Annotated in this window: 41 protein-coding genes (1 of these 41 running past the window's edge); 19 read left to right on the forward strand and 22 right to left on the reverse strand. The window is 66.7% G+C overall.

Annotation, left to right across the window (positions count from 1 at the left end):
* Positions 1-210 precede the first annotated feature (210 nt).
* The 6 genes from FHW84_RS15025 to FHW84_RS15050 are packed head-to-tail and all read right to left on the reverse strand — an operon-like array spanning position 211 to position 6,296.
* Positions 211-1,419 (reverse strand): alpha-hydroxy acid oxidase, encoded by a 1,209-nt coding sequence (locus FHW84_RS15025; protein WP_167256789.1) that lies wholly within the window; start codon positions 1,417-1,419, stop codon positions 211-213.
* Between the two features lie 14 nt (positions 1,420-1,433).
* Positions 1,434-2,765, reverse strand: coding sequence for an enolase C-terminal domain-like protein (locus FHW84_RS15030; protein ID WP_167256790.1), 1,332 nt, complete (start codon positions 2,763-2,765; stop codon positions 1,434-1,436).
* A gap of 44 nt (positions 2,766-2,809) precedes the next feature.
* Complete coding sequence (locus FHW84_RS15035; protein WP_167256791.1) at positions 2,810-3,667, reverse strand: fumarylacetoacetate hydrolase family protein; 858 nt, start codon at positions 3,665-3,667, stop codon at positions 2,810-2,812.
* Between the two features lie 10 nt (positions 3,668-3,677).
* Complete coding sequence (locus FHW84_RS15040) at positions 3,678-4,424, reverse strand: SDR family oxidoreductase (RefSeq protein ID WP_167256792.1); 747 nt, start codon at positions 4,422-4,424, stop codon at positions 3,678-3,680.
* A gap of 37 nt (positions 4,425-4,461) precedes the next feature.
* A complete protein-coding gene (locus FHW84_RS15045) occupies positions 4,462-5,337 on the reverse strand; it encodes an amidohydrolase family protein (protein WP_167256793.1) in 876 nt (291 codons plus the stop codon).
* A complete protein-coding gene (locus FHW84_RS15050; protein WP_343203608.1) occupies positions 5,334-6,296 on the reverse strand; it encodes an aldo/keto reductase in 963 nt (320 codons plus the stop codon). Before FHW84_RS15050 ends, FHW84_RS15045 begins: the two co-directional genes overlap by 4 nt.
* A 431-nt stretch (positions 6,297-6,727) precedes the next feature.
* On the opposite strand from FHW84_RS15050, the gene FHW84_RS15055 reads away from it, so the two are divergent.
* The 10 genes from FHW84_RS15055 to FHW84_RS15100 all read left to right on the forward strand — a co-directional run bounded on the left by FHW84_RS15055 (position 6,728) and on the right by FHW84_RS15100 (position 25,514).
* Positions 6,728-7,792 carry a glucokinase gene (locus FHW84_RS15055; protein ID WP_167256795.1) on the forward strand — a complete coding sequence of 355 codons (1,065 nt, stop codon included), beginning with the start codon at positions 6,728-6,730 and terminating at the stop codon, positions 7,790-7,792.
* A gap of 11 nt (positions 7,793-7,803) precedes the next feature.
* A complete protein-coding gene (locus FHW84_RS15060) occupies positions 7,804-9,375 on the forward strand; it encodes an alpha-L-fucosidase (protein ID WP_167256796.1) in 1,572 nt (523 codons plus the stop codon).
* Positions 9,350-10,990 (forward strand): alpha-L-fucosidase, encoded by a 1,641-nt coding sequence (locus tag FHW84_RS15065; protein WP_167256797.1) that lies wholly within the window; start codon positions 9,350-9,352, stop codon positions 10,988-10,990. Before FHW84_RS15060 ends, FHW84_RS15065 begins: the two co-directional genes overlap by 26 nt.
* Complete coding sequence (locus FHW84_RS15070; RefSeq protein ID WP_167256798.1) at positions 10,990-12,042, forward strand: glycosyl hydrolase family 18 protein; 1,053 nt, start codon at positions 10,990-10,992, stop codon at positions 12,040-12,042. The genes FHW84_RS15065 and FHW84_RS15070 overlap by 1 nt, the downstream gene beginning before the upstream one ends.
* Positions 12,039-14,252, forward strand: a complete 2,214-nt coding sequence (locus tag FHW84_RS15075) for a family 20 glycosylhydrolase (protein ID WP_167256799.1) — start codon at positions 12,039-12,041, stop codon at positions 14,250-14,252. The genes FHW84_RS15070 and FHW84_RS15075 overlap by 4 nt, the downstream gene beginning before the upstream one ends.
* Positions 14,253-14,335: 83 nt before the next feature.
* Complete coding sequence (locus FHW84_RS15080; protein WP_167256800.1) at positions 14,336-17,236, forward strand: TonB-dependent receptor; 2,901 nt, start codon at positions 14,336-14,338, stop codon at positions 17,234-17,236.
* An 87-nt stretch (positions 17,237-17,323) separates the two neighbouring features.
* Positions 17,324-18,676, forward strand: coding sequence for an alpha-L-fucosidase (locus FHW84_RS15085; protein ID WP_167256801.1), 1,353 nt, complete (start codon positions 17,324-17,326; stop codon positions 18,674-18,676).
* 259 nt (positions 18,677-18,935) lie between these two features.
* On the forward strand, positions 18,936-21,587 hold the full coding sequence (locus tag FHW84_RS15090) for a glycoside hydrolase family 2 protein (protein ID WP_167256802.1): 2,652 nt from the start codon (positions 18,936-18,938) through the stop codon (positions 21,585-21,587).
* 26 nt (positions 21,588-21,613) lie between these two features.
* Positions 21,614-23,032, forward strand: a complete 1,419-nt coding sequence (locus tag FHW84_RS15095; protein ID WP_167256990.1) for a glycoside hydrolase family 125 protein — start codon at positions 21,614-21,616, stop codon at positions 23,030-23,032.
* A 46-nt stretch (positions 23,033-23,078) separates the two neighbouring features.
* Entirely contained in the window at positions 23,079-25,514 is a 2,436-nt protein-coding gene (locus tag FHW84_RS15100) for a GH92 family glycosyl hydrolase (protein ID WP_167256803.1), read from the forward strand.
* Between the two features lie 176 nt (positions 25,515-25,690).
* Here the strand turns inward: FHW84_RS15100 and FHW84_RS15105 are convergent, their stop codons facing one another.
* Both FHW84_RS15105 and ald read right to left on the reverse strand, forming a co-directional pair.
* On the reverse strand, positions 25,691-26,785 hold the full coding sequence (locus FHW84_RS15105; RefSeq protein WP_167256804.1) for a YXWGXW repeat-containing protein: 1,095 nt from the start codon (positions 26,783-26,785) through the stop codon (positions 25,691-25,693).
* Between the two features lie 190 nt (positions 26,786-26,975).
* A complete protein-coding gene (ald, locus tag FHW84_RS15110; RefSeq protein ID WP_167256805.1) occupies positions 26,976-28,094 on the reverse strand; it encodes an alanine dehydrogenase in 1,119 nt (372 codons plus the stop codon).
* Between the two features lie 163 nt (positions 28,095-28,257).
* Here ald and FHW84_RS15115 point away from each other — a divergent pair, with 163 nt between their 5' ends.
* Entirely contained in the window at positions 28,258-28,731 is a 474-nt protein-coding gene (locus tag FHW84_RS15115; RefSeq protein WP_167256806.1) for an Lrp/AsnC family transcriptional regulator, read from the forward strand.
* A gap of 579 nt (positions 28,732-29,310) precedes the next feature.
* Here the strand turns inward: FHW84_RS15115 and FHW84_RS15120 are convergent.
* A complete protein-coding gene (locus tag FHW84_RS15120; RefSeq protein WP_167256807.1) occupies positions 29,311-31,266 on the reverse strand; it encodes a trehalase family glycosidase in 1,956 nt (651 codons plus the stop codon).
* 337 nt (positions 31,267-31,603) lie between these two features.
* On the opposite strand from FHW84_RS15120, the gene FHW84_RS15125 reads away from it, so the two are divergent.
* Genes FHW84_RS15125 through FHW84_RS15135 form a run of 3 tightly spaced genes read left to right on the forward strand, consistent with a single transcriptional unit; the run spans position 31,604 to position 33,988 of the window.
* Entirely contained in the window at positions 31,604-32,848 is a 1,245-nt protein-coding gene (locus FHW84_RS15125; RefSeq protein ID WP_167256808.1) for a histidine kinase, read from the forward strand.
* A complete protein-coding gene (locus tag FHW84_RS15130; RefSeq protein WP_167256809.1) occupies positions 32,841-33,608 on the forward strand; it encodes a LytTR family DNA-binding domain-containing protein in 768 nt (255 codons plus the stop codon). The genes FHW84_RS15125 and FHW84_RS15130 overlap by 8 nt, the downstream gene beginning before the upstream one ends.
* A 26-nt stretch (positions 33,609-33,634) precedes the next feature.
* Entirely contained in the window at positions 33,635-33,988 is a 354-nt protein-coding gene (locus FHW84_RS15135; RefSeq protein WP_167256810.1) for a hypothetical protein, read from the forward strand.
* A 4-nt stretch (positions 33,989-33,992) separates the two neighbouring features.
* Here FHW84_RS15135 and FHW84_RS15140 read toward each other — a convergent pair whose 3' ends face one another.
* From FHW84_RS15140 to FHW84_RS15190, 11 genes are all read right to left on the reverse strand, one after another.
* On the reverse strand, positions 33,993-34,343 hold the full coding sequence (locus tag FHW84_RS15140; RefSeq protein ID WP_167256811.1) for a hypothetical protein: 351 nt from the start codon (positions 34,341-34,343) through the stop codon (positions 33,993-33,995).
* 23 nt (positions 34,344-34,366) lie between these two features.
* Complete coding sequence (locus tag FHW84_RS15145; protein WP_167256812.1) at positions 34,367-34,933, reverse strand: hypothetical protein; 567 nt, start codon at positions 34,931-34,933, stop codon at positions 34,367-34,369.
* The gene (locus FHW84_RS15150; protein ID WP_167256813.1) at positions 34,930-35,292 is read right to left on the reverse strand and encodes a hypothetical protein; all 363 of its coding nucleotides are present in this window, start codon (positions 35,290-35,292) and stop codon (positions 34,930-34,932) included. Before FHW84_RS15150 ends, FHW84_RS15145 begins: the two co-directional genes overlap by 4 nt.
* Before the next feature lie 14 nt (positions 35,293-35,306).
* Positions 35,307-35,993 carry a sigma-70 family RNA polymerase sigma factor gene (locus FHW84_RS15155; RefSeq protein WP_167256814.1) on the reverse strand — a complete coding sequence of 229 codons (687 nt, stop codon included), beginning with the start codon at positions 35,991-35,993 and terminating at the stop codon, positions 35,307-35,309.
* Positions 35,994-36,192: 199 nt separating this feature from the next.
* Complete coding sequence (locus FHW84_RS15160; protein WP_167256815.1) at positions 36,193-39,303, reverse strand: CusA/CzcA family heavy metal efflux RND transporter; 3,111 nt, start codon at positions 39,301-39,303, stop codon at positions 36,193-36,195.
* The gene (locus FHW84_RS15165; protein WP_167256816.1) at positions 39,303-40,400 is read right to left on the reverse strand and encodes an efflux RND transporter periplasmic adaptor subunit; all 1,098 of its coding nucleotides are present in this window, start codon (positions 40,398-40,400) and stop codon (positions 39,303-39,305) included. Before FHW84_RS15165 ends, FHW84_RS15160 begins: the two co-directional genes overlap by 1 nt.
* Positions 40,397-41,674 carry a TolC family protein gene (locus tag FHW84_RS15170; RefSeq protein ID WP_167256817.1) on the reverse strand — a complete coding sequence of 426 codons (1,278 nt, stop codon included), beginning with the start codon at positions 41,672-41,674 and terminating at the stop codon, positions 40,397-40,399. The genes FHW84_RS15165 and FHW84_RS15170 overlap by 4 nt, the downstream gene beginning before the upstream one ends.
* A gap of 64 nt (positions 41,675-41,738) precedes the next feature.
* Entirely contained in the window at positions 41,739-42,113 is a 375-nt protein-coding gene (locus FHW84_RS15175; protein ID WP_167256818.1) for a CopL family metal-binding regulatory protein, read from the reverse strand.
* 145 nt (positions 42,114-42,258) lie between these two features.
* Positions 42,259-42,726 carry a nuclear transport factor 2 family protein gene (locus FHW84_RS15180; protein WP_167256819.1) on the reverse strand — a complete coding sequence of 156 codons (468 nt, stop codon included), beginning with the start codon at positions 42,724-42,726 and terminating at the stop codon, positions 42,259-42,261.
* 34 nt (positions 42,727-42,760) lie between these two features.
* Positions 42,761-43,315 carry an RNA 2'-phosphotransferase gene (locus FHW84_RS15185; RefSeq protein ID WP_167256820.1) on the reverse strand — a complete coding sequence of 185 codons (555 nt, stop codon included), beginning with the start codon at positions 43,313-43,315 and terminating at the stop codon, positions 42,761-42,763.
* Positions 43,316-44,232: 917 nt separating this feature from the next.
* Complete coding sequence (locus FHW84_RS15190; RefSeq protein ID WP_167256821.1) at positions 44,233-45,825, reverse strand: alpha/beta fold hydrolase; 1,593 nt, start codon at positions 45,823-45,825, stop codon at positions 44,233-44,235.
* A 1,460-nt stretch (positions 45,826-47,285) separates the two neighbouring features.
* On the opposite strand from FHW84_RS15190, the gene FHW84_RS15195 reads away from it, so the two are divergent.
* The 3 genes from FHW84_RS15195 to FHW84_RS15210 all read left to right on the forward strand — a co-directional run bounded on the left by FHW84_RS15195 (position 47,286) and on the right by FHW84_RS15210 (position 50,679).
* Positions 47,286-47,768, forward strand: coding sequence for a hypothetical protein (locus FHW84_RS15195; protein ID WP_167256822.1), 483 nt, complete (start codon positions 47,286-47,288; stop codon positions 47,766-47,768).
* A 422-nt stretch (positions 47,769-48,190) separates the two neighbouring features.
* Positions 48,191-48,538 (forward strand): hypothetical protein, encoded by a 348-nt coding sequence (locus tag FHW84_RS15200; protein ID WP_167256823.1) that lies wholly within the window; start codon positions 48,191-48,193, stop codon positions 48,536-48,538.
* A 1,808-nt stretch (positions 48,539-50,346) separates the two neighbouring features.
* The gene (locus FHW84_RS15210; RefSeq protein WP_167256825.1) at positions 50,347-50,679 is read left to right on the forward strand and encodes a hypothetical protein; all 333 of its coding nucleotides are present in this window, start codon (positions 50,347-50,349) and stop codon (positions 50,677-50,679) included.
* A gap of 27 nt (positions 50,680-50,706) precedes the next feature.
* Here the strand turns inward: FHW84_RS15210 and FHW84_RS15215 are convergent, their stop codons facing one another.
* Positions 50,707-54,300 (reverse strand): ATP-binding protein, encoded by a 3,594-nt coding sequence (locus tag FHW84_RS15215; RefSeq protein ID WP_208399810.1) that lies wholly within the window; start codon positions 54,298-54,300, stop codon positions 50,707-50,709.
* 300 nt (positions 54,301-54,600) lie between these two features.
* On the opposite strand from FHW84_RS15215, the gene FHW84_RS15220 reads away from it, so the two are divergent.
* A complete protein-coding gene (locus tag FHW84_RS15220) occupies positions 54,601-55,071 on the forward strand; it encodes a hypothetical protein (protein ID WP_167256826.1) in 471 nt (156 codons plus the stop codon).
* 168 nt (positions 55,072-55,239) lie between these two features.
* Positions 55,240-56,793 carry a right-handed parallel beta-helix repeat-containing protein gene (locus FHW84_RS15225; RefSeq protein WP_167256827.1) on the forward strand — a complete coding sequence of 518 codons (1,554 nt, stop codon included), beginning with the start codon at positions 55,240-55,242 and terminating at the stop codon, positions 56,791-56,793.
* Positions 56,794-56,998: 205 nt separating this feature from the next.
* Here the strand turns inward: FHW84_RS15225 and FHW84_RS15230 are convergent, their stop codons facing one another.
* A protein-coding gene (locus FHW84_RS15230) for a polysaccharide deacetylase family protein (protein WP_208399811.1) crosses the window boundary here: on the reverse strand, positions 56,999-57,671 show its 3' portion. The gene runs 1,028 nt beyond the window's last position; only the last 673 of its 1,701 coding nucleotides appear in the window; the start codon falls outside the window, past its right edge — the gene reads right to left on this strand; it ends in the stop codon at positions 56,999-57,001.

Consider the following 57,671-nt stretch of genomic DNA (forward strand, 5'->3'; position numbering starts at 1 on the left):
CTCTTTGGTTACTTTCTCTTTGGGCCAGCAAAGAGAAAGTGACTCGGGCGCCGGCAGGCGTCCGAAATGCCCGCTGCATAAGCGGCCAAGTCGCGGCACCGCGAAAACCGGGCGATACCGTTACTGGATCCCGGCCTACGCCGGGATGACGAGTAGGGAGGACTACGGCGGGCAAAGACTACGGCGGGCAAAGACTACGGCGGGCAAAGACTACAGCGCCCCCTGCGGCCCACACCCCACCGGCAACGGCAAAAACATCGGCCTCGCAGCCACAGCATGATCCCGCCAAATCACATCGCGCCCAACACGGCGCACATCCGTCTGCCCCGTAAGCGCCATGCTCACACTCAACTCCTTCCGGATGATCTCGATCGTCCGCGCCACCCCTTCCTCCCCCATGGCCCCCAACCCATAAAGAAACGCCTTGCCGATCAACCCGGCGCGCGCCCCCAAGGCAAGCGCCTTCAACACATCCTGCCCACTAAGAATGCCGCCATCGAACAAAACTTCGAGATCATCGCCAACTGCGTCCGCAATCCGAGGCAACACCTCGATACTCGCCGGCGCCCCGTCCAGCTGCCGCCCACCATGGTTGGACACCACAATGGCATCGACCCCATGCGCCGCCGCCAGCCGCGCGTCCTCCTCGTCCATGATCCCCTTGAGGATCAACTTCCCCGGCCACAACTCGCGGATCCATTCCAGATCCTTCCAGTTGAGCGTGGGATCGAACTGGCTGGCGATCCACTGCGCCAGCGTGGTGAGGCTGCCCGTGCCCTCGATCCGCCCGGCCAGGTTGCCGAACGAGCGGCTCGGCGCGCGCGCCATGCTCCAGGCCCAGCGCGGCTTGCTCATGATGTCGAACAGATTGCGCAGGGTGACCTTGGGCGGCACGCTCAGGCCGTTCTTGATCTCGCGGTGGCGCTGGCCTTGCACGGTGAGGTCGGCGGTGAGCATCAGCGCGGAGCAGCCGGCGTCCCTGGCGCGGCGGATCAGGTCGCGCGCGAAGCCGCGGTCGCGCATCACGTAGAGCTGGAACCAGAACGGCGCGTTCACCGCCGCGCGCACCTGCTCGATCGAGCAGATCGACACGGTGCTCAGGCAGAACGGAATGCCCGCCTTCAAGGCCGCGCGCGCACCGAGGATTTCGCCCGCGCCGTGCTGCAGGCCAGTCAATCCAGTGGGCGCGATGGCCAGCGGCATCGACACCGGCTGGCCCACCACGGTGGTGGCGAGCGAGCGCTGGTCCACGTCCATCATCACGCGCTGGCGGAGCCGGATGCGCTCGAACGCGGCGCGGTTGTCGCGCAGCGTCAGCTCGTCGTAGGCGCCGCGGTCGGCGTACTCGAAGAACGCCCGCGGCACGCGGCGGCGGGCGAGTTCGCGCAGGTCCAGTACGTTGGTGATGGGCGTGGCCATGCGTCGGCTCCTGCTCAGCCCGCTGCCGCCGCGGCCGGTTCCTGCCACACGGGGCCGTCGGGGAAGCGGTACTCCTCCAGCGTGCGCTCATGCATGCGCGCCGAGAAACCGGGCGCGGTGGGCGCCAGGTAATGGCCGTCGCGGACGGTCACCGGGTCGTCGAAATGCTCGTGCAGGTGGTCGACGAATTCGATCGCGCGGTCGTCCTTGCGGCCGGTGATCGCCACGAAGTCGGCCATGGCCAGATGCTGCACCAGCTCGCACAGGCCGACGCCGCCGGCATGCGGAAACACCCGCACGCCGAACTTCGCCGCCATCAGCAGGATCGCCAGGTTCTCGTTGACGCCGCCGACGCGCGCGGCGTCGATCTGCACCAGGTCGACCGCGCCGGCCTGGAACAGCTGCTTGAACATCACGCGGTTGTGGGTGTGCTCGCCGGTGGACACCGGCACCGACACCGCGCGGCGGATCGCGGCATGGCCGAGCACGTCGTCGGGGCTGGTCGGTTCCTCGATCCAGGCCAGGTCGAAACCTTCCAGGCGGCGCAGCCAGTCGATCGCGGCGTGCACGTCCCAGCGCTGGTTGGCATCCACCGCGATGGCCACGCCGGGGCCGACGGCTTCGCGTACCAGGCGGCAGCGGCGCACGTCGTCTTCCACGCTCAGGCCGACTTTCAGCTTGATGGTGCGGAAGCCATCGGCCACCGCCTCGCGCGCCAGGCGCAGCATTTTCTCGTCGGTATAACCGAGCCAGCCGGGCGAGGTGGTGTAGGCGGGATAGCCTTCCTTGAGCAGCTGCTCGATGCGCGCGGACTTGGCCGGTTCGGCGGCGCGCAGCATCTGCAGCGCCTCGTCCGGGGTCAGCGCGTCGCTCAGATAGCGGAAATCGATGGCGGCGACGACCTGCTCCGGCGACAGCTCGGCGATATAGCGCCACAGCGGCTTGCCGGCGCGGCGCGCGGCCAGGTCCCAGGCGGCGTTGATCACCGCGCCGATGGCCATGTGCATCACGCCTTTTTCCGGCCCCAGCCAGCGCAGCTGCGAGTCGCCGACCATGCGCGCGGCGAAGCCGCCCAGGTCATGGGTCACTTCGTCCAGCGTCAGCCCGACCACGTGGGGGCGCAGCGCATCGAGCGCGGCCTTCTGCACGTCGTTGCCGCGGCCGATGGTGAAGGCCAGGGCATAGCCGGCCAGGCCCGCCGGGTCGTCCGTGCGCAGCACGGCGTAGGCGGCGGAGTAGTCCGGATCCGGGTTCATCGCGTCGGAGCCGTCGAGCTGGCGCGAAGTGGGGAAACGGATGTCGTAGGTATCTAGCGCGGTGATTTTCACCGGAGCACGTGTCGCCATGCGGCCGGCCTCCCTCTGCCGGTTGGAAAAAGATGGGCCGGCGCTCAGCGCGCGTCGGCCGGGTGGGCGTGCACTTGCTGGCGCTGGCGGCCGAGGCCGTCGATGCCCAGCTCGATCACATCGCCGGGACGCAGGTAGGTCGGGGGCTTCAGGCCCAGGCCCACGCCGGCGGGCGTGCCGGTGCTGATCACGTCGCCGGGCAGCAAGGTCATGTAGCGGCTGATGTAGCTGACCAGCTTGGCCACGCCGAACACCATGTCGCTGGTGTTGCTGTCCTGGTAGCGGTGGCCGTTCACTTCCAGCCACAGGTGCAGGTTCTGCGGGTCGGCGATTTCGTCGGTGGTGACCAGCCAGGGGCCGAGCGGGCCGAAGGTGTCGCAGCTCTTGCCCTTCACCCACTGGCCGCCGTGCTCCAGCTGGAACTCGCGCTCCGAGAGATCGTTGATCACGATATAGCCGGCCACGTGCGCCAGCGCCTCGTCGACCGGCACGTCGCGCGCGGTCTCGCCGATCACCACGCCCAGCTCCACTTCCCAGTCGGTGCAGGTGGAGCCGCGCGGAATCACCACGTCGTCGTTCGGGCCCATGATCGCCGTGGTGGCCTTCATGAACAGCACCGGCTGCGCCGGCACCGGCTGGCCGGTTTCGGCGGCGTGGCGCGCGTAGTTCATGCCGACGCAGATGATCTTGCTCACCGGCGCCACCGGGGCGCCGAAGCGCGGCGTGCCTTCGACCGCGGGCAGGGTGGAGGGATCGAGCGCGGCCAGGCGCGCGCGGCCTTCGCGGTTGATCACGTAGGGATCGATATCGGCGACGTGCCCGGACAGGTCGCGCAGCACGCCATCCTTGTCGATCAGGCCGGGTTTCTCGTTGCCATGGGCGCCGTAGCGGACCAGTTTCATGTTCGATTCCTCAGTTGGACCAGCCGCCGTCCACGATGTGCACGGTGCCGGTGGTGAAGCCTGCTTCGTCGGAAGCCAGATACAGCGCCAGCATGGCGATTTCCTCGGGACTGCCCAGGCGTCCCATCGGCTGGCGTTCGATAAAGCCGCGCCATACCGCGTCCTCGTCGCCGCCCAGCGCGCGCACGCGGTCGCCGAGCGAGGGCGTCTTCACCGTGCCGGGGCAGATCGCGTTGCAGCGGATGCCGCGCGACACGAAGTCGGCGGCGATGGACTTGGTCAGGCCGATCACCGCCGCCTTGGTGGTCGAATAGGCGAAGCGGTTCGGCACGCCCTTGATGCTCGAAGCCACCGAGGACATGTTCACGATGCTGCCGCCGCCGCGCTCCAGCATGGCCGGCAGCAGGCGCTGGCACAGGTGGAACATGCTGTCGACGTTGATCGCGAACGAGCGCTTCCACGCCGTGTCGTCGGTATCGAGGATAGTGCCGGCGTGCACGAAGCCCGCGCAGTTGAACAGCACGTCGAAGGGCGGATGGCTGGCGACCAGGCGGTCGATCTGCGCCGGGTCGGTCACGTCCAGGCGTTCGGTGCGCAGCTCCGGCGCTTCGGCGGAAAGCGCGGCCAGTGCTTTTTCGTCGATGTCGGTAGCCAGCACGCGCGCGCCTTCGCGGGCAAAGGCGAGGGCGGTGGCGCGGCCGATGCCGGCGCCGGCCGCGGTGACCAGCGCATGCTTGCCGGCGAGACGGCCGCTCATGCCGGCAGCTCCGGCGTGGTGTCGATGCAGCGGGCGATCATGGCGTGGTCTCCTTGCGGTGCGAATAAGTCATCGGCGCGAGGCGATAGAACGCGGCGGCGTTGCCGCCGAAGATCGCTTCCTCGTGGCCGGGGGCGAGGCGCTGCACATAGGCGCGCGCCAGCTCGAACCAGTGCGCGTAGTCGCCGCGCAGCGTGAGCACCGGCCAGTCGCTGCCCCACAGCAGGCGCGCGGGGCCGAAGCAGGCGAACAGGTGCTCGATGTAGGGCGCCAGCGCGGCTTCGGCCAGGTTCGGCGCGAGCTGGGTGAGCAGGCCGGAGAACTTGCAGTACAGCGAAGTGCGCGCGGCCAGGGCGGCGATCGGCGCGGCCCAGGCTTCGAAGCTGGCGACGCCGTCGACGCTGGGCTTGCCGCCGTGATCGAGCACGGCGCGCAGTTGCGGTTCGCGTTCCAGGCGCGCGAGCAGCGCGGGCAATTGATCGGGGCGCACCAGCGCGTCGAAGGCCAGGCCGTGGCGCTGCAGGCTGGCGAAGGCGGCGTCGAGTCCGGGGCGCGCGAGCCAGTCCGGATCGGCGATGTCCTGCGCCATCGGCCGCAGGCCGAGCAGCAGGCCGTTGCCGTCGCGCACCAGGGCGGCGATGCGCGCGTCGACGTCCGCCGCTTCGACATCCACCCAGCCGACCACGCCGGCCACGGCGCGGTCCGCCTGCGCCAGCTCGAACAGGAAGCGCGTTTCCGCCTCGGTCGGCGCGGCCTGCACCAGGATCGCGCGCTGCACGCCGGCGGCGGCGCGGTGCGGGTTGAGTTCGAACGGCAGGAAGTCGCGGCGCAGGACGTGCGGCGCGTCGTCGAGCCAGCCGTAGTCGCCGCGCTGCACGCGCCAGTAATGCTGGTGGGCGTCGATCGCGTTCATGGCGTCACGGCATGTTCGCCCAGCAGGCCGGCGGCGCGCAGGCGCGGCCACAGCCCGGCAGGCAGCGCCGCGTCGCGGCGCGCGGCGGCGGCATCGGCTTCGTCCGGCGTGCGCATGCCGCAGACCACGGTGGCCACGGCCGGATGGAACAGCGGGAACTGCAGGGCGGCGGCGCCGACGCTGGCGCCGGCTTCGGCGCAGACGTCGTAGAAGCGCTGCGCCCGCGCGCGCACCGCGGCGTCGGCCGGCGCGTAGTTGTAGGTCTCGCCCGGCCGTTCGCCGCCGAGCAGGCCGGAGTTGTACGGCGCGGCGGCGAAGATCGACACGCCGCGTTCCAGCGCCTGCGCCATCACGCGCGTGCTGTGTTCCTGCTCGAACAAGGTGTAGCGGCCGGCCAGCATGATCACGTCCAGCTCGAAGCGCGGCATCACTTCCAGGCACACCGCTTCTTCGTTCACGCCCAGCCCGATCGCATCGCACACGCCTTGCGCGCGCAGCTCGGCCAGCGCGGGCAGGGCCTCGTCCAGCGCCTGGCGCAGCACGCGCGGGTGTTGCGCGCCGTGGGTGAGGGCGCCGATGTCGTGCAGCAGCAGCACGTCGACGCGGTCGACGCCGAGGCGCTGCAGGCTGGCTTCCACCGCGCGGCGCACGCCGTCGCGGCTGTAGTCGAATACCGCGCGCTTGCCGGCCACGTCGAAGCCGTCGGCCAGCGCGTCGCGGCCGGGCGCGTCCTCGATCAGGCGGCCGACCTTGGTGGACAGGGTGTAGCTGGCGCGCGGCACGCCGGCCAGCGCGGCGCCCAGGCGTTCCTCGGCCAGGCCGTAGCCGTAGTAGGGCGCCGTGTCGAAATGGCGGATGCCGTGCTGCCAGGCGCGCTCGACCGCCAGGCGGGCGCTCGCTTCATCCACTCCCGCGTACAAGTTGCCGATGGGGGCACCGCCGAAGGCGAGCCGCGACACCGCGGGACCTCGCCGGGGCGGGCGCCGCTCGGCGCCTCGCGGGTTGGGAATGCCTGGATCGGCCATGCAGAAACTCCGCTCGCTGGGCGCCCCCGGCACCGGCCTGGATGGGGGCTCGGACGGGGACTTTGGCCCATGCGCAGGTCCCCTCTCAAATGCCCGCGCCGGGTATCGAATCAGTGTGCACCTATGAAATGTGTATTTACAAGTGGAAATCGGCCAATGCATAAGACAGATGAAATTTGTGTTGCAACGCGACTTGAAACGATCTAAGTAAATATGAACCATCGGTTCGCCGGTGAAGTCGGCGACGTTCCGCTCGCCGGCGAAATCGCCGCCGCGGCGGCATCTGGGGAAGTAAGGGGAGGTTTGGCGTGGACCGGCACGAAACCACTTCAGCGCCCGCTGGGGCCATCTGGCCAGCGGAGAGCGTGCTCGGCGCGCTGCCTCCGGCAGGGCGCGGCCCCAGCCGTCCCACCGCGGCTCCGGATGGTGCGCGCTCGACCGGCGCGGCCGCCAGCCGCGCTCCGTTCCTGGCCGCCGACGTCGGCGGCACCCATGCACGCCTGGCGCTGATGGCGCCGGGCAGCGGCGCGGGCGGCCCGGTGGTGCAGGCGTACCGGATCTTCCGCTGCGGCGAGCACGCCAGCTTCGCCGCCATCGTGCGCGCCTTCCTCGACGGCCTGGCCATGCGGCCGCGCGAACTGGTGCTGGCCTGCACCGGCTGCGCGCACGAAGGCGTGCTGATCAACGAGAGCCTGCCCTGGCGCATCGAGCCGGCGGCGCTGGCCGCCGAGCTGCGGCTGGACCAGGTCCATCTGATCAACGATTTCGTCGCGCTGACGCACGCGGCGCCGTATATCGACACCGCGCGTGCGCCGGTGCTGCACACCGCCGCGCGCGCCGCGTCCACGCCCGGCCCCATCGTGGTGGTCGGGCCGGGCACCGGGCTGGGCGCCGCGGTGCGCCTGCCGGGTTCGCCGCCGGTGGTGCTGGCCAGCGAAGCCGGCCAGATGCAACTCGCCGCGCGCGTCGGCCGCGAGCAGGACGTGATGCGCCTGCTGGCCGGGCGCGATACGCATATCTCCTACGAAGCCGTGCTGTCCGGCCCCGGCGTGCTGCGCGTGTACGAAGCGCTGTGCCGCGAGCAGGGCAAGGCGCCGGCGTGCGCGGAACCGGCGGCCGTGACCGCCGCCGCGATCGCCGGCAGCGATCCGCGCGCCACGGAAACGCTGGACCTGTTCTGCGGCTGGCTGGGTTCCTTCGCCGGCGACCTGGCCATGCTGTACCAGGCCACCGGCGGCATCTACCTCGCCGGCGGTTTTCTCTCGCGCATCGCCGGCTACGTGCGCGCCAGCCGTTTCGTCGAACGTTTTCTCGACAAGGGCGTGATGCGCCCGTTCCTGGACAACGTGCCGGTGCGCGTGGTCGACCACGGCCAGCTCGGCGTGATCGGCGCCGCCAGCTGGTACCTGGACCAGCCGGCGCGGCAGTGATGCGGGCATCCATGCAAACGCTGGCGCTGGTGCTGACCGCAGCCTCGTTCGCGGCCGCCGCCGGCACGCCGGATACGCGCACCATCGAAGCGCAGTGGCGCGAGGCGAACCGGCCTTACGACGGCGCACGCGCCGCGTTGCTGAAGGACGTCGACGCGCAGGCCTGGCAAGGCCCGTTCTCGCCCGACTGGGAAACGCTGGCCCACTACCGCGCGCCGGACTGGTACCGCGATGCCAAGTTCGGCGTGTTCATCCACTGGGGCGTGTATTCGGTGGCCGCGTACAAGGGCGAGTGGTATCCGCGCCATATGTACGAGCGCGAAGGCAAGTACGCCGATTACCACCAGCACCAGGTCGACACCTACGGCGCGCAGGCCGGCTACAAGGAGCTGATTCCGCGTTTCACGGCGGAGAAGTTCGACCCCGCCGCGTGGGCCAAATTGTTCCGCGAAGCCGGCGCGCGCTACGTGGTGCCGGTGGCGGAGCATCACGACGGCTTCGCCATGTACGACTCGCGCTTGAGCGACTGGACCGCGGTGAAGATGGGCCCGAAGCGCGACGTGATCGGCCAGCTCGCCAAGGCCGTGCGCGCCGAAGGCATGAAGCTAGGCCTTTCCTCGCACCGCGCCGAGCACGACTGGTTCTTCTCCTTCGGCCGCCAGTTCGATGCCGACGTCAACGACCCGCGCTATGCAGCGCTGTACGGCCCCGCGCATCCGCTGCAGGGCGCCAAGGGCGAAGACGGCAAGGAACACGACTGGACCTTCGTTTCCGACGCCTATCTCGACGACTGGCTGGCGCGTTCCGGCGAAATCGTCGAAGGCTACAAGCCCGACCTGATGTACTTCGACTGGTGGGTGGAGCAGCCGCGCTTCCGCGGCGCGCTGGCCCGCTTCACCGCGTTCTACTACAACCAGGCCGCCGCGCGCGGGCAGGGCGTGGTGCTCAACTACAAGCTGGACGGCATGCGCGCCGGCAGCGGCACCTTGAATATCGAGCGCGGCCAGGCCGCGGACATCCGCCCGCAGCCGTGGCAGACCGAAACCTCGGTCAGCCGCGAATCCTGGGGCTATGTCGAGCACGACAGCTACAAGGACCCGGACGAGATCGTGCACCTGCTGGCCGACGTGGTCAGCAAGAACGGCAACCTGCTGTTGAACGTCGGCCCCAAGGGCGACGGCAGCATGCCGCCGGAAGCGGTGGCGATCCTGCACGCGGTGGGCGGCTGGCTGCATGCCAACGGCGAGGCGATCTACGGCACGCGCCCCTGGCGGCGCTACGGCGAAGGCCCGACGCAAGTGGCGGCGGGCACCATGCAGGACAGCAAGACCAAGCCCTACACCGCCGAGGATTTCCGCTTCACCACGCGCGACGGCCGGTTGTATGCGATCGAGCTGGGCCAACCGAAAGACGGCCGCGCGGTGATCCATTCGATCGGCGCCGATCAGCGCGTACGCCGCGTCACCTTGCTGGCCGGCGGCGCCGACATTCCCTTCGAGCAGCAGGCCGACGGCCTGCATCTGCGTCTCCCCACTCTCCCCACTGGACCGCACGCCTATGCCTATCGCATCGAACTGCACTGAGCCGCGCCGCCCGCGCCGCCGTCTTGCCGCCGCGCTGCTGTGCGCCTGCGCCGGCTTTGCCGCGCACGCGCAGGACGCCACCGCGCCCACCGCCAAGACGCAGAGCCCGCGGCGCAACAGCGAGCTGTGGGAGCAGGCCAGCGCCAAGTTCGAGCCGCAGCGCCGCGCGCTGCTGGCCGAGGTGGAGAAGGGCGAAGCCGTCGGTCCGTTCCGCGCCGACTGGGCTTCTCTGCAGGGCTACCGTTCGCCCGGCTGGTACGACGACGCCAAGTTCGGCATCTTCATCCACTGGGGCGTGTACTCGGTGCCGGCCTTCGGCAGCGAGTGGTACTCGCGCAACATGTACGTGCAGGGCAGCAAGGAATTCGCCCATCACGTGGCCACCTACGGCCCGCAGGCGAAGTTCGGCTACAAGGACTTCATTCCGATGTTCAAGGCGGAGAAGTTCGATCCCGCCGCCTGGGCCAAGCTGTTCCACGATGCCGGCGCACGCTACGTGGTGCCGGTGGCGGAGCATCACGACGGCTTCGCCATGTACGACTCCAAGCTCAGTGATTGGACCGCGGTGAAGATGGGTCCCAAGCGCGACGTGATCGGCCAGCTGGCCAAGGCGATCCGCGCCGAAGGCCTGCACTTCGGTCTCTCCTCGCATCGCGCCGAGCACGACTGGTTCATGGGCAACGGCCGCGAGTTCGCTTCCGACGTCAACGATCCCAAGTACGCCGAGTTCTACGGCCCCGCGCAGCTGCGCATGAGCGGCCCGGACAGCGACAATCTTTCCGGCGACTTCACCTACGTCTCGCAGGCCTGGCTGGACGACTGGCTGGCGCGCACGACCGAGCTGATCGACGACTACCATCCGGACCTCATCTACTTCGACTGGTGGATCGGCCACCCCACTTTCCGCAACTCGCTGCCGAAGATGCTGGCCTACTACTACAACCAGGGCGCCACGCGCGGCGGCGTGGTGGTCAACTACAAGTTCGGCGAGTTCGCCGACGGCGCCGGTACCTATGACGTGGAGCGCGGCCGCCTCACCGGCATCAATCCCACGCACTGGCAGACCGATACCTCGATCAGCAACGATTCCTGGGGCTTCGTCGAGCACGACACCTACAAGCAGCCGCAGGAACTGATCCAGCTGCTGGTCGACGTGGTGAGCAAGAACGGCAACCTGCTGCTGAATATCGGCCCGCGCGCCGACGGCAGCATTCCGCAGGCCGCGCAGGACACCTTGCACTCCATCGGCCGCTGGCTGAAGACCAATGGCGAGGCGATCTACGGCACCACGCCCTGGCGCCAGTTCGGCGAAGGCCCCACCGAAGTGGTCGGCGGCTCCTTCCAGGACACCAAGAGCAAGGCCAATACCGCGCAGGATTTCCGCTTCACCAAACATGGCGACAAGCTCTACGCGATCGAACTGGCCTGGCCGGCCGACGGCAAGGCGGTGATCCATGCCGTCAAGGCCAGCGACGGCGTGAAGGCCGTGACCTTGCTCGCCAACGGCAAGGCGGTGGCGTTCAAGCAGCAGGACGACGGCCTGCACCTGACCCTGCCGGCCAAGCCGGTCGGCGAATACGCGTACGTGCTGCGCATCGAACTGGGGGCTCCGTGATGCGGCGCCTGCTACTGCTTGTCTTGTTGTTATTGTTGCTGCCGGCGCTGGCCAATGCGCGCATTCCCGGCGCGATGTTCTATCTGATGGACACGCCCAAATCGATGGCCTCGTTCGAGGCGCACGCCGGCAAGATCGGCGTGGTGGTGCCCACCTGGTATCACGTGGACGAAAGCGGCCTGGTCTCGGGCGAGCCGAATCCGCTGGTGATGCAGATCGCCAAACAGCATCGCATGCCGGTGATGCCGATCCTTTCGGCCGGCGGCGTGCGCGACAAGTTCCACCAGCTGCTGCATGACGAGGCGGCGAAGAAGGCGATGATCGCCGCGCTGGTGGAGCAGGGCACCAAGCACGGCTACCTCGGCTTCCAGTTCGACTTCGAGAACATCGACTGGAACGACCGCGACGCGCTCAGCCTGATGACCAGGCAGACCGCGGAAGCTTTGCACAAGCACGGCCTGCAGCTGTCCATCGCGGTGGTGCCGAATGCGCCCGGCTACGCGGGCGGCGGCGGTTTCGCGCAGTGGATGTGGAAGTTCTGGCGCGGCGCCTACGACCTCAAGGCGCTGGGCCAGTCGGCCGACCTGATCTGCCTGATGACCTACGACCAGCACACGCGCTGGACCACGCCGGGCCCGGTGGGCGGCATGCCGTGGACGGTGCAGCACCTGGAATACGCGCTCACCCTGGTGCCGAAGGACAAGCTCTCGGTCGGCATCGCCACCTACGGCTATCACTGGTACACCGCCGACCCGCGCCGCGACGACGGCAAGGAGGAATCGAACATCGCCGCCTCGTACATCGACGCGGACGAGTCCTTCCCGCTGGCCCGGCAATACGGTGCCACCATCCAGTGGGACCCGGTGGAGCACGAGAGCTGGTTCTGGTTCTACCGCGACGGCATGCGCGAATGGGTGTTCCTGCCCGACGCGCGCGCTTTCGCCGACCGCGTGGCCCTGGTCAAGCAATATGGCCTGCAGGGCTATTGCTCCTGGGTGCTGGGCGCCGAGGATCCGAAGGTATGGGATGCACTGCCGGAGGCGACGCGATGAGGAAGGAAAAGGCCTTGCGCCTGGGCTTGGGCGCGCTGGCGCTGGCCTGGTGCGCGTTCGCGCATGCGGGCCTGGCGCTGCTGCCGTATCCGAAGCAGGTGGAAGAGGGTAAGGGCAGCTTCGTGCTGGACAAGAAGGTCGCCATCGAGGCGCCGGCCGATGCGCGCTCGAAGGAGATCGCCGCCTTCCTGCATGACGCGGTGCAGGCGCAGGCGGGCCTCGATCTGCCTATGGGCAGCCGGGGCCGGCGCATCGCGCTGCAGCTCGATCCGCAGATCGCCGGCGAAGAGGCTTACCGCCTCGAGGTCACGCCGCGCGGCATCGAGATCCGCGCAGCCACCGACAAGGGCCTGTTCTGGGGCGTGCAGACGCTGCGCCAGCTGCTCCCGGCGGATGTTTCCGGATCGGCCAAGGTAACGATACCAACGGTGCGCATCGAGGATGCGCCGACCTTCGTCTACCGCGGCCACATGCTCGACGTGGGCCGGCATTTCTATCCCGTGTCCTTTATCGAGAAGCAGCTGGACCTGATGAGCTACTACAAGCTCAACGTGTTCCGCTGGCATCTCACCGAAGACCAGGGCTGGCGCATCGAGATCAAGCGCTATCCCAAGCTCACCGAAGTCGGCGCCTGGCGCACCGAGGCCGACGGCAGCCGCTACGGCGGCTTCTACACGCAGGACCAGATCCGCGAAGTGGTCGAATACGCGCGCCAGCGCAACATCATGGTGATTCCGGAGATCGAGATGCCGGGCCACAGCTCGGCGGCGATCGCCGCCTACCCGGAGCTGTCCTGCGCGAAGAAGCCGATTCCCGTGCAGACCGGCTGGGGCGTGTTCAGCGACGTGTTCTGCCCGGCGGACGAGAACGTCTACGTGTTCCTGCAGAACGTGCTGGACGAAGTGCTGCCGCTGTTCCCCTCGCCCTACGTGCATATCGGCGGCGACGAAGTGCCGGCCGGCGCGTGGAGCCATTGCGAGGCCTGCGACAAGCTGATCCGCGACGAAGGCCTGGAAAACGAAGCGGGCCTGCAGAGCTATTTCATCCGCCGCATGCAGGTGTACCTGGCCGGCAAGGGCAAGACCATGATCGGCTGGGACGAGGTCCTGGAAGGCGGCGTGGACGCCGCCGCCGTCGTCGAGGTGTGGCGCGGCGATGCCGGCTTCCACAAGGCGTTCGCCAACGGCAACCGCGTCGTCAATGCCAGCCCGTACTACCTCGACTCGCCGCTGTCGCGGCTGAGCGTGGAAAAGCTCTACCTGGTCGATCCGCTCGGCGATGCCGACTACGCGCAGAGCAAGCTGGTGCTCGGCGCCGAGGCGCCGCTGTGGAGCGAGCGCGCCGATCCGCTGAACGCCGAGCAGCGCCTGTATCCGCGCCTGCTCGCCTTCGCCGAGCGCCTGTGGCGCGGCGGCATCGCCGATGCGGCGGCCTATGCGGATTTCCACCAGCGCCTGGCCGCGCACTATCCGCGGCTGGATGCCTGGCAGGTGGCGTACGGACCGGAAGACCGCAACACCGCCGACTACACGGTCACCGCCAACGCCGCCCGCGACGGCTGGCAGGTCAGCGCGCAGCGCGGCTTCGACGACGTGGTCACCCACTACACCACCGACGGCAGCGAGCCCACCGCCGCCTCGCCTTCGTTCACCGATGTATTGGACCTGAAACAGCCCGGCACCTTGCGCGTGGTGCCGTTCCGCCGCGGCCGCGCCTACGACCATCCGCGCGCGTTCCAGCTGGAGCGCAGCGCCAGTTTCGGCGCGGCGGCCAGCGTGGATCCGGCCCCCGACGCCGCCTACAGCGGCCACGGCGCCGCCACGCTCACCGACGGCGTGCTGGGCAGCGGCGAGTTCAAGAGCGGCGCCTGGCTGGGCTGGGAGGAGCTCGACCCCAAGCTGAGCCTGGACCTGGGCAGCGTCACCGAGCTGCACGAGGTGAGCGTGGGCGTGCTGCAGCAGGACGAATCCTGGATCTGGTGGCCGCGCAAGGTGCGCTTCGCCGCCTCGGCGGACGGCAAGCACTGGACCACCCTGCGCGACGTGAAGATCAAGCCGATCGAACGCGATCACGTGGCCCATATACAGCGTGTGGCCTATACGGCTTCGCGGCCGTTCCGCGCACGCTATCTGCGTATCGAATTGACCCGCCATGCGGCGGAAGACGACCGCCATACCTGGACGTTCGTCGACGAAATCCTGGCGCGCTGAGGGAGCGCGCCGGGCAACAGGAGCAACAAGCTGTGCCCACGCCTTCGGGGGAAGGCATCCATCTAACGGGGAGGAGTTAAACCATGTCGCACATCGCACTACGCCGTCACAGACTCGCCAGCGCACTCGCGCTGGTGCTGCTGCCCACGTTCGCGCTGCACGCGCAGGACGCCGGCACCAACCAGGCCCAGTCGCAGGACCAGGCCGCGCAAGGGGAAAAGAAGGCCAAGACGCTGGACAAGGTCGTGGTCACCGGTTCGCGCATCGCGCGCGCCGAAGTGGAAGGACCGGCGCCGGTCAACATCATCAAGGGCGAGGACATCCAGAAGCAGGGCTTCAACACCGTGTTCGAGGTGATGAACTCGATCACCCAGGCCGGCATCGCCGAAACGCCGCCGAGCTGGGGCAGCACCTCGGTCAACGCGCGCCAGCTCAACCTGCGCAACATGGGTTCCAACCGCAGCCTGCTGCTGATCGACGGCCACCGCGTCACCGATTACCCGATGCCGGCCAACGGCAAGACCAACTTCCAGAACTACAACAACATCCCCACCGGCATGATCGACCGCATCGAGGTGCTGGCCACCGGCGCCTCGGCGATCTACGGCTCGGACGCCATCGCCGGCGTGGTCAACATCATCCTGAAGAAGAACTACCAGGGTGACGACATCAAGGTGCAGGTCGGCAGTTCCACCCGCGGCGGACGCGACTTCGGCGACATCAACTTCGTCGGCGGCCGTTCGGGCGACAACTGGAGCGTGGTGTACAACCTGCAGCGCAGCCACCGCACGCCGCTGTGGGGCCGCGACCGCCGCTACACCGATTCGGACGCCGACGCCGGCTACGGCGCCTGGGACCAGAACGCGCGCATGTTCGGCTATCCGCGCTACACCGGCCTGATGCTGGCCGACGGCAACGGCAACTACATCACGCCGCCGGCCGGCGCCTGCAACCAGCGCGGCTTCAAGAACAACTTCAGCCAGTACCACAAGCAGACGGTGGCGACCAACGGCAACACGGTCGATCCCACCAACATCACCGACCTCGGCAGCTACTGTGCGCAGAACGACCTGTTCGGCAACTGGGTGCTGACGCCAGGCCGCGACGACCGCGACGCCTACGTGTCCGGCACCTACGACTTCGGCGGCGGCCTGCAGGCCTACGGCTCGGTGGGCTATTGGGAAACCCACGGCGTGTCCAACACCGAGCTGCCGTTCCTGTATCCGATGGGCGGCATCCCCGGTTCGTTCTACGACCAGGGCACGGGCCAGGTGATCACCAACTATTTCCGCCAGCTCACGCCGGGCGAAATGGGCGGCTACGGCAATACCCACGACGACGAAAAGAACTGGGACATCCATGCCGGCCTGCGCGGCACCTTGTTCGACAACCGCTTCAACTGGGACTTGAACGTCGGCCACGCCAAGTACATCGTGCGCGAGAGCTACACCGGCCTGAACGAGCAGGGCATGTTCAATTACTTCTTCGGCCCGCAGCAGGGCACCACCACGGTGGGCGGCGAGGAGTATCCGGTCTACACGATCAACCAGCAGCGCTTCTGGAATCCGATCTCCACGGCCGACTACCGCACGTTCGCCGTGACCGGCCAGAACACCGCGGTGTCGTGGATGGACCAGGCCTCGCTGAACCTCACCGGCGACCTGTTCAACACCTGGGCCGGCCCGGTCGGCTTCGCCGGCGTGCTGGAAGCCAACCACCAGGGCTACAAGCTGACGCCCGATGCGCGCGGCAACACCACCACCTTCGGCGACCCCTTCCAGGACTACAACGCCGGCGGCGGCACCCGCATGCGCCTGTCGGCCGGTACCGAGTTCCGCGTGCCGCTGTCGGACACGCTGACCTGGAGCCTGTCCGGCCGCCTGGACAAGTACCGCGACGCCAGCGATGCCGACATCGCCCGCACCTGGGGCACGGCGATCGAGTGGCGCCCGGTGGCCGGCCTGCTGCTGCGCGGCACCTACGGCACCAACTTCCATGCGCCGGACATGCAGTACCTGTACAAGCAGGACTCGCTGTCGACCAAGGGCATCTACTCCGACTACTACCAGTGCATCGCCGCCAACCAGGCGGTCTGTCCGGCCATCCAGCACACCACCTACTACACCTTGCACGCCGCCGGCGGCCAGAACCTGCTGCCGGAAGAAGGCCATGCCTGGACCTATGGCTTCGTGTGGGACGTCAACTGGGTCGAGGGCCTGTCGATCTCCGCCGACTACTGGCACATGGGCATCGACAACGCGATCGACAACGTCGGCGAGGACGACGTGCTGAAGGACGAGGCGGGCTGCCGCACCGGCCTGCAGGTGGGCGGCGCGCCGTACACCCTGCATCCGCAGGGTTCGGAGTACTGCAAGCAGATCATCGCCAACGTGATCCGCGACGGGCAGGGCAACATCACCGCCGTCTACACCGGTCCGATCAACCAGAACAAGCTGTACGTCAGCGGCGTGGACGCCAACGTCAGCTATCGCTGGAAGACCCAGAACTGGGGCGCGTTCAACTTCTCGCTGGACTGGACCGACAACCTCTCGTACAAGCTGCGCAAGTACGCCAGCGATCCGCTGCTCAACACCCGCTACGACCGCGTCGCCACGCGCACCCGCGCCACCCTGAACTGGCTGAACGGCCCGTGGGACGTGACCGTGTACGGCGAACGCCAGGGCGGCGTGCGCGCGCCGCACTACGGCGGTTGCGAGGTGCTGGCCAACGGCATCACGCCGTCGCTGGGCGATCCGTCCTGCGTGGTCTACCACGCCTACACCTCGCCGTGGGTGACCTTCAGCAGCACCGTGGGCTACCGCTTCGACGAGAAGCTGCGGCTCGGCCTGACCGTCACCAATCTGTTCGACAAGGTCGGCAAGATCCCGTACTACGCGGGCGGCTTCGAGTTCATCCCGACGCTGCAGGGCGCCAACTACAACGGCCGCGAGATCTCGCTGCAGGTGGAATACAAACTCGACTAAGGCAAGAAGGCGGGGCGCCGGCTGGCGCCCCGCCGGTTGGTCCGGCTGCCCCGGCCGGGTAACTCACAACATAAGCAGGAACAACACATGTCGAAGTGGTCGCAACGTCTCCTCTGCCTTGCGCTCGGCGCGGGCCTGGCCTTCACCGCCCACGCGCAGAACGCCGCCGGCCTCACTCCCTCGCCGCAGCAGTCGCACTGGCAGGACCTGGAGTTCGGCGTGATCGTGCACTTCGGCACCAACACCTTCCTCGACCGCGAATGGGGTGACGGCAAGGCCGACCCGAAGGTATTCAATCCGGACAAGGTGGACCCCGTGCAGTGGGCGCGCGCCAGCCGCGCGGCCGGCGCCACCTACATGGTGATGGTGGCCAAGCACCACGACGGTTTCGCGCTGTGGCCCACCGGGCAGAGCAACTACTCGGTGAAGAGCAGCCCGTGGATGGGCGGCAAGGGCGACCTGGTGAAGCTGGCCTCGGACGCCGCCGCCAAGGAAGGGCTGGAGTTCGGCATCTATCTGTCGCCGTGGGACCGCCACGAGCCGCGCTATGCCGACTCCAAGGCCTACGACAACTACTACGTGGCCCAGCTGGGCGAGCTGGTGCAGAACTACGGCATGCTCGCCGAGTGGTGGCTGGACGGCGCCGGCAGCGCCGGCCACGTCTACGATTTCAAGCGCTATATCGAGGAGCTGCGCACCTACCAGCCCAATGCGGTGGTATTCGCCGACATGGCGCTGTTCGAATACGGCGACGCGCGCTGGGTGGGCCAGGAAGACGGCCATATCCGCTACGAGAACTGGAACGTGATCGACCGCCACGGCTACGAGCGCTGGCGCCCGGTGGAAGTGGACACGCCGCTGCACAAGCTGCACTGGTTCTGGCACCCCAATGACGAGGCCTCGCTCAAGAGCGTGCCCGAGCTGATGGACATCTGGGAGAGCAGCGTGGGCCGCGGCGGCCAGCTGATGCTCGGCATCGCGCCGGACAATCACGGCCTGCTGCCGCAAGCGGACGTCAAGCGGCTGGAAGAGTTCGGCAAGGCGGTGGAAGCGCGCTACGGCGATGCCGCCAACCTGGCGCGCAAGCATGCGAAGACCGACGAGAACACCGAGCGCGCGCTCGACGGCAACCGCGACAGCTTCTGGTCCGCCCCCGCCGACGCGCGCAGCGCCACGCTGGAAGTGGACTTCGGCAAGCCGGTGACCTTCGACCGCACGCTGGCGATGGAGTGGCTGGACGAAGGGCAGGCGGTGCGCCGCTATGCGGTGGAAATCTGGGACGGCCAGGCCTGGAAGGCGGTGGCGCGGGCCGAGGCGATCGGACACAAGAAGATCGATACCTTTGCGCCGGTCACGGCACAGAAGGTACGGTTGCATATCCTGTCCAGCGCGGGCGTCGCGCGCATCCGCGAATTCCAGGTGTTCGACGCCCGGCACTAAAACCCCCTCTCCCCTCCGGGGAGAGGGTTGGGGTGAGGGGGCCGGCCGGAGCGCAAGCGTGAAGCGCACCGCTCCGGTGCTTTAGCCCCTCTCCCGGAGGGAGAGGGGTTGGGGTGAGGGTACGGGCGGAGCGCAAGCGTGATGTGCACCGCTCCGCCCGAACCCTCATCCGGCTGCCGCCACCTTCTCCCCGTGCACAAATGGGTGAACGGGGAGAAGGATTCCAGATCGAAAACTCACGACTACATCGGAACTTTTCATGCAGAGAAGCGCAACGTTCCCCTACTGGTCCGCCTTGGCGGTGTTGCTGCTTCTGGCTGGCCCTGCCGCAGCCGCGCAGCTAAGCACGCAATCACTTGAGCAAGGTTGGCAGTTCCACGTCGCGCCGAAATCGGCCGAGGCCAAGGCCCACCCCGAAGCCGCCGAATGGCGCGCCGCCGAAGTACCGGGCAGCGTGCAGACCGACCTGCTCAAGGCCGGCGTCATCACCGATCCGTTCTATCGCGACAACGAGGCGCGCCTGCAGTGGATCGGCCTGGCCGACTGGGATTACCGGCTGAGCTTCAAGGCCGACCCGGCCACGCTCAAGCGGGGCCACGTGGAGCTGGTGTTCGACGGGCTCGACACCTATGCCGACGTCACCCTCAACGGCCGCAAGCTGATCGCCGCCGACAACATGTTCCGCCGCTGGCGCGTGCCGGTGAAGGGCGCGCTGCGCTCCGGCGAGAACAAGCTCGAAGTGCACCTGCATTCGCCGATCGCGCGCCTGCAGCCGTGGCTGCTCAAGCAGCCGTATGCGTTGCCTGGCGAGTTCGATTCGGCCTTCGGCGACGAGCCCAAGGGCAAGCAGAGCGCCAACTACATCCGCAAGGCCAACTACCAGTACGGCTGGGACTGGGGCCCGCGCTACGTCACCCTCGGCATCTGGCAGCCGGTGCGGCTGGAAAGCTGGGACGACGTGCGCATGAGCGATGTCCACATCGCCCAGCAGCACGTCGACGCCGACGTGGCCGAACTGCACGCGGAAGCGAACGTGCAGGCCGACCAGGCCGGCAAGGCGAAACTCACCGTGAGCTGGTCCGACCCCGACGGCAGCCGCCAGCAGGCCAGCCAGGACGTCGAACTGCGCAAGGGCGACAACGCGCTCAGCCTGCCGATCCGCATCGAGCATCCGCGCCGCTGGTGGCCGGTCGGCTACGGCGCGCAGGACATGTACCGCTTCGAGGTCGCCCTGAGCCGCGACGGCGCCACCCTGGCCGCCGCCAGCCGCGCCACCGGCCTGCGCAGCGTCGAGCTGCGCCGCGACAAGGACCCGTGGGGCCGCGGCTTCGCCTTCGTGGTCAACGGCGTGCCGATCTTCGCCAAGGGCGCCAACCTGATTCCGTTCGACAGCTTCCCCAACCGCGCCACGCCCGAGCGCATGGCGCAGATCCTGCGCTCCGCGCGCGACGCCAACATGAACATGCTGCGCATGTGGGGCGGCGGGCATTACCAGAGCGATGCGTTCTACGAGGAAGCCGACCGGCTGGGCCTGATGATCTGGCAGGACTTCATGTTCGGCGGCGCCATCCCGCCCTACGACGAAGCCTTCCGCGAGAACACGCGCATCGAAGCGGTGGAGCAGGTGCGCCGCCTGCGCGACCACCCCAGCATCGTGCTCTGGTGCGGCAACAACGAAGTGCAGACCGGCTGGGAAGCCTGGGACGACCGCAAGAAGTTCAGGGCCTCGCTGGCGCCGGACGAACTGGCGCGCATCGAAAACGGCATGAAGGAGCTGTTCGGCGAGACCCTGCGCAGCGTGGTGCGCGAGAACGCGCCCGACGTGCCGTATTGGGCCAGCTCGCCCAGCACCGACTACGAAGGCCCGGCCAACCAGCTCACCGACGGCGACTACCATTCGTGGAGCGTGTGGTCCGGTTCCAAGCCGATCGAGCATTACTTGAGCGAAACGCCGCGCTTCCAGTCCGAGTACGGCCTGCAGTCCTTCCCGGTGATGGCCACCGTGCGCGCCTTCGCCGAAGAGCGCGACCTGGAGCCGAACTCGCCGGTGATGCGCGCGCACCAGAAGTTCGCCAACGGCGACGGCAACGACCGCCTGCTGCTGTATATCCGCAAGTATTACGGCGAGCCGAAGGATTTCGAATCGTTCGTGTACCTGAGCCAGGTGATGCAGGCCGAGGGTATCGAGCTGGCCGCCGAGCATCTGCGCAGCGTGCGGCCGCAGGCGATGGGTTCGCTGTATTGGCAGTTGAACGACGTGTGGCCGGGGGCGTCCTGGTCCAGCGTGGATTACTTCGGCCGCTGGAAGGCGCTGCAGTTCCACGCCCGCCGCTTCTATGCGCCGGTGCGCGTGGTGGCCGTCCATAACGACGGGCGTAGCGACGTGTTCGTGGTCTCCGATCGCACCGAGCCGTTCCAGGCCACCTTGCGCAGCCGCGTGATGAGCATGGACGGCAAGGTGCTGCGCGAGAGCAAGCAGGCGCTCAAGGTGGCGCCCTTGGCCAGTGCCAAGGTGGCCAGCCCCACCGACGCCGAACTGCTGCGCAAGGCGGACCCCGCCGGCAGCTTCGCCGTGTACGAACTGGTGGACGACAAGGGCCGGCTGCTGTCGCGCCACCTGCTGTTCGCCAAGCCGCCGATCGAACTGAAACTGCCCGATCCGGACCTGAAGGCCGAGCTGCGCGACAACGGGCAGGGCGGCCTGCTGGTGGTCAGCGCCAGGCGCCTGGCGCGCGAAGTGTGGGTGGATTTCGGCACGCTCGACGCCGCGCCGGAAGACAACGCCTTCGACCTGCTGCCCGGCGAGACACGCGAACTGCGCATCACCAGCGAAGCCGGCATCGATGCCCTGCGCGGCGCGCTGCATGTGCGCTCGCTGGCCGGCGCCACCAAGGGAGACGCCAAGCCGTGAATGCCAACCGCCGCGATGTATTGAAGATGATGTCGTTCGCGCTCGGCGCCGCCGCGGTCGGCGGCCCGGGCCTGATGTCCACTGCGCGCGCCGCCGCCGGCGGTTTCGTCAGCAAGCGTCCGCCGCTGGCCAGGCGCAAGTTCACCAGCAAGGCGGTGGAGCAGGTGATCGCGCGCACCAAGGCCAGGATCGCCGATCCGGAACTGGCCTGGCTGTTCGAGAACTGCTATCCCAACACGCTCGACACCACGGTGGAGCTGGGCACGCTGCGCGGCAAGCCGGATACCTTCGTGGTCACCGGCGATATCGACGCGATGTGGCTGCGCGACTCGTCGGCGCAGGTGTGGCCCTACGTGCCGCTGGCGAAGCAGGACGCCGATCTGCGCCGGCTGTTCCGCGGCCTGATCCGCCGCCAGGCCGTGTGCATCGCGATCGATCCATACGCCAACGCCTTCCTGCCCGATCCCACCGCCAAGACCAACCTGGACTGGGCGCAGCACGACGTCACCGACATGCGCCCCGGCGTGGCCGAGCGCAAATGGGAAATCGATTCGCTGTGCTATCCGGTGCGCCTGGCCACGGCGTACTGGAAAGCCACCGGCGACCGCGAACCCTTCGACGACGAGTGGCGCGCCGCGATGCGCCTGGTGGTGCAGACCTTCCGCGAGCAGCAGCGCAAGGACGGCCCCGGGCCGTACCGTTTCCAGCGGCAGTCGCTGATTCCCACCGAAAGCCTGTTCCTGGGCGGCTACGGCAGCCCGGCCAGGCCGGTGGGGCTGATCCATTCGATGTTCCGTCCTTCCGACGACGCCTGCCTGTATCCGCTGTTCATTCCCGCCAACCTGTTCGCCGTGCACGTGCTGCGCGAGCTGGGCGCGATGACGCAGAGCCTGTTCAACGACGCGGCTTTTGCGCAGGAGTGCAAGACGCTGGCCGACGAAGTGCAGCAGGCCGCCGAAAAGTACGGCGTGATGCGCGACGAGCAGGGCAGGGAGTTCTGGGCCTACGAAGTGGACGGCTACGGCAACCAGCTGTTCATGGACGACGCGAACGCGCCGGGCCTGCTCAGCCTGGCGTACCTGGGCTGCTGCCCGGTGGACGATGCGCGCTATCGCCGCACGCGCGAGCTGGCGTGGAGCACGCGCAATCCGTATTTCTTCTCGGGCAAGGCCGCCGAAGGCGTCGGCGGTCCGCATGAAGGCCTGCGCATGATCTGGCCGATGTCAATCATGATGCGCGCCTTCACCAGCACCGACGAAGCGCAGACGCGCCAGTGCCTGCAGTGGCTGAAGACCACGCATGCCGGCAGCGGCTTCATGCACGAGGCTTTCGACCAGGACGATCCGGCGCATTTCACCCGGTCCTGGTTTGCCTGGGCCAATACGCTGTTCGGCGAACTGATCGTCGAATTGGCGCAGCGGCAGCCGGCCTTGCTGCGCGCTTGAGGCGTATCCTGCTTTCCCCCCTCCATCCCCCTCTGGAGTTTTCCCCATGGTGACACGCAGGCGATTCCTGCAAGGCGCAGTGGCCGCGGCCCTGCTGGGCAACCGGCTCGATCCTTTCAATGGCATCGCCCAGGCGCATGCCGCCGGCGCCAAGGGCGGCGGCGCGGGCGAAGCCGCCACCGGCGTGTCGCGCTACGTGGACGTGTTCATCGGCACCGGCGGCCATGGCCATACCTTTCCCGGGCCGTCGCTGCCGTTCGGCATGGTGCAGCTCAGCCCCGACACCTATGACGCGCAGTGGGACGCCTCGTCCGGCTACCATCAGGGCGACGGCTCGATCATGGGCTTCTCGCATACGCACCTGAGCGGCACCGGCGCGGCCGACATGCTCGACGTGCTGGTGATGCCGTGCACCGGTCCCGTGCGCCTGCAGCCGGGCGACCGCGAATACCGCGGCACCAATTACCGCTCGCGCTATGACGGCGTGCCGCCGACCAATACGCCCTCGCCGTCGCGCCAGGGCCAGCCGGCCACGCGCGGCTACCGCTCGCGCTACGACGTCGCCACCGAGCATGCGCATCCCGGCTATTACCAGGTGCAGCTGAAGGATTACGACGTGCTGGCCGAGCTGACCGCCACGCTGCGCGCCGGCCTGCACCGCTACACCTTCCGCGGCAAGGACGAAGGCCATCTGCTGATCGACTTCGCGCATGGCTTCCACGACGACCCGGCCAAGCCGACCAAGGTCAGCGACGCGAGCTTGCGCCTGGTCGGCAAAGACACCCTGGTCGGCAGCCGCCGCGTGCACCAGTGGGCGAATGGCCGCTATATCCATTTCGCGCTCAAAGTCTCGCGTCCGTTCGACAGCGCGGTGCTCTACAACAACGATGCGCCGCTGGCCGGTGCGAAAGATGCCAGCGGCACCAATCTGAAGGCCACGCTGCACTACAAGCAGCCGGGGCAGGCGCCGCTGCTGGTGAAGGTGGGCATTTCCGGCGTGGATATCGACGGCGCGCTGCGCAATCTCGATGCGGAAGTACCGGGTTGGGATTTCGACGGTGCGCGCCATGCCGCTGAAGCGGCGTGGGAGCAGGAGCTGGGCCGCATCCGCGTGGATGCCGCATCGGAAGACACCAAGAAGGTGTTCTACTCCGCGCTGTACCACACCATGCTCGCGCCCACGCTGTTCAGCGACGTGGACGGCCGCTACCGCGGCATGGACCTGAAGATCCACCACTTGCCCGAGGGCAGCCACAACTACAGCACCTATTCGCTGTGGGACACCTACCGCGCGGCGCATCCGCTGTACACGCTGTTCCAGGCCGAGCGCGTGCCCGACCTGGTCAACGGCCTGCTGCGCATGGCGGCGGAAAGCCCCGACGGCCCGCCGGTATGGCCGCTGCAGGGCGTGGAGACCGGTTGCATGATCGGCTACCACTCCGCGGTGGTGGTGTCCGAGGCGGTGGCCAAGGGCTTTGCCGGAGTGGACCCGAAGCAGGCCTGGCCGCTGTTCCGCAAGCGCGCGATGGAGGACGACTATCGCGGCCTGGCCTATTACCGCAAGCTCGGCTACATCCCCGCCGACAAGGAATGGGAAGCCGTCAGCAAGACGCTGGAATACGCCTACGACGACTGGGCGCTGTCGCACCTGGCCGACGCCGCCGGCGCGAAGGACGACGCGGAAGCGCTGCGCAAGCGCTCGCGCAACTACCGCAACGTGTTCGACAAGAGCGTGGCCTTCATGCGTCCGCGCGGCGAGAACGGCCAGTGGCTGGAACCGTTCGATCCGCGCAGCATCGGCCACAGCAAGCAGTGGCGCGACTTCACCGAGTCCAATGCCTGGCAGGCCACCTTCCTCAACCAGCACGACCTGTACGGCTACATGGAACTGTTCGGCGGCCAGCCCGCGTTCGAGCGCAAGCTGGACGAACTGTTCACCACCAGCTCCGAACTGCCGGCCGATGCCCCGCCGGATATCGCCGGCCTGGTCGGCCAGTACGCGCACGGCAACGAGCCGGGGCATCACATGGCGTACCTGTATGCCTACACCGGCGCGCACTACAAGACGCAGTCGCGCGTGCGCATGCTGCTCACCGACATGTACCGCGCCGACCCCGACGGCCTGGCCGGCAACGAGGATTGCGGGCAGATGAGCGCGTGGTACGTGCTCGGCGCGATGGGCCTGTATCCGGTGGACCCGGTGAGCACGCATTACGTATTCGGCAGCCCGGTGCTGGACCGCGCGGAAGTGGATATCGCCGGCAAGAAGCTGGTGGTGGAGGCCAAGGGCAATGCGGCGGACAGCCCCTATATCCAGTCCGTCACGTGGAACGGCAAGCCGTGGAGCAAGAGCTGGATCGCGCATGCGGATCTGGCGGCTGGGGGCACCTTGGTGTTCCAGATGGGGAAGGTGCCGAACAAGCAGTTTGGCGCGGCGCCGGGGGATCGGCCGCCGTCGTTTGGGGCGGTGATGAAGGCGTAAGTTCAAACTCGAGCTCTTCTCCCCGCCGGGGAGAAGATGCCGGCAGGCAGATGAGGGGCGGGTGCTCGCGTCAGAATATCTACGAAGCGTCGCTCGGCTTTGCGCTTCTGCTTCATCGCTCCGTAGGCCCCCCTCACCCCAACCCTCTCCCCAGCGGGGAGAGGGGGTTCAGCGCTTCAGTGCTTTTCGTGCGATTCCTCATGCCCCCGCGGCGCCTGCGCATGCCCGCCACCCTGCTGCGGGCGATAAGCCGACATCGGCGCCGCGTGGTACGCCTGCGGCGCATAGGCATGTGACGGCTGCGCGCGCGGCATTTCCCGCTCACCCGCATACGAAGCGCGCTGCGGCGCCTCGTTGCGATAAGCCGGTGCGGTGTTGTGCATCGGCTGCGCCGGCCGTGGCGAGGCCATGTCGAGGCCACGCGGTTGCGGTGTCGGCGCACGGTTGGCATGAGGCGCGAAGGAGGCCGACGGCAGCGTGGCATGCGGCACGTGCGCCTGGAGGTTGGCCGGCGCCATCGCCGCATGCGCGGGCATCGCTTCGCGCGCGGCGAACGCACCGGCACGCGGCGTCGCTGCGATGGCGGGCGCACCGTGGTTCGCACTCGCGCGCAGCTCGCGGTTCTGCGCCGCCATGCTCATCTGCTGGCGCTGCGCCGCCACCGGCCCGCTGTGCTGCATGCGCGCGGCCTGCAGCTCCTGGGCATTGGCGCGCGCGGCGATGCCGCCTGGGCCGCCGTTGTAGCTGGTGCGGTTCACCGTGACGTTGTTGATCACCGTCTTGTTGTAGACGTTGGTGATGCGCGTGCTGACGTTGTTGACGCTGCGGTTGTAGTAGAAGCGGTCGCGGTTCCAGTAGCCGCCGGCATAACCGACGCCGGTGTAGCCGAAGCCGTAGTTGATGCCGCCGTAGAAGCCCACGCGCGGCCCCCAGTAGCCGGTATGGAACACGTACGCGCCGCCGCTCCAGCCCCACCAGGCCGGCGTCCACAGCGCGCCGGCGTAAGGCGGTTCAACCCAGGTGCCCGGCACCCAGAAATAACCGCCGTCGTCGTCGTAGGCCCAGTAGCCCGGCACCCACAGATAGCCCGGCGCGGGGATCGGCGGCTGCACGTAGACCGGCAGCGGCGGCGGGGCAATGTTGACGGAGACGAACACGCCGGCCGTCGCGGTGGAGGGCAGCGCCGCGGCGCCGCCGGCCAGCAGGGCCAGGCCGAGCAGGCTGTGCGACAGGCGGGTGCGGAACGGAATGCGGTTCGATGCGAAGGACATGGCAACTCCTCGTCAGCGGCGTCGTTGCAGTGATGAGAACGGCGCGGGAGGCGCCGCGCTGACCGCTGCGGGGGAGGAGTTCAGGGGCGGTTCCGCGCCGCCGCGCCGGGCGTTCATGTAGCGCCGCGCAGCGCAAAAAAAGACGGCGCCTCGCGGCGCCGTCTTTCGGGTGTTGCGTGCAACGCGCGGCTTACAGGCCCAGCGCGGTCTCCGCCTTCACATACGGCAGGCCGTGCGCCTGGGCCACCGGCTCGCACACCACCTTGCCGTCGATCACGTTCAGGCCGTTGCGCAGGTGCGCGTCGTCGGCCAGCGCCTTCTGCCAGCCCTTGTTGGCCAGGGCCAGGGTGAAGGGCAGGGTCACGCTGTTGAGCGCGAAGGTGGACGTGCGCGCCACGGCGCCCGGCATGTTGGCCACGCAGTAGTGCACCACGCCGTCCACCACGTAGGTCGGGTCGGAATGGGTGGTGGCGTGCGAGGTCTCCACGCAGCCGCCCTGGTCGATCGCCACGTCGACGATCACCGAGCCCGGCTTCATGGTGCGCACCATGTCGTGGGTCACCAGCTTCGGCGCGGCGGCGCCCGGCACCAGCACGGTGCCGATCAGCAGGTCGGCGCGGCGCACCAGTTCCTCGATGGCCGAGCGGGTGGAGAACACGGTGGAGATCGAGGTGCCGAACTGCGTGGCCAGGCGCTTGAGCGCGTCGGCGGAGCGGTCCACCACGGTGACCTTGGCGCCCATGCCCACGGCAATGGTGGCCGCATGGGTGCCGGACACGCCGCCGCCCAGGATCACCACTTCCGCCGCCGGCACGCCCGGCACGCCGCCGAGCAGCACGCCGCGGCCGCCCTGGGCCTTCTCCAGCGAATGCGCGCCCACCTGCGGGGCGAGGCGGCCGGCGACCTCGGACATCGGGGTCAGCAGCGGCAGCGCGCCATTGGCGGCGGTGACGGTTTCATAAGCGATGCAGACCGCGCCGGAGGCGATCAGGTCGTGGGTCTGCTCGGCATCGGGCGCCAGGTGCAGGTAGGTGAACAGGATCTGGCCCTTGCGCAGCTTCTTGCGCTCCACGGCCAGCGGCTCCTTCACCTTCACGATCATGTCGGCCTCGGCAAAGATCGCGTCCGCGCCGTCGACGATCCTGGCGCCGGCGGCGACGTAGTCGGCGTCGGTCAGCCCGGCGCCCAGGCCGGCGCCGGCCTGGATCAGCACTTCGTGCCCGTGGTGTACCAGTTCCTGCACCGACGACGGGACGAGGCCGACGCGGTATTCGTGGTTCTTGATCTCTTTCGGTACACCGATGCGCATGGCTGGGAATCTCTCTTGGGAGTGAGGTGGCGACTGGCTCCGGCACGGGCGCCGGAAGCACAGCAGTATGATCGGTGCGATGAGCAATTTCTCGCTCATTTGGGCAGGGTTGGCGCTAAGATGTCGAACCTGATTCGACGAATGGCCGAATGTCCGGATATTTATGCCAAGCCTCGATCCAAGCCTCGACGACCGCGACCGCGCCATCCTCAAGCTGCTGCAGGAAGACGGCCGCCTGACCAATCTGGAGCTGGCCACCCGCATCAATCTCTCTCCCTCGGCCTGCCTGCGGCGGGTGAAGCTGCTGGAGGAGTGCGGGCTGATTTCGCGCTATGTGATGTTGTTGGATGAGAAGGCCGCGGGGTTGGCCGGGACGGCGTTCGTGCTGGTGACGCTGGATCAGCAGGGGCGGGCGGCGCTGGATGCGTTCGAGGCGGCGATTCAGCGGCATCCGGAGGTGACGGAGTGTTGTTTGTTGGCTGGCGCCGCCGATTACATGGTCAGGGTGGTGTATGCGGATTCCGCGGATTTTGAGCGGATTCATACGGATATTCTTACGCAGTTGCCTGGGGTGGTGAGGGTGCAGTCGACGTTGGCGTTGCGTACGGTGAAGAGGACGACGGCGTTGCCGGTGTGATGTTTTTCGCGGGGCGCGACTCTTTGCTCGTCATCCTGGCGTGGGCCTCGCTACTCGTCATCCCGGCGTAGGCCGGACGAGCGCGTAGCGCGAAGAACGCCCGTAGGGCGGCCCCGAAGGGGTGAGCGAAGCGAATCATCCAGTAGCGACTAGGTGTGGTTGTCGCGACTTGGCCGCTTATGCAGCGGGCATTTCGGACGCCTGCCGGCGCCCGAGTTACTTTCTCTTTGCTGGCCCAAAGAGAAAGTAACCAAAGAGAGAATGGCCTAAGAGCCAAGGCTCGCGACGCGACTAGAAGGAGCAGTGGGCGGCTGCGGTAACTTGATTAACCTGGGTCTACACGAAACGGCAGTGCGTTTACGTAGCGGGTGCTTCAACGTGCCGTGGCCGAGAGGATTTTCAGGTGCTGGGGCCAGCTCTGGCTCTTCGTTCCTGCCTACCTCACCACTACACCCCTCTCCCCTCCGGGGAGAGGGCAGGGTGAGGGGCCGGGCGGAGCGCAACGTTAATTCTTGCCGTGGCGTAGGTTGGGGTGAGCCGCAGGCGAACCCCAACGTTACGGTACGCTTGGAGGTGCATTTACGGCGCTTTCCGTGCCGGCGTCAGCATCAACACATACGCCGCCGCTGACCAGCTGAAATTCGGCGACTGGTAGCCGTTGCCGGTCAACGGATCGTAGTTCTCATAAAACGGTGCCTGCGCCGTCAAACCGCGTGCATTGAGCACCAATCGCCGCGCCATCTCATCCGCCTGCTGCGCGTAGCCATGACGCCGCAGCGCTTCCATGCCGAAATACGCCTGGTCCAGCCACACCGGGCCGCGCCAATAACCCTTGATCGGCGAGAAGTGCGGATCGTCTGCAGCAAGCGTGGGAAACGGCATGCGCGTGGCGAACTTCTTCGGATCGAGCATCACCTGGCTCACCGCACGCGCCTGCGTAGCATCGGCAAGGCCGGCCCATAGCGGCGTCCAGCCTTCGGCGCCATACACGCGCACCGGCGAACGGTCGCTCAGGTGGATATCGAAGAAATAGCCGCGTTCGCGATCGAACATGCGTGTGCGCACCGCGGTCTGGATGCGCTCCGCTTCCTTCATCCACGCGGCGTGGTCGTCCACCTTGCCGAGCACTTCGGCGATACGCGCCAGGTCGATGGCTTCGCGATACAGATAGGCATTGAGATCGACCGAGGCCTGGTCCAGCGACCACGCGCCGGGGCCGTTCGGCAGCATCTTTGCGCCGTCGAAGCGCACGGCGTTGTCCATGCCGCTTTCCCAGGCGGCGGCGAGGCGGGTGCCGTCGGTGGAGCCGAATTCGGCCAGGCCGTCGTGGTCGTGATCGCGGGCGGTCCACCACCAGCGGTGGTAGCGGGCGAGCTTGCCGTACATCTCGGTGAGGAAGGCGCGGTCGGCGGTGGCGTCGTACACCGCCAGCACGGCCCAGGTGGCGAGAGGGGGCTTGGTGTTGCGCCAGTTGTTGTCCTTGGCGTCCAGGTAGACGCAGTCCGGCACCATGCCGTCGGGGCGCTGGCGGTCGAACATGGCGCGGATCTGGTCGCGGGCGAGATCCGGTGCGAAGCGCGCGAGGGCGGCGGCGTGCTTCCACGAATCCCAGGCCCAGAAGCCGTTGAAGTCGGGGTTGGAATACGAAGGGATTACGCCGTCGTGGCCGAGGTCGCCGCGTGCGGCGCGCCAGTTGGCGAGCAGGGTGGCTACGGCCTTGGTGGCGACGCGGCGGGCGTCGCCGTCGCTCACGCCGGCCAGGTGGGCGGTGTCGGCGAAGGCGAGGTAGCCGTCCCAGCGTGCGCGGTTGCGCCGCCATGCGTCGGCGTGGTCGACCAGCGGCGGCTGTTCGCGTGCGTTGTCGACCACCAGGGTCTGCTCGACGTACAGCGTGACGGGCTTACCCGCTTCCACATGCAGCGGGCCGGCCGGTTCCAGTCGATAGCGCGGCCCTTCCGCCTTCGCCGCCACCTCGCGTCCGGCGAACAGCCGCGTGGCGAGAAACGAGCGGCGACCCAGCGTCTGCACGATGCCGCCATCGTCCGCGCGCGGCGCGCCGCCCATCGCTTCGCCTTCCACCTGCAGATGCAGGTCGCGGCTTGCGGTTGCGCTCAGTTCGATGCGCGCGACGGCATGCCACGCGTCGGCGAAGAACAAGGTTTCGCGTACCGACAAGCCGCCACCGGCATGCGTGCGTTCCAGATAGCCGGGGCCGGCGTGGCTTTCCGTTGAAGCCAGCGCGATCGGCTTGCCCGAAATGCTCTCCAGCGTCCAGGCCGCGAAGCGCCGCCCCGCCCAGCGCCCGCCGTCGAGACTGTGCACGAACGGTCCGCTGAAGCCGGTGCCTTCGTCGCGCGCCGGCAGGCTGTAGCCGTGCCAGGCGCCGGCGTCGAAGAACAGGTTGAAGCGGCGGTCGGTGGCCGAGGTGGGCGTGCCGTGCAAGTCCAGCAGGTCGAGATAGCGCTCCGGCGCGCCAGCCTGCGCGCCTGGGGCGAGCGTGGCGGCCAGCAGCAGGGCGAACAGCGGTCGGCGCATCCGTGGGCACTCGTGGCGGGGAGCCGGCGATCTTTGCCGCAAACGCGGTGCGCTGTCCTGTGCCGTTCGCCGCATGGCCGTCATTCCGGCGCAGGCCGGAATCCAGTAGCGATATCGTCCGGCTTTCGCCGTGAGTCCCAAAGGCGAGCGCTTTGACGCCTCGCCGGTATGCAGTCTGCCGCCACTGGATTCCGGCCTGCGCCGGAATGACGAGCTTGGCTTCATCCCCCGATCCCCCGTTTCGTCGGCGCCCACGGCCTTCCGTCACAAGCGAAGTCCCAATCCTCGGTACCCCGGCTATGCTCCGCCCCGTCATCGCTTCCGGGGAAAGCCTTCCATGACCAGTTTCTTTTTCGTCATCCGCCTGGCGCTCGCCTGGTTCCTGGCCTTCATGCTTGCCGTGATCGTGTGGAACGGCATCAGCGAGGGTTATCACGGCCCGGCCTGGCCCTTCGTGCTGTTATGCATGGCCTTGCTCGGCATGGTGATCACCGGCGCGTTCTCGCATGTGCGGCGCGTGCGGCTGATCATGGGCCGGGCCGACGGCAGCAGCCTGAGCAGCCGCCAGCGCCGGCAGATCGAGATTCCGTTCGAGGCCGGCGAGGCCTTCCGCCTGCTCGATGCGGCGGTGCGCGAGCTGCCGCGCAGCGAGAACGTGGAGAGCGCGCCGGACAGCCTGCAGCTGCGCGCCAAGGTGCGCCGCATCGATCCCTACGGCAACCGCCAGCCACGCCGCTTTTCGCTGTTCGGCTGGTTCAACCATCGCGACAACCAGATCCTCGCCACGGTGCTGCCCGGCGACGGCAGCAGCAGCGTCACCCTGATCTGCGAGCCGTGCAGCGGCGCGTGGAGCGACTGGTTCCGCGTCGACGACGGCACCAACCTGGAGAACGCCGAAGGCATCACCCGCGCCATCACCCGCCGCGTGGCCGAGCGCCGCCGCGGCGAACAGGCCGCGGCGCGGCAGACCGCCACCGAGAAGGAACTCACCGTGGCGCGCCTGAACCTGCTGCATGCGCAGGTGGAACCGCACTTTCTCTACAACACACTGGCCAGCGCGCAATACCTCACGCGCACCGATCCGGCCCGCGCCGACGAAATGCTCGGCCACCTCATTGCCTATCTGCGCCACTCGCTGCCGCGCACCGGCGATGCGCTGTCCACCCTGGCCGACGAACTGGAACGTTCGCGCGCCTATCTGGAGATATTGCGCATCCGCATGGGCGACCGCCTGAAGCTGGAGATCGACGTGGCGCCGGACCTGCTCGCCACGCCGCTGCCGCCGATGATGCTGCAGACCCTGGTGGAAAACGCGGTCAAGCACGGCCTGGAACCCAAGCCCGGCGGCGGCACCATCTGGCTGCTCGGCCGCGCCAAGGACGATGCGGTGGCGATCACCGTGGCGGACGACGGGCAAGGCTTTTCGGAAGCGGGCAGCGGCACCGGCATCGGCCTGAAGAACGTGCGCGAACGCTTAGGGCTGGTCTACGGCAATGCCGCTTCGCTGGCCATTCTCGCCAACTTCCCCAGCGGCGTGGCGGCAACGCTCACCGTGCCTGCCAAGGCGGTGGCCCATGGCTAAAACCATCGTTGCCGAAGACGAACCGCTGTTGCGCCGGGCCTTGTGCGAACAGCTGGAGCAGGCGTGGCCGGAGCTGGAGATCGTGGCCGAATGCGAGGACGGCGCCGCCGCGCTCGAAGCGATCGCCGAGCATCGTCCCGAGGTTGCCTTCCTGGATATCCGCATGCCCGGCCTCACCGGCCTGGAAGTCGCCGCCGCCGCGGCGGAAGCGAGCCCCGCCACCCAGGTGGTGTTCGTCACCGCCTACGATCAATACGCGGTGGATGCGTTCGAACGCGGCGCGGTGGATTACCTGTTGAAGCCCATTGCGCCGGAACGCCTCGCCGCCACCGTGCAGCGGATCAAGCAGCGCAGCGCGGGCGAAGGCCTGGCGGGCGAGGCGCTGGCGGCGCTGGTGCGCCAGCTCGATGCCGGCCGCTTCGCCGAGGCGCGGCCGCCGCTGACCTGGATCACCGCCAGCGCCGGCCGCGAAACGCGGCTGATCATGATCGACGACGTGGCTTATTTCCGCGCCGACCACAAATACACCACGGTGGTGACCGCCGAAGGCGAGGCGCTGATGCGCAAGCCGATCCGCGAACTGCTGGGCCTGCTCGATCCGGCCGTGTTCAAGCAGATCCACCGCTCCACCATCGTCAACCTGAAAGCGGTGGCGGCCGTGATCCGCGACGACAGCGGCAAGGGCACGCTGCGCCTGCGCCAGCGTCCGGAGACCTTGCTGGTCAGCCAGCCCTTCATGCTGCTGTTCCGCAACATGTGACGCGGCGCCGCCCAGGAGAGCTCACCATGCGCAACGTACTGGCTCTGATTTACTACCTCCTCGCCGTGGCCGGCTGCACCGGCGGCCAGGTCACCGACATCCGCAGCGACGCGGGCGGACGCGACATCGTGCACGGCAGGATCGAACTGCGTGCCGGCGTGGCGAAATTCATATGCCTGGCCAGCGCCACGGGGGTATGCCATTTCGCGCTGTTCGATCCGGCCTGCGTCGTCCCTTCCGCCAATTGCGACAAGCCGCCGGAGCGCTTCGCCCTGGCTCAAGGTGCGAGCAGGGAGATCGTCGGCCTGCCGGCAGGATTCCGCCCTTGCGTAAGCGCGCAGGGCGAGGCGGTGCAGGCCGATTGCAAAAGCGTGCGCTGAATCCTCAAGGCCCGAGGATCGACTGCACGCACAGCCGCACCAGGAAATCCAGCAGCGACAGCGCATGGTCCGCGGTCATGCGCAGCGGCAGCAGGATCGTTCCGGCCATGCGCTGGCCCGCATCCTGCTGGATCTCGGGCGGTGGCGTATCGGCATGCTGCGCGGCGCGCTGTTCTTTTTCGTAGGCCTCGCTCCAGTTCAGCAGCCTGGGAACGGAGCCATGGCAATCGGGCGCCGGGGTGGCCGTGGCCGCGGGATTCGTATCGCAACCATGCCTGCGTTCGGCGGCGCCGGCCCAGCCGGTGATGGCCAGTGCAAGCAGCAAGGCGCTGAGCAGGATGCGCGGCATCTTCATGATTCGCTTTCCTCCCGCGGGCGTCATTGCGCGAAATCCAGGTTGGACGGCATGGCGGGCAGCGCGGGACGGTCAGTGCCGGTGACCGGAACATCCTTGCCCACCGGCTCCATGTGGAAATCGTCGGCCAGCACTTCGCCCTTGCCCTCCAGCAGGAAACCGAAGGCGATCGCCTGCGCGCCTTCGGGCACGTCCAGCACGATGTCGTAGCGCTTCCATTCGGTGTCGCCACTGAGCGTGCGGCTGCTCATATTGTCGAAGCCCAGGGTCTGCTGGAAGTTGCCGTCGATGCGCATCCACATCGCCGCGCTCTTGGCGTCGCGCGTGCGCAGGTAGCCGGACAGGCGCAGGCGCTTGCCGCGGTAGGCGTCGGCGCCGATGGTCTGCATCAGCGTGCCGAAGCCGCGATGCTGGGCCTGCGCGCGGATATACGCGTTGCGGTCGCCGGCATGGCGGTCGCCGGGTTGCACGCCCATGTCGTAGCTGTCGGGCGAGGAGCCGGCCGGGAACCAGCCCTTCGGCGCGTCGCCGGCATGCAGCGAGACGGCCAGGAGCGCGGTGGCGAGAGCGAAGGCGAGGCGGTGGGTCACGGAGCGTTCTCCAGGCTGTTGCTGTTGATGTCGGCGTACAGGTAGGCGGCGGTGTGCGACAGCCCGTCGGCGTGCTGCTGCGGCGGCCGGATGTCCATGTGCAGCAGGTAGGTGGCGGTAGCGTCGTGGTGCGCCTGCACCGGCGGCGCCGGCGGCATCGGCATGGCGTGGAACACCATCAGCCACAGCGCGAAGCTGGCCGCCATGGCCAGGCCCAGCCAGGGCCAGGCGCGGTGCAGGCGGCGCGCTTCGGCGGCGCGCAGCACCTTGGCATCCACCCGGCGCGGCGCGGTTTCGTTCGCGCTCTGGCGGTACAGCGCGACCAGTTCGTCGAGGACGTCGTCGTTGTCGTGATGCATGGCCGGTGCTCCGTTCACAACCAGGGTTGGAGGGCTTCGCGCAGGCGCTGCTGGGCGTAGCGCAGGCGGCTCTTGACGGTTTCGCGCGGCACGCCGGTGGCCAGGGCGATGTCTTCCAGGCTCAGGCCGCCTTCGGCCTTCATCAGGAAGGCCTCGCGCTGCGGCAGCGGCAAGGCGCGCACGGCCTGCTGCAGGGCGTTGCCCAGTGCGTCGTTATGGGCGTGGCCATCGGGCGGGAGGGCGATGGAGGCGGTGTTCTCGTGCACTGCCTCGGTCTCTTCCGCGTCGGCGGCATGGATGCCGTCCGGCGCATGGCGGGCCAGCGAGCGCCAGCGGTCGGCGGCGCGGCGATGGGCGATCGAGAACAGCCACGCGGCGAACGAAGCACCCGGCGCATAGCCGCTCTTGCCGCGCACCACCGCCAGCCACACTTCCTGGAACACTTCCTCCGCCTCCTGCGGATGCGCGGCCAGGCGCAGGGCGTAGCGGTAGAGGCGGTCGCGGTAGCGCAGGTAGAGCACGCGGAAGGAGCGTTCGTCGCCGTCCTGGTAGCGCGCCATGCAGTCCTCGTCGCTGCGCCCGTCGATGCGCAGCGGCGGCGGCATCACCGCCTCGTCCTTGGCCAGCCAGGGCCATTGCGACTGCAAAAAGCCGATGGGGCCGGCCAGGGGCGAATCGAAGGGGAGGGCGTGGGCGGTCATGGGGGGCATCCGTTCCTCGGGGGGAGTAACAGGGTATTCGCTGCCCTGTGAGGAATGGGGTTAAGCGTTGCGGCGTTGGATCCTTCTCCCTCCGGGAGAAGGTGGCGGCAGCCGGATGAGGGTACGGGCGGAGTGGGGCGTCTCGCTCCGCCCGTACCCTCACCCCAACCCCTCTCCCGGCGGGAGAGGGGCTCAGAGTTCAGTCGTTGCGCGCTTTGCTCTCCGCCCGCAACTCCAGCCATTCATACAAGGTAGGCAACAACACCAGCGTCAACAGCGTCGAGGTGATCAGCCCGCCCACCACCACGGTCGCCAGCGGCCGCTGCGTCTCCGCCCCCACGCCGCTGGACAGCAGCATCGGCACCAGGCCCAGGATCGCCACGCTCGCCGTCATCAGCACCGGCCGAAGCCGCAGCGCCGTGCCGCGCAGCACCGCCTCGCGCACGCTTAGGCCCTGGCCGCGCTGCTCGTTGAGGAAGCTCACCAGCACGATGCCGTTGAGCATCGCCACGCCGAACACCGCGATAAAGCCGATCGCCGACGGCACCGACAGGTATTGCCCGGTGATGGCCAGGCCGACGATGCCGCCGATGGTGGCGAACGGCACATTGGCAAGTATCAACGCCGCGTACTTCATCGAATTGAACGCCGTGTACAGCAGGATGAAGATGAAGAAGATCGTCGCCGGCACGATCAGCGCCAGGCGCTGCAGGGCGCGCTGCTGGTTCTCGAAGGCGCCGCCCCATTCCGTGTAGTAGCCCGTGGGCAGCTTCAACTTCTGCGCGATGGCGGCATTGGCCTCGCGCACGAAGCCGTCGATATCGCGGCCGCGCACGTCCATCTGGATCACCGCATAACGCTGCAGCTGCTCGCGGCGGATAAACGAATAGCCTTCGGCCTGCGTCACTTCGGCCACCTGCGCCAGCTGCACCAGCGCTCCGCTGGCCGAACGGATCGGAATGCGCTCCAGCGCCGGCAGCGAGGCCTTGCTGGCGTCGTCCAGCCGCACCGCGATATCGAAGCGGCGCACGCCGTCCAGCAAGGTGGACACCGGTTCGCCGCCGATGCCGTTCTTCACCACGGTCAGCACGTCCTGCGCATTCAGGCCATAGCGCGCCAGCGCGTCGCGGTCGACGCGGATGCGGATCTGCGGCTTGCCGAGGTTCGCTTCCAGGGCCAGGTCGGCGACGCCGGGCACGCCGGCCAGCACGTCCTTGATGCGGCCGCTGAGCCGGTCCAGTTCGCCCAGGTCGTCGCCGTAGAGCTTGAGCGCCAGGGTGGCGCGCACGCCGGAGATCAGTTCCTCGATGCGCATCTGGATCGGCTGGGTGTAGCTCACTACCGCGGTAGGCAAGGCGGCGCTCAGCTCCTGCTGCATGGCCGCCTCGATGCTTTCCAGCGTCTGCCCCTTGCGCCATTGCTCCTTGGGCTTGAGCGGCGTGTACACCTCCATATAGTTGACGTCCGCCGTCTCGCCTTTCTCGGCGCGGCCGATCATGGCCAGGGTGGTGTCGACCTCGGGGAATTTCTGCTTGATCAGCGCCTCCACCTGCTGCGAGATGGCGATGGATTCATCCAGCGAGGCCGAGGGGATCGAGGTGATGCGCCACATGATCGAGCCTTCCTTGAGATTGGGCATGAACTCCTTGCCCAGGAAGGGGAACAGCGCCAGGCTGCCGGCCAATGCCGCCAGCGCGATGGCCACCACCGTGCGGCGCCTTGCCAAGGACCAGTCGAGCACGCGCGCATAGCGGCGCTTCAGGAAGGCCACCAGGCGCGTGTCTTTTTCCTCCTTGGGCTTGAGCACCAGCGCGGCCAGCACCGGAATCAGGGTGAGCGCCAGGATCAGCGAGCCGGCCATGGCGAAGCTGATATTGAAGGCCATCGGCTTGAACATCTTGCCTTCCAGCCCCTGCAGGCTGAACAGCGGCAGGAACACCACGATGATGATCAGGATCGCGAACGCGATCGGATTGGCCACCTCGCGCGCCGCGGCGAGCACGGCGGCGGTGCGGTCCACCGGCAGGCCGTGCGCCTTGCGTTCGGCCATGATGCGGAAGGCGTTCTCCACCATCACCACCGCGCCATCCACCATCATGCCGATGCCGATCGCCAACCCCGCCAGCGACATCAGGTTGGCGGACAGCCCCGCCTGCTCCATGCAGATGAACGCGATCAGCATCGCCAGCGGCAGGGCGATCACCACCACCAGCGCGCTGCGCAGTTCGCCCAGGAACAGGAACAGCACGATGGCGACCAGGATGGAGCCTTCGACCAGCGCGCGCACCGCGGTGCCCACCGCCTTGTTCACCAGCTCGGTGCGCTCGTACACCGGCTTCACCACCGCGCCTTCCGGCAACGCCTGCTCCACGGTGGCGAGCTTGGCTTTCACCGCGTCCACCACGTCCTTGGCGTTTTCGCCGATGCGCGCCAGCGCCTGGCCCATCACCACTTCCTTGCCGTCGCGGGTGACCGCGCCGGTGCGTGGCGCGCCGGCTTCGACGATGCTGGCGACGTCGCGCACGTAGACCGGCGTGCCGTCCTCGGTCTTGAGCACGATATTGCCGAGGTCGCGTGCATCCTTGACCAGCCCCAGGCCGCGCACCAGGTATTGCTCGCGGCCGACGTCGACGAAGTTGCCGCCGACCTGGGCGTTGTTCGCTTCCAGCGCTTCCATCACCTGCCTGAAGCCGAGGTTGTGCGCGATCAGCTTCATGGGGTCGATACGCACCTGGTACTGCTTTTCCTGGCCGCCCCACGAGGTGACGTCGTCGACGCCGGGCGCGGTGCGCAGGATCAGGCGGATGTTCCAGTCCTGCAGGGTGCGCAGGTCCATGTCGCCGGGCGCGTTCTTCAGCTGCTTGTCCGCGCGTTCCACCGTGTACCAGAACACCTGGCCCAGGCCCGAGGTATTGGGGCCCATCTCCGGCTTGCCGTAGCCGGCGGGCAGGCGGTCGCCCACCTGCTGCAGGCGTTCGTTGACCAGCTGGCGCGCGAAATAGATGTCCATGGCGTCCTCGAAATAGACGGACACATAGGACAGGCCGAACAGGCTGACCGAGCGGATCTCCTGCACCTTGGGCAGGCCGGCCAGCGCGGATTCCACCGGCGTGGTCAGCAGTTGCTCCACATCTTCCGCGGCCAGGCCGGACGCTTCGGTGTAGACGTTGACCTGCACCGGCGTGACATCCGGAAACGCATCGATCGGCAGCGAGCGCACCGCCTGGTAGCCGGCCACGCCGACGATCAGGAACAGGATCAGCACCAGCAGCTTGTAGCGCAGGGAGACTTCGACGAGGCGGCCGAGCATCATTCTTCTCCCAGCTGCGCGCGCAGCAACCGCGCCTTCAAGGCGAAGGCGCCCTTGCTCACGTAGGTGGCGCCGGCTTTGAGGCCGTCCTTGATTTCCACCCAGCCGTCGCGCGTCTCGCCGGCGATCACCGGCGCCGGCTCGAACTGGCCGTTGCCCTTGGCGACGAACACGGTGCTCTGGTTCTGCAGCAGGATCACCGCCTCTGCCGGCACCGCCAGCACCGGCTTGCCCGCGCCGACCGCGAGCCGCGTGTCCACCAATTCACCCTGGTGCAGCAGGTCGCCGCGGTTGTCGACTTCGATGCGCACCGGCACGGTGCGGGTGCGTTCGTCGGTCTGGTGCGAGCGCTGCACCACGGTGCCGGGCAGGGTGCTGCCATGGACCAGGATGCGCGCATCGCCGCCGGGCCTGATGCGTTCGGCATCGGCGGGCGGCAGCTGCGCCTCGACCCATACCGAGTCTTCCTTGATCAGCGTGAACAGCATGCGGCCGGCGTCGACGCGCTCGCCGACCAGGAACTGGTCGGTGGTGATGCGGCCGTCGGTGGGCGCGAGCAGTTCATAGCTGCCGTCGGCGCGGGCCGAGCCGTTGCGCAGCACGCTCTTGATCTGGCCGTCCGAAAGGCCGTACGCGCGCAGCTTGGCCTGCGCCTGGTCGCGCTGCACTTTCACTTCGGTGTAGCGGCGACCGGAGACGGCCTGCGCGCCGAGCGAGGCGACGCGCTGCCAGTCCTGTTCGGCGACGATCAGCGCGCCCTGCGTTTCGGCCACCTGCACGCTGGACAGCACCACCAGCGGCTGGCCGGCCTTGACCACGTCGCCCAGCTTGACCAGCCGCTTGAGCACCATCGATTCGATGCGCGGCGCCACCAGCACGGTGGAGTAGGCGTCGGCTTTCACTTCGCCGGGCGCCTTGATTTCGTCGGTGAGCGGACGCGTTCCGAGCTTGGCCAGCACGATGCCGGCTTGCTTGATCGCCGGCGCATCGAGCGCGAGCGGGTTGGCGGTTGGCGTTTCCCTGCCGCCCTCGGCGTGGGCCGCAATGGCGGTGAGGGCGAGCGAGAACAACAGCGAGCGGAGCAGGGGGCGGCTCATGGGGAGGCATCCTTGTTGCCGCCGTCGATCCAGTCGGTCAGGCGGCCGGCGGCGGAGAGATAGTCGAACCAGGCCTGCCAGGCCTGGGCTTGCAGGTCGAGGCCGGACAGCGCGGTGTCGAGGCTTTGCTTGAGTTGGACCAGATAGTCCGAGGTGCCGAGTTCGCCGGCGCGCCAGAGTTTTTCCAGCAGTGCGGTGCGCTCGTCGAAGGCCGCGGCGCGGCTGATGCGGAAGGCCTGCGCGGCGCCGAGCAGCGCGTCGTAGCGCGCCTGCGTTTCGCGCAGGCGGGCCTTGGCCGCCAGCTGTTGCGCGCGCACGCCGGCGGAAGCGGCGTCCGCTTCCGCGCGTGCGGCATCCACTTCGGCGCGGCCGGTGTTCAGCACGGGCAGCGGGAAGGAGACGCTGACGCCGATGACGCGGTCGTTGACCGGGCCGCTGCGCACCTGGCCACCGGTGAGGCTTACCGTCGGATCGGGCATCCGCGCGCGTTGCGCCACCTGTACGCCGGCTTCGGCGCCGGCCTGCAGTGCGCGTGCCCTGACCAGTTCGGGATAGTCGTCGAATGCGAGCGGCGCGATGGTGGCGGAGGCGGGCGGCAAAGCGTTCGGCAGATTGCCTGCGCTGGCCGCGGCGTCCTGGCTGATCGAGGCCAGCGTCGCCATCGCCGCGGCTTCGTTGCCAATCAGCGAAGCCTGCTGGATCTGCGCTTCGCCCAGCGCCAGCCCGGCGAGGTCGCGTTCCGGGCTGCTGATATCGCCGACCTTCAGGCGCTGCGCCGCGAGTTCGTCGAAGCGGCGCATCAGTTCCACGCGGCGTTCGCCGAGCTGGCGTTGCCCGGCGACAAGCGACAGCGTCGACCACGCTTTCAGCCAGCGCGTGGCGACATCCCGGCGCAGCAGGTCGTAGCCGGCCTGGCTGGCCTGCAACTGTGCGGAGCCTTGTTCGGAGCGCGCGCGGCGTTTGCCGGAGAGATCGAGCGCAAGGCTCAGGCCCATCGTGCGCCGGTTGACGTCGGCATTCTCCGCATCGAGGGCCAGCGTGGGGTTGTACAACGGCTGTGCGGCGGCACGCGCACGCGCCTGAGCGGCGTTGAGCTCGGCACGCGCGACCTGCACGTCGGGACTGCCGTCCCATACCGAACGAACCGCCTGCCGCAGCGAAGGATTGGCGAACAGTGCCGGCTGGCCGGCGTTTTCCTGCGCGGCCGCCGCCCAGGCGGTACCGGCGCAAAGCATGCAAGCAACCCCCAGCAGGGCTGCACGTAGCACGGACATAAATAGCGTCTCCTAAAAACCATCAGGGCGCCGCGCCCGGAGAGCGCGGCGGTGTCGAGGGTTTTCAGGCGGCGATGGGCGGGCGCAGCAAGGTGGCCGTGCGTTCGGCGCGATGTCCGGACGCGGCTGCGGGAAGCTCGGAGGGAAGCGTTTCGGCGGCGAGGTGGAAGCTCACCATCGCCGGTAGCGGCACTGCATGCGTACAGGCGCAATGGCAGGAACCGCCTTCGCCCAGCAGGCAATCGCCACCGCCGTCGTCGCTGGCGGCAGCGGCTTGAACGAGAGCGGAGCGCTGCATGTCCTTGGCCGCATACTGCAGGCCATCGGCCGCGCACAGCGAGCCGCCGACCAGCTTGACCATCAGCGCGAACACGGCGAGCAGCCACAGGCCGCGGAAGCGGCGCAGCTGCGACAGCAATGGCGTGGATGCGCGGGACATGGTGCGGGATCGTAAAAGGCAGGCCCCGTGTTAGACAATTTCACTCAACGCCTGGCCCCCTCTCCCCTCCGGGGAGAGGGCTGGGGTGAGGGGGCCGGGCGGAGCAGCGCGCCGACGGTCGACACGAACTAAATAGCGCCTTGCTTTAGAACCCCAATTCGCTCAACTCCGCATGCCCATCCGGCCGCCGCCCCAGCGGCCAGTGATACTTGCGCTCCGATTCGGCGATCGGCTTGTCGTTGATGCTGGCGTGGCGGTTGACCATCAAGCCGTCGTCGTTGAACTCCCAGTTCTCGTTGCCGTAGCTGCGATACCACTGGCCCGCATCGTCGTGCCATTCGTAGGCAAAACGCACGGCGATCCGATGCCCGCCGAATGCCCATAGTTCCTTGATCAGCCGGTAATCGAGCTCGCGGTCCCACTTGCGGCGCAGGAAGGCCTTCACCGCCTCGCGGCCGTCGAGAAACTCCGCACGATTACGCCAGTGCGTGTCTTCCGTATAGACCAGGGCGACGCGCTCCGGGTCGCGCGTATTCCACGCATCCTCGGCCAGTCGCACTTTCTGCAGGGCGGTTTCGAGGGTGAAGGGAGGCAGGGGAGGACGGGTGTTCATGCGGCACCTCGGGGATGGAGAGGAGGACAGCGGTTTATGCGTCGGGCAGCCGGTGCAGGAAGGCTACAGGCACCTGCTCCGTCAGCCACACCCCATTATCCGCCTGAAAGAAGGCAAAGCCGTGGGCGTGCATGGCATCGGCGTCGACGCCGAGAATCACCGGCTCGCCATAGCGGCGCCCGACCTCGGTCGCGGTAGCCAGGTTCTCGGAAAGGTGTACGTGATGCCGCTGCCCGGGGCGCAGGCCCTCGGCAAGGATCGACGCCAGAAACCGCGTGGCCGTGCCGTGGTAAAGCATTGCCGGGGGAGTCCTGGCTTCATAGGCAATGGCTACCGCCTGGATGGAATGCCCCTGCACGGCACGGATCCGCTTGCCGTCGTCGGACAAGGCAAAGCGCTTCTTGTCGTTGCCCGCCACTACTGCATGAATCAGCGCGCGGTCGAGCTGTTGTCCGGACCCTGTGGCGCCGTCGATCAAGGCATCGAGATCGACCCAGCCTTCGCTGTCCAGGGTCAGTCCGATGGACTGGGGTTCGTGGCGGAGCACGTAGCTGAGGAATTTGCTGGTGCGGGTATGGTGGTCGCTCATGGGCGCGTAACGGGGCTGGTTTCCATTGGCGCGGGATGATCCGGGGGAGTGGCTGGATATTCAAGTTCGCAGGGGCAATGCAATGACAGCAATAACAGGGTCAGGGTGGACTGACCCTGTTTTTAAGGGGAGCAGTAATCTGGTCGCGATCTAATGGTCAGCTTTGGGCTCGAAGCGGTCATATGGAGTGTTTATTTGTACGGTGCAGTGGAAGCCTCATCCTAATCGGTGGAATGATCGTGTCTGTCCATACGAGGTATTTGGCTGTCGCAGTGCTCATCGGTGCTTACGTCTTGGTTTTGCCGTTTGCGGTCCAATGGCTGGTGCCAGGTGCTGAGTACCTTATTTTTGGAGTGGGGGCATTGCTTGCCGCCATAGGGATGGCCGCCGTAGCGATGTTGTTGTCGCCAAAGGTCCGGGCGGCCGCGATGGCCGGACGAAATCGGACGATCTTCTACGCAAGCGTTGCGGTGCTTGCTCTCTACCTGTGCTGGGCAGGGTCTTTGCTTGTGTACCCGATATCGGAATGATCGGCCTGTCCGCTTGAGACCCGGAGCGGTCAATGGATGACGAACGGAGACCGAATGATGTTGCCGGCGAAAGTAGAGGCTTGGAAGGGCGTGCCAATCCAAAGTTCGGCGGAGTGGCGCGCAGCTTTTTCCAACAATCCGTCAAAGATCCGGGTGGGCTCTCCTTGCCCTCTCTGCGGATGTATTGAGCTGTTCCGTTGGCACGATGGTGGTCGTGGCCTATGGGAATGGTGCAATGGTTGCGGCGCTTATGAGCATGCCGGGTGGCATCCTGAGGTTACCGTCCGGCCAACGCAACTGACCGTGCTTCCATCCTCCATTGTGGAAGCCCTGAGTGAGATTCAGTTTCTATGAGAGTGGTTTGTCCGCTCCCGACCTAATAAGTAGTTATTGCAAGTCCTTGAGTCGCTTCTCAGCAGCAACCCTCAACCGCTGCCGCGTCGCCCCATCCAACGACGGATCGCCGTCTAGCAACGCCAATTCCTTCCTCGAAGCCTCCCGCGCCCCATCTTTCTGCCCGAGCGCCAGGTACCCATCCGCCAAGCTGTCTTGTGCATTAGCCGATGCCGGATGCGACCACGCGACGAGATCAAAAAGCACCATCGCGATCTCGGGCCGCTTCGCCTTCAATTCGTCGTACGCGCGATTATTGAAAGCATCCTGGTCGACGCACTGTTCCATGGGCTCACCGGCGCAAGCCGTCTGGTACATCGATTTGATCGACGCCGCCTTGCCTTGCTGCGCCAACGTGACCACGTCCGTGAGGCGGGGTGGGGCGGCCAGGGCGTTTTCGTGGTGGGACGAAGCGACGGTGCCGGATTGCAGAAGGCTGGACAGCTGCGTGGCGGCGGTGGGATCGCCCAGGACGTGTTGATTGAGAAAGGCGAGCGCGATCCGGGACGATTGCTCATAGCCTTGCCGCGCCGTCGCCCGGGTCCAGCCGGTACCGTTGTATTCGGCCTTGGTGGGCAGATGCATCGCGTCTGCCGTCATGGAAAATGAAGTGAAGTCGCTGTGGTGCATCAGGTTGAGCTGCACGTAGGTGCGATCGGCATAACGCATGCCGTCGATCGGGGCGAAATTCAGATCGGCCGATTGCATGCCTTGCTTCCGGCGCAGGTCGAGCAACGCGTACCGTGACGCTTTCGGATCGAACCCGTACGCCGCGGTGAGCGCGGATTCGTTTCCCTTGAACGCGTAAGTGCCGTCCATCGCGATGACCGCCGCGACGTTGCCATTGCGCTGCCCCAGCAATACCGCCTGGACCGCGCCGAGGCTGTGGCCGGCAACGCCGATACGATCGCAATCGACGTCCTTGGCCTGGCAGAGCAGCGCGATGGCGAATTCCAGATCGCGCACCCCGGCTTCCGTATTGGCGCTGGAGCGGAAGGGCGCCATCTCCTCGGCGTTGTGCCCCAACAGGGAAACGCTGGCGACTGCGTAGCCATGGCTCGCGAGATATTCGGCAAGCACGACTTTGACATTGATGTCCGCGCTCAGGCCGCCTGCGAGAAGTATCAAGGGAGGCCGCTGCGGGGTGGGCTTGGCGTCCAGGTGGCCAGCCATCGGCATGGCGAGGAGCTGCTTTGTCGCATCGGCAGTGAAGGGCTCGCCGACGGCGTCGCGGTTGCGCAACAGCATTTCGTGATTGAGGTCCGAGAACTCCGCCGGCGCGTTTTGCTCGACGTAGTCGCCCAGGCGCATGGCATCCGATTTGGTCGGAACTGCTGGGTACCAAACGTTGATCTGGATCGGCCGGCCGTTTCTATCCGGCGTGAATGTGCCGTCCGGTGCCCGGGTCTGGATCCAGGTTCGGCTGCGGTCGAAGACAAACGTGCGGTGGAAACCCACCACGTCGTGGCCCGCCGTCAAAGTCCCCCACAATGGTGGCGCTATAGGCTTGGCGCCATCGGCCATGGCCGCGCCACAGGCGGCGCCCAACAGCAAAATGAGTGCGACTCCCCGGCAGCTCACCTTCATGCGCCTCTCCTCGTGGACGTTGTCCGAGCGTCAACTACGGCATCCGCTGAAGTCTTTCACTGTGGCGGGCGGGGCGGGTGTGCCGGAAGTCGGTGGGACCTATGGCATGTTCAGGAGGGCTGGCTCGTGAGAGGGATGGGGCTAATCTGGCAAGATAGATCGTTGCGAGTTGCCAGGAGTGGACCTGCTCCTGTTTAGGCCACAGGTGCCACTTAGTGCAACAGCGGCACGTAACTTTTCCATGAAAGGGGGCTTGGTGAATTTCATTCTTGGTTTCGTGGGGATGCTCGTCTTCACGGCGCTACGCAATAAGCAGCTAGGCTGGGCGTCCGTCGCAAAATATTGGCTTGGGTGGATTGCGGGAACTCTTATTTTTGCCTACGTATTGCGCACTGAAATAGGCGCTGGTGTTTACTGTTGGTGTTTTGCCCTCTACGCCTTCACGCGCGGCTGGTAGCTGTCTTAGCACTAGTCCGCTTCCGACCCGAAGCGGACCTAACGCAAGGCCTCAGCTCTCACCGCAACCCACAAGAACCGCCCCCGTCCGGAGTAGATGTATGCCCATTCCCGCCACCATAGGTGCGTTCGCCATCGTTCCCAGTAACGATCTGCATGCCGCACTAGCGTTTTGGGAGCGACTGGGCTTTGTCCGCACAGGTGGTGACGCTAACTACTTGATCATGAGCGGCTGGGGCTGCGAGGTGCACCTGACCCAGGCAGGAACTGGCCCCTGGGCCGTTCCGGCAGAGCACAACCCCTTCGGGGTGTTCATTCGCACGCCGGACGTGGACGCAATCGCTGCGCGGGTGGATGACCTTGTCATCCGACCCGGAGGCGTTCTGCGACACCGCGAATGGGGTCTCTATGAAGTAGGGGTATGTGGGCCAGATGGGCTGCTTGTCCGTATCGGCTGGCCTTCACGCCTTATGCAAGACGGCGAAGCTGCGACGGGGGTCTGAAGAGTTTTACATCCTTGTCTGAAATGGTTCCGGCGCATTGTGTGGGCGGGTGTGTAGCTGCGTGCAAGAAGTGAACCTTACCTCGTTTAGGTGCCTGGAGTAGTGTGTCCTTACTATCAACAGCTTCAGTGCTTGGTGACATGCGCTATGAAATGGAAAGAGGTAGTAGCAAATGCTCTGGTGATAGTGGGTCTTTCTGGCCCCTTATATGGCTTCGCCTTGGAGCGAAGCTATCAAGTCTCCCTGCCGCGCTCACCGGAGCCGACAACTGGCCACGTCATACCTAGGAACAACCACGGTGTGGTCGTGTACTACACCGAGTCGGAGGTATCCGAGCTCCGGAATCTATGGGTGGGAGGGGGTCTCATCGGCCTCCTTGGTGGGCTTATTCACAAGTACGGTAAGTAAGCGCTTTCGACGCAAGGCGAACGGTCAGAATGTTGTCTATGCGGCGGTAGAGGACAGTTTGAAAGGCTAAGTGGATCTAAGAAGGAGCGACTGATGAGTGTCGGAGGTGCCGTGCCTGACGATGAGAATGGGGACGTCGAGAAGGAGTACCGCGCCTTTGTCCCGATGCTTATCTTCATTTGCTTGAGCGTCTTCGCGATCGTTACGTGCGCGCAAAGGATTTCGGACACATTTCTGTTTTCGGCCGATTTTACCGTCGAAAGTTCCTATCGAGTCTGTCAGCAGCCGCTCAACAATCGCTGCGTCACTCACTATCGCATTAAGAATTTGGACGGGAACATGGGGGACTTCGTTCCGTTCGGGGACCAGTTTGGCGAGTACATGCTCGACCCAGATGTTCATATCACCAAGCGTCAATACAGCTTCTCCTATGAGGTCGACGGCATAGGCAGGCGATGGCCTTATCTATGGACGCACATCTTCATCCTTTTGGCAGGAGTCTTCGGTGTAGTCATCTGGTTCCGACTCATGGCGGACACCGCGAAAGTGATAGGGGAAGAGGATGGTCCGAATTGATTTCAGCATCTTCTACGCAGGCGAATCCTACGGTCATGCGAACGGCGGTATAGACGTTGCGACTCCGAGTGGACCAGGGGCGAGTATCGACTTATCCGAAATTGCTATCCAAGTTCCGCCGGCAGGGTTTTCCGGCCGGTTGGTGGTTGATTCTGTCCTCGCGGTTGACGGAGTCGAAAGTGCATACGCCTGTGGAGACGTGTGCGTCGCATCGAAGGCTGAGGCGCAAGCGCTGGAGAAGTGGCTGAATGACCTGCCTGGACTATCTGTTTGGCCCAACGGCTTGGACGATCCTCTGTGCGATGGCTCCAACTAGGTAGGTCCGCTTTCGACCCGAAGCGCACACTTGGATGGAGGCATGGCACCATGCGCGTGTAGCTTCAGGATTACCTAACGATCTAGATACGGCGAGGAAAATCGATATGACGCCAGAGAGCTTTGTTTCGAAACTCAATGTCGCTGTCGTAGAGGAGAACAACGCGATTTATCGGGCCCTTTTATTGAATGCTGACCCGAGCGGAGCGTCCGACCCGTATTGGAAGCGTGTTCTAACGGTCTTCAGTGATCTGAACTCAGATCAGCGGGAAGTGCTTATAGAACTGACGCGTCAGGTCGCTATCGATACGACCGCCAATGTGTTGGGCGTTATCGATGGAACATGCGCGCTAGAAGGGGTTGAAGGTGAATTTCGCTTGACATTTGGTGCGCGAAATCTCGCGGGAGAATTGCAGAGCTTGTTCTTGGAGCGGGCTGAGCAACTAGCTCCATAACGTCCGCTTCCGACCCAAAGCGGGCGCGTGTAGGGTTGGCGCTATCATCCGCGAAAACTTTTCTCAACCACAGGGATTTGTGTATGAAGAAGGCCTGGATTGCCTTGAGTCTACTCATCGCAGCCGCATGCTCAGCTACCGAGCCCTCGCTGTTGCCAAAGCGATCGGCTGTTTTGGTGTGGTGATATGTGGACCTAACACAAAGCCTCAGCTCTCACCGCAATCCACAAGAGCCACCCCTGTCCGGAGTAGATGGGCACAACATTGAAGTGGTTTGCCACGAATCGGAAGGGTGACGCCACGCTCATCGGGTGGTGTCCGTGAAGTCGGGGTGGGCCAACCTGACCCCGTTTAGGCCGGATAAACTGCTGCCGGACTTCGTGGAGGCATCGATTCAAAGGGCCGTTCATGATCATCGACTGACCACCGAACGAACCGCAGCACGCAGATGTCCTCCCTGAACTGACGCGACGCCTCGTCCAGCATGTCGCGTACTGTTCGAGAATCATCCTTCAAAAATGGCTCTGCATGTAACGATTCAAGATCCGTTGCTACATTGGCAGCGATATGCATCGTCACATCATTGATGAATGTTCGAAATTCCCCGGATTTCGCCACGAAATCCGAATCGCACCCGAATTCAGCAAGAACCCCAATTCGGCCGAAGTGGACGTAAGAGTGTAAAACTCGATAGCAGGGCATTCTTATCATTGGCTACGCCTCAACAACGATAGATGGTGCCTACTTTAGTTCCGTTTTCTTGGGCCGGCACGTGCCCCGCCATGGTCTGAAATGGTCCTGGCGCATTGTATGGGTTGGCGCATGCACAGCGGCGTGCAATAAGTGAACCTTACCCCGTTTAGACCCGTTGGAATTATTTTTTTAGGAGCGGCATCGATGTTCGCAATCGAGTCAACGTCGATACTCGCAGCCTTCGTGGGTTCTGGTTGGCACAGTTGGGGCTGGGTTGACTACGCCGTAGTCGCTGTCGCAGGCGCGGTCACGGTAATTCATCTGGCCAGGATGAAGTTGAAGGACGATCGGAAGGCCGAGATAGAGCCACCTGACCATCGACAGCGCACCTGGAAAAGTCGGCGATCTCGAAGGTGAAAGAAGTGAGCGCGAACATGATCGCTTTCGCCACAAAGCTGGCCCGGCAGAGGCCTGAGTGGCAAAGAAGCAAAGACAGGATTCTTCAGCGTCGGATTCAACAGCGAGACGTGTGCCTCAACAGCGAATACTCCGAAAACCATCGGACAACTCTGTAAATCACACCACTCATGCGCAACTCACGGTTGCACCTACAGACAGGCCGACTGGCCTTTGATACCTTCCGAGATGTTCCCCGCGCAGTGACGTCAAGACGCAACGCGGGAAACGATGGCAGCAATGCTGTGAGAGCGCGGGCCAAGGGTGCGGCAAACACCCCTGACCCGCTAACCATCACCAACTGAAAGGAAGTTGATCATGGCTATCCAAGATCATACGGTATTCGCACGCGTGCCGATCCCCTCGGCCACCTCCTCACCGCATACCCAGGCCGTCCGACGATCTAGCGGACAGGGTTGAAGCCCCGCGGTTTAAGAGTTTTCGCAGGAATTATCCGAGCCGTATTCACCCGGCGCGTTGCCCCGTGCAACGGCGAAACCCACTGACACCGCAACCCACTTCATCAATCCAGCGGCCCGGGGCCTGAGCACAGGCCACCGGTGAACCTTCGAGTCCGTGTGGTCGCGGCACGCCGTGCTGTCTGGCGGCGTGCCGTTCTCGGAGCGAGGGCGCGGCATTCCCTTGGCAAGGAGTTGCTTATGAACATGTACGGCGAGCCGTGGATCACCCGTCACACCCACTACTACTCCGACCCCGACGCGGGCCCGGATGCCTTGCTCAACGACGCCACCGAATGGCTGGCGTACGCCCATGTTTCCCTCCAGTTCCTCTCCGAGCGCGTCCACGAGCGCGGCGGCGCGGATGCGCGGCGCCTGCCGATCATGCTGGATGGCATCGCCGCCCTGATCGATATGGGCGCACGCTGCGCCGCGCAGGCGCATCTGCGCATGCAATGGGAACAGGTGCGCGATGCGGCTGAGCATCCTGGCGAGGAGTCCAGCGACGTGGTGTGCGATGGCGTCGACAACTAGAGACGTCTGAAACCTGCTGGCGGCGCGCTACAGCATCTGCCGCACTTCCATCACCGCCGCCAGCTTCTCCACCAGCTCTCCATGCGTAAACGGCTTCGCCAGCATCTGCAGCCCCGGATCCAGCCGCCCCTGATGCACGATCGCCTGCCGCGCATAGCCGCTGACGAACAGCACCTTCAGCGCCGGACGCAGCGCCAGCGCCTGTTCCGCCAGCTCGCGGCCGTTCATGCCGGGCAGGCCGACGTCGGTGAACAGCAGGTCCACCTCCGCGTGCTGCGCGAGCAGCAGCAGGGCGGTGGGCGCATCTTCGGCGGCCAGCACCTGGTAGCCGAGTTCGCGCAGCAGCAGGCAGCTGTAGTCGCGTACGTCGGGGTTGTCTTCCACCACCAGTACGGTGTGGCCGCCGGCGACGTCGGGCAGCGGTTGCGCGGAGGGTTCCGTCACCGCCTGCTCCGCGGTCAGGCGTGGCAGGTGGATGCGCACCGTGGTGCCGTGGCCGGCCTCGCTCTGCAGCGTGACGAAGCCGCCGGACTGGCGTACGAAGCCGTACACCTGCGACAGCCCCAGCCCCGTGCCGTGGCCGGTCGGCTTGGTAGTGAAGAACGGTTCGAATACGCGCTCGCGCACGTCGGAGGCCATGCCGGCGCCGGTATCGGTCACGCTCAGGCGCGCGTATGCGCCCGGCATGGCTTCCTGCGAGGCTTCCTCGCGGGCGGTGTCGGCATCGATATGGACGTTGGCGGTTTCGATGCGCAAGCGCCCGCCATGGGGCATGGCATCGCGCGCATTCACCACCAGGTTGAGCAGGGCGCTTTCCAGCTGGTTGCCGTCGGCGTTCACCTGCCACAGGTCGTTCGCCAGCACCGTTTCGATCGCGATGCTCTCGCCCAGCGTGCGCGCGAGCAGGTCGGACATGCCCAGCACCAGCCGGTTGGTATCCACCGGCCTGGGCTCCAGCGGCTGCCGCCGCGCGAAGGCGAGCAGGCGCTGGGTGAGGGTGGCGGCGCGGCGTGCGCCGAGCATCGCGTTGTCGGTGTAGCGGTGCGGATGCCCGGCCGTGCCTTGCGCACCTTGGCGCTGCATCAGCTCCAGGTTGCCGATGATCACGGTCAGCAGGTTGTTGAAGTCGTGCGCGATGCCGCCGGTGAGATGGCCGATCGCTTCCATCTTCTGCGCCTGGCGCAGTTGTTCTTCGGTCTTGGCGCGCTCGGCGATCTCGCTGGCGACGCGCTCTTCCAGGGTGGCATTGAGCCGGCGCAGCGCCTCGCGCGATTGCAGGATGTCGCGTTGCGCATCCAGCAGCTGGCCGGTGCGCTGGCGCAGGCGGCGTTCGGTCTGCTCGGCCTGTTCGCGCAGCGTGCGCTCGCGTTCGGCGGCTTCGCGGCGCATGGCCGCCAGCGCGACGTGGCTCTGCACGCGCACCAGCAGTTCGCGCGCGGTGAAGGGCTTGACCAGGTAGTCGTCGGCGCCGGCCTCGATGCCTTCGATCTTCGCTTCCTCGCCGGCACGCGCCGACAGCAGCACCGCCGGCAGCAGGGCGAGTGCGGGGTCGGCACGCAGCGCCTGCACCAGGGCCAGGCCGTCCAGGCGCGGCATCATCACGTCGGCCAGCAGCAGCGACGGCCGTTCGCGGCGGATCGCCGCCAGCGCCGCCTCGCCGTCGGCCACGCATGCCACGCGCCAGCCGGCTTCCTGCAGCAGGCGCTGTACGTACTGGCGCATGTCCTGGTTGTCGTCGGCGAGCAGGATGTATTCGCCGCTGGCGCCCTCCGGCGCCGGCACGTACGGCGCCGGCGCCACGCTGGCGGACAGCCATTGCGCGGCTTCGTCGACATAGGGCGCGGCATGGCGGGCGGGCGAGGGTGTGCTGTCGGATTCGAACACGCGCGCGGCATCGAGATGCGCCTTGCCCAGGGGAATGCGCACGGTAAGCGTGGTGCCGCGGCCTTCCGCGCTCACGGCTTCGAGCTGGCCGCCGTGCAAGCTCACCAGTTCGCGCACCAGCGCCAGGCCGATGCCGCTGCCTTCGATGCTGCGGCCGCGCGCGCCTTCCACGCGGTGGAAGCGCTCGAACAGGCGCGGCATCTGTTCGGCGGGAATGCCGGTGCCGGTGTCGCTCACCTCCAGCGCCAGGCAGCCTTCCTGCGGCGACAGCGTCACCACGATGCCGCCTTCGAAGGTGAACTTGAACGCGTTGGAAACCAGGTTCAGTACGACCTTTTCCCACATCTCCCGGTCCACGTAAGCCGGCGGCAAGCCGGCGGGGCAGGCCACGGTAAGCATCAGGCCGGCCTTCTCGATGGCGGAGCGGAAGCTGCTGGCCAGTTCGGCGGTGAGCGCCGAAAGGTCGGTCGGTTCGTAGCGCGCCTGCGCGCGGCCGGCTTCGATGCGCGCGAAATCCAGCAGCGTGTTGACCAGCTTCAGCAGGCGCAGCCCATTGCGATGGGCCAGTTCCACCAGGCTGCGCGATGCGGCCGGCGCGGCTTCCTCCCGTGCCAGCCATTCCTCCAGCGGCCCCAGCATCAAGGTCAGCGGCGTGCGGAATTCGTGGCTGACGTTGGAGAAGAACAGGGTCTTGGCCTGGTCCAGGCGCGCCAGTTCCTGCGCGCGGCGGCGTTCCTGTTCCAGCGCGTCGGCCTGCGCGATGGCGGCGCCGACCTGGCCGGCGGCCAGTTCGAGAAAACTTGCGTACGCCGCGTCGTACAAGCGATACGGATTGAGCCCGACCACCAGCACCGCCGCGCGGCCATGTTCGCCCGCCGGTGCGATCGGCAGCAGCACCGCCTGGCTGGGCGGCAGCGGCCAGGCACCGCGCGGCAGTTGCATGCGAAAGCGCGAGGAGAGGTCGTGCATGTGCAGCGGATGCCCCGCGGCCAGCGCGCGCGCCAGTGGCCAGCTGCGCTCGTCGCCGGGCAGGATGCGCCGCGGTGCGATGCTTTCGCCCGCGGAGGTACCGTCACTGGCGGCCAGCACGAAGGCGCCATCCGGCTCGGCCGCATAGATCGCCGCGAACGGCACGTCGTGCGCATTGGCGGCGAGCGCGGCGGCGCTGCGCTCGCAGCTGTCCTGCCAGCCGTGCGCATGCATGGTGCTGGCGGCCTGTTCGCGCAAGGTGGCAAGCTGGCGGTCGCCGATCACGCGGCGGGTGTCGTCGGTGTTGACGCAGATGATGCCGCCGGGGCGGCCGTCGTCGTCGGGCAGGGGGCTGAAGGAGAACGTGTAGTAGGTCTCTTCCGGGTAGCCGTTGCGCTCCATGATCAGCAGCTGCCCTTCGACGTAGATGCCTTCGCCGCCGGCCAGCACCTGGGCCAGGCGCGGCGCGATGTAGTCCTGGATTTCCGGCCAGACCTCGTCGATCGTGCGCCCCAGCGCCCAGGGATGCTTGCCGCCGATGATCGCGCGATAAGCGTCGTTGTAGAGATACACCTGCCGCGGTCCCCAGCCCACCCACGTCGGGTGGCGCGACGACAGCATGATGCGCACCGCCGTCTGCAGGCTGCGCGGCCACTGCGCGGGCGCGCCCAGCGTGGCGGACCAGTCGTGCGCCCGTATCAGCTCGCCCATCTGGCTGCCGCCGAGGAAGTCCCTGTGCGCGCTGATCTCCACGTTCGACGCTCTCAAGATGAGGATGTTTCTGTTTGATTGTTCTGATGTGGTTGCAAAGTGAACGGCGTTACGCGTGCAACTACTTTCGCAAGGCAGCCGGCTGTGATTTAGTTCACGCCGTCGCGGCCGCGCCAGGGAGCGGTTCCGCCGATGTGGGAAGCGTTGCGCAGATGGTGTGGATATCACGTCATCGTCACGCCAGCGTCGCGTCGAACACGTTGCCATGCGCTGCATTCGAGCCTGTCTCGTTGGCGTCGGTTCACCATGAACGGTGTTGCCTGTTACCCATCTAGCCTCAAGGAGCAACGGCCCGCGATGGACAAACTCGAGACCTTGATCGACCTGCTCACCCGCGGCGAGCTGGAACGCGCAGAACTGGCGCAACGCGCCGAGCGCGTGCGCAACGCGGCCAGCGACGCCGAGCTTGCCTGGCTGCACGGCGAAGGCCAGCCGCAGCTCATGCAGGCTTCGCTGCTGTTCCGCCTGAAGGACTTCCTGCTCACCAGCGACCAGTTGCAGGTGCTGCACGAATGCATCAGCGACAGCCTGGACGAACCGCTGCCGCCGTTCCCGGCCGACCGGCGCGATTTCTGGTCGGACGACTACTTCGAATGGCTGGACGAGATTGTCGCCGCGCGCGGGCTGGAAGTGATGATGCTGCCCGACAGCGTGGACGACAAACTCGCGGCCCTGGTGGTGCGGCGCGAGGACACGCCACGCGTGCTGGTGCTGGCCGATGCGCTGAAGCTGATTGTCGAGAAATCGACGCAGCGGCGTTACGCCTGAGCCGCCGCGCGGCGCGTCCTCTTGCGACGCCGATCAACAACGGCGCCATCGCGGGCGAGCAGACTGCGCCGTCCGCGCATGGACGCTCCGGCGCTTGCGGTTTCATCCGGGTGTGCATGCGTGGCTGTCCATTCCGGACGTCCCCATCCGCACCCTACGGAGACCTGCATGAAGCATTCCCCCGCATGGAAGTCCGCTCCCCTCGTCTGCGCCTTGCTCGCCGCCTTGCCGTTGGCGCCGGCCTATGCCGCAGGCCACACGTATTACGTCGCCACGAATGGCAATGACAACGCCGCCGGCACGCTGGATGCACCGTGGCGCACGATCGGCCGCGCAACGCGCGGCGTGCTTGCCGGCGACACCGTCTATGTGCGCGGTGGCACCTATGCCGAGACGATCGACGTCAACACCTCCGGTTCCGCCGCGGCCGGTCCCATCGTGTTTGCAAGCTATCCGGGCGAAAAAGCCGCAGTCAGCGGCAGCGGCCTCACCGTGCCGGCCGACGCGATGCGCGGCCTGTGGAACCTCAACAACGTCAGCTACGTGACGGTGCAGGGTTTCGACGTGGGCAACTACGGCACGTCCAGCAGCACGGCCACGCCGGTGGGCATCTACATCAATGGCGGCGGCACCCAGGTGAATATCCTCGGCAACCGCGTGCACGACATCGCCAACGGCATCGAAAGCTGCCCCAACGGCAATGCGTTCGGCATCGAGGTCTATGCCAACGACGCGGCCAACTCGATCAACCAGCTCACCATCAGCGGCAACGAGGTGGACCATCTGCGCACGGGCTGCAGCGAGTCGCTCTCGCTCACTGGCAACGTGGAGCAGTGGACGATCAGCAACAACGCGGTGCACGACAACGACAACATCGGCATCGCGGCGCTCGGCTTCGAGACCATGTCCGGCCGCAACGGCGGCACGTTCCAGAGCCAGGCGCGCGACGGCGTGATCAGCGGCAACTCGGTGTACAACATCAGCTCGCAGGGCAATGCGGCGTATCCCGCGGGCGACTTCTCCGCCGACGGCATCTACGTCGAAGGCGGCACGCGGGTGACCATCGAGCGCAACGTGGTCAGCCGGGCGGACCTGGGCATCGAGCTGGCCAGCGAAACCAGGAACAAGTTCAGCAGCGACGTGACCGTGCGCAACAACCTGGTGATGTTCTCCAATATCACCGGCATCTCGATCGGCGGTGCGGCCTCGGGCAATGGCGGCATGCAGAACGCCACCATCGTCAACAACACGCTGTTCCGCAACGACCAGCAGGCCAGCGGCAGCGGCGAGTTCCAGATCCAGTTCCACGTCAGCGGCACGGTGTTCGAAAACAACCTGCTGTACGCCACCGCCGACGGCCTGCTGGTGAACTTCTGGCCGAAGACCACCAGCAATGCCGGCTACGCCAATCCGGGCGCGATCGAGCACAACCTGTATTTCGCCGACGGCGGCGCGGGGAATGCCAACTGGGTGTGGCTGGGCAAGAGCTACACCGGCATCGCCGGCTATCGCACCGCCAGCGGGGCGGACAAGCTCACGCTGCTGGTGAATCCGCAGTTCGCCAGCTTGACCATGCCGGATCTGCACGTGGGCAGCGGCTCGGCGGCGCGTGGCGCGGGGCTGGCGTTGCCGGCGTCCACGGTGGGAACGGTGGATTTCGACGGGCAGCCGCGGCTGAGCGCGGCGGGCAAGATCGATATCGGCGCTTACCAGCAGCCGTAATGCGCCTCCCCCCATCTCCCTCTCCCCTCCGGGGAGAGGGTCGGGGTGAGGGGCCGGGCGGAGCGTAGAAGCGGAAGCGGAAAGCGTGCGTCGCTTCGTCGATCCGTTATGGCGAGCCCCGGCCCCTCATCCGCTGCGACCGAAGGGAGTCCCCGTGGGACCGGCACCTTCTCCCCGGAGGGGAGAAGGGCTTCAGTAGTAAGGCTTATCCCTGCTTGACCGTATTCGCCGGCACAAACGTATACCCCATCCCCTGCAAGCCCTCGACGATCTGCTTGAGGTAATTGATGTTCACATAGGGATGGAAGAAGAAGCTCTGCACGCTGTCCTGCACCACCGTGTTGACGTTGGCGCTGGCCAGGATGTCCGCCGGGAGGCGCGCCGGATTGTTGTTGAACGCCTCGGTCTCCACGTTGCCCAGCTGCTCGCCGATCACCACGCTGCCGTAGACGTCGCGCACCAGGTAGGGGAAGAACTGGCCGTAGATCTTGGTGTAGTCCGGCGTGCCCGTGCCGCAGGCGCCGTTCGGGCACCAGCCGCCCGCATACAGGCCGCGGTCGTAGCGCGCGGAGAACATGCTGTTGATGACCTTGTAGTCCACCGCCGAGGCCGCGTAGTGCGGCGGTTCGAAGATGGTCGGCGCCAGGAAGCCGGCGGCGGCGAAGTCCATCAGGCCCTTGGTGATGCGGCCCTGGGTCCAGCTCGCCGAATCCTCGGCCGGCGGCGCGTCGTACAGCACGTAGTTGTCGGGGCTGATGTGCGAGCGGTAGAACTCGAAATCGTCCGCCGACACGCCGCTGTAGGGATTGGCCACGTTGGAGTACTGATGCGTATAGCCATGCATCAGGATGGTGCCGCCCTTGGACTGCATGTACTTC

The sequence above is a fragment of the Dyella sp. SG562 genome (genome assembly GCF_011759495.1).
Lineage (GTDB): Bacteria > Pseudomonadota > Gammaproteobacteria > Xanthomonadales > Rhodanobacteraceae > Dyella_D > Dyella_D marensis.

Bases quoted from the DNA above. Each gene is read 5' to 3' on its own strand.
- FHW84_RS15100 (WP_167256803.1), top strand. From the start codon at position 23,079: ATGGTGACACGCAGGCGATTCCTGCAAGGCGCAGTGGCCGCGGCCCTG.
- FHW84_RS15175 (WP_167256818.1), bottom strand. From the start codon at position 42,113: ATGTCCCGCGCATCCACGCCATTGCTGTCGCAGCTGCGCCGCTTCCGC.
- FHW84_RS15225 (WP_167256827.1), top strand. From the start codon at position 55,240: ATGAAGCATTCCCCCGCATGGAAGTCCGCTCCCCTCGTCTGCGCCTTG.
- FHW84_RS15200 (WP_167256823.1), top strand. From the start codon at position 48,191: ATGACGCCAGAGAGCTTTGTTTCGAAACTCAATGTCGCTGTCGTAGAG.
- FHW84_RS15220 (WP_167256826.1), top strand. From the start codon at position 54,601: ATGGACAAACTCGAGACCTTGATCGACCTGCTCACCCGCGGCGAGCTG.
- FHW84_RS15115 (WP_167256806.1), top strand. From the start codon at position 28,258: ATGCCAAGCCTCGATCCAAGCCTCGACGACCGCGACCGCGCCATCCTC.
- FHW84_RS15070 (WP_167256798.1), top strand. From the start codon at position 10,990: ATGCGGCGCCTGCTACTGCTTGTCTTGTTGTTATTGTTGCTGCCGGCG.
- FHW84_RS15035 (WP_167256791.1), bottom strand. From the start codon at position 3,667: ATGAAACTGGTCCGCTACGGCGCCCATGGCAACGAGAAACCCGGCCTG.
- FHW84_RS15060 (WP_167256796.1), top strand. From the start codon at position 7,804: ATGCAAACGCTGGCGCTGGTGCTGACCGCAGCCTCGTTCGCGGCCGCC.
- FHW84_RS15170 (WP_167256817.1), bottom strand. From the start codon at position 41,674: ATGTCCGTGCTACGTGCAGCCCTGCTGGGGGTTGCTTGCATGCTTTGC.
- FHW84_RS15125 (WP_167256808.1), top strand. From the start codon at position 31,604: ATGACCAGTTTCTTTTTCGTCATCCGCCTGGCGCTCGCCTGGTTCCTG.
- FHW84_RS15195 (WP_167256822.1), top strand. From the start codon at position 47,286: ATGAGTGTCGGAGGTGCCGTGCCTGACGATGAGAATGGGGACGTCGAG.
- FHW84_RS15185 (WP_167256820.1), bottom strand. From the start codon at position 43,315: ATGAGCGACCACCATACCCGCACCAGCAAATTCCTCAGCTACGTGCTC.
- FHW84_RS15135 (WP_167256810.1), top strand. From the start codon at position 33,635: ATGCGCAACGTACTGGCTCTGATTTACTACCTCCTCGCCGTGGCCGGC.
- FHW84_RS15210 (WP_167256825.1), top strand. From the start codon at position 50,347: ATGAACATGTACGGCGAGCCGTGGATCACCCGTCACACCCACTACTAC.
- FHW84_RS15065 (WP_167256797.1), top strand. From the start codon at position 9,350: ATGCCTATCGCATCGAACTGCACTGAGCCGCGCCGCCCGCGCCGCCGT.
- FHW84_RS15140 (WP_167256811.1), bottom strand. From the start codon at position 34,343: ATGAAGATGCCGCGCATCCTGCTCAGCGCCTTGCTGCTTGCACTGGCC.
- FHW84_RS15180 (WP_167256819.1), bottom strand. From the start codon at position 42,726: ATGAACACCCGTCCTCCCCTGCCTCCCTTCACCCTCGAAACCGCCCTG.
- FHW84_RS15025 (WP_167256789.1), bottom strand. From the start codon at position 1,419: ATGGCCACGCCCATCACCAACGTACTGGACCTGCGCGAACTCGCCCGC.
- FHW84_RS15080 (WP_167256800.1), top strand. From the start codon at position 14,336: ATGTCGCACATCGCACTACGCCGTCACAGACTCGCCAGCGCACTCGCG.
- FHW84_RS15045 (WP_167256793.1), bottom strand. From the start codon at position 5,337: ATGAACGCGATCGACGCCCACCAGCATTACTGGCGCGTGCAGCGCGGC.
- FHW84_RS15075 (WP_167256799.1), top strand. From the start codon at position 12,039: ATGAGGAAGGAAAAGGCCTTGCGCCTGGGCTTGGGCGCGCTGGCGCTG.
- ald (WP_167256805.1), bottom strand. From the start codon at position 28,094: ATGCGCATCGGTGTACCGAAAGAGATCAAGAACCACGAATACCGCGTC.
- FHW84_RS15160 (WP_167256815.1), bottom strand. From the start codon at position 39,303: ATGCTCGGCCGCCTCGTCGAAGTCTCCCTGCGCTACAAGCTGCTGGTG.
- FHW84_RS15155 (WP_167256814.1), bottom strand. From the start codon at position 35,993: ATGACCGCCCACGCCCTCCCCTTCGATTCGCCCCTGGCCGGCCCCATC.
- FHW84_RS15085 (WP_167256801.1), top strand. From the start codon at position 17,324: ATGTCGAAGTGGTCGCAACGTCTCCTCTGCCTTGCGCTCGGCGCGGGC.
- FHW84_RS15150 (WP_167256813.1), bottom strand. From the start codon at position 35,292: ATGCATCACGACAACGACGACGTCCTCGACGAACTGGTCGCGCTGTAC.
- FHW84_RS15120 (WP_167256807.1), bottom strand. From the start codon at position 31,266: ATGCGCCGACCGCTGTTCGCCCTGCTGCTGGCCGCCACGCTCGCCCCA.
- FHW84_RS15030 (WP_167256790.1), bottom strand. From the start codon at position 2,765: ATGGCGACACGTGCTCCGGTGAAAATCACCGCGCTAGATACCTACGAC.
- FHW84_RS15105 (WP_167256804.1), bottom strand. From the start codon at position 26,785: ATGTCCTTCGCATCGAACCGCATTCCGTTCCGCACCCGCCTGTCGCAC.
- FHW84_RS15165 (WP_167256816.1), bottom strand. From the start codon at position 40,400: ATGAGCCGCCCCCTGCTCCGCTCGCTGTTGTTCTCGCTCGCCCTCACC.
- FHW84_RS15190 (WP_167256821.1), bottom strand. From the start codon at position 45,825: ATGAAGGTGAGCTGCCGGGGAGTCGCACTCATTTTGCTGTTGGGCGCC.
- FHW84_RS15090 (WP_167256802.1), top strand. From the start codon at position 18,936: ATGCAGAGAAGCGCAACGTTCCCCTACTGGTCCGCCTTGGCGGTGTTG.
- FHW84_RS15130 (WP_167256809.1), top strand. From the start codon at position 32,841: ATGGCTAAAACCATCGTTGCCGAAGACGAACCGCTGTTGCGCCGGGCC.
- FHW84_RS15095 (WP_167256990.1), top strand. From the start codon at position 21,614: ATGATGTCGTTCGCGCTCGGCGCCGCCGCGGTCGGCGGCCCGGGCCTG.
- FHW84_RS15040 (WP_167256792.1), bottom strand. From the start codon at position 4,424: ATGAGCGGCCGTCTCGCCGGCAAGCATGCGCTGGTCACCGCGGCCGGC.